The sequence below is a fragment of the Microbacterium bovistercoris genome (assembly GCF_003387575.1).
Lineage (GTDB): Bacteria > Actinomycetota > Actinomycetes > Actinomycetales > Microbacteriaceae > Microbacterium > Microbacterium bovistercoris.
Window position 1 is genome coordinate 56,252 of the sequence record NZ_QUAB01000047.1, and the last position, 56,621, is coordinate 112,872.

Here is a 56,621-nt window from a genome sequence, read left to right on the forward strand (position 1 = left end):
GACCGAACTGCTCCGCGTGGATGATCTCGAGATCGCGTTCGCCGAACGCGGGCGGCTGACCAACCGGCCGGTGCGGGGGATCTCGTTCACCATCGCGCCCGGCGAGGTGCTTGGCATCGTCGGTGAGACCGGCTGCGGCAAGAGCCTGACCGGCCTAGCCGTGCTGGGCATGCTGCCGGCCGGTGCTCAGCCCTCCGGACGCATCCTGCTGGACGGAGACGAGCAGGACTTCGCCCGTCCCTCCGCCGCCCGCGGCGACGCCGTCTCGATCGTGTTCCAGAACCCCGGGACCGCCTTCAACCCGGTGTTCACCCTCGGCGCCCAACTGCGCGCCGTGCTGGTCCGCCATCGCAGGACGAGCAGGGCGAAGGCCCGCGAACGCATTCTGGAATACCTCGGGCTCGTCGGTCTGCCCGACCCGGACCGGGTGTTCGAGAGCTATCCGCACGAGCTCAGTGGAGGGATGCTGCAGCGGGTGATGATCGCCATGGCGCTGATTTGCGAGCCACGGCTGCTGATCCTGGACGAGCCGACCACGGCGCTGGACGTGACGATCGCCCGGCAGATCCTGCAGCTGGTGCTGTCGCTGCGCGATCGCTTCGGGTTCGGGGTGCTGCTCATCACGCACAACCTCGGCATCGTGCAGGAGGTCTGCGACACCGTGGCCGTGCTGTACGCCGGACGTGTGATCGAGAGCGGACCCGCCACGGAGGTGCTGCTCCGCCCCGCGCACCCGTACACCCGCGGGCTGCTCGGGGCGCTGCCGTCCCGGCATCCGTCCGGCGAGCCGCTGGACGCGATCCGCGGGAGCGTGCCGGCGAACCTGCTCGGCATGTCGGGATGCGCCTTCGCCGACCGATGCCCGCGGGTGCAGGACCGCTGTCGTGCGACCGATCCGTCGCTCGAGCCGGTCGGCTCCCTGCACGAGGCCGCCTGTCTGCGACTGGGGGAGGACTGATGGAGGACGAAGAGACCTGCGCCCTGGCCGTCGAGGACGTCGTCAAGGTGTACCGCGCGCATCGCAGCGAGGTGCGTGCCGTGGACGGCGTGAGCTTCCGGATCGGACCGGGCACGACCTTCGGACTGGTCGGCGAGTCCGGTTCGGGCAAGAGCACGGTGGCCCGCTGCGCGCTGCACCTCGTCACGCCGACGTCCGGCCGCTCACTGGTGCGGGGACAGGACCCGGCCCGCGTCCGCGGGCGCGCCCTGCGTCGCCTGCGCGCCGGCACCGGCATGGTGTTCCAGAACCCGATGGCCGCGTTCGATCCGCGGATGCGGGTGCGCGACTCGATCGCCGAACCGCTGCGCACGCACCTGCGACTGAGCGGCGCCGAGATCCGGCGGCGCGTCGACGAGCTGCTTGACGAGGTCGGGCTCGCCGCCACGCACGGCGACCGCCTGCCGCATCAGCTCTCCGGCGGCCAGTGCCAGCGCGCCGGGGTGGCGCGGGCGATCGCCACCGGACCGCGTCTGGTCGTGTTGGACGAGCCGACCAGTGCGCTCGACGTCTCGGTACAGGCTCAGGTGCTGAACCTGCTGCAACGGCTGAAGCACGAGCGTGCACTCAGCTACCTGCTGATCTCGCACGACCTGGACGTCGTGCGCTACATGAGCGACGAGGTCGGCGTGATGCGGCAGGGGTCGATCGTGGAGAGCGGCCCCGCCGCGACGGTCTTGAGCGCGCCCTCGCACGACTACACCCGACGACTGCTGGCGGCGATGCCGCCGACGCCCGGCGCCCCCGGTCTCCCCACCGGAAGCGACGAGAGGAGGATCCTGCTGTGACCGACCTGTTCCCGGCCGACACCGAGTCCCGTCCGCCGCGCTATCCGGATGCCGACGGGCAGCCCACTCTGGACACCTGGCAGGATGCCCCCCACAACCGCTGGGCGTTCGCGCACGTCTCCGAGTTCGTGTCGACCGTGCCGATCGCCCGAGCGGCGAGGGACGGTGACGCGGTCGTCGACCTGCACCGAGCGACGGGCGTCCCCGGGTTGCGGCAGCGTCTCGAGGACTCGTTCACCGACGCGTTCGTCGTCGACCGCGGGGGAGCGACGCTGGCATCCTATTTCCGCCCCGGATTCGGGGAACGAGACGCCCACCTGCTGATGAGCGTGTCCAAGTCGGTGTGCGGTGTGGCGGTCGGGTCCCTCGTCGACGACGGACTCATCGACACCGGAGAGGCGGTGCGGGCCTACGTGCCGGAGCTCACGGGGTCCGCATACGGCGACGCCACCGTGGCGCAGGTTCTGGACATGACCGTGGCGGTCGACTACGACGAGGACTACCGCGATCCGGCATCCCATGTGCAGGCGCAGGACCGCATCGCGGGCTGGCGTCCGCGACGCGACGGCGATCCGGCGGACACGTACGAGTTCCTCCGCGGGCTGCGGGCGTCGGGCGAGCACGGCCGCCGGTTCCAGTACTGCTCGGCCGACACCGACGTGCTGGCCTGGATCGTCGAGGCGGTCACCGGGCAGCGCTACGCCGACGTGATCGCGGAGCGTCTCTGGCAACGGCTCGGCTGCGAGCAGAACGCGTCGATCACGGTCGACGCCGCGGGATTCCCGTTCGCGAACGGCGGCATCTCGTGCACGGCGAACGACCTGGTGCGCCTCGGTCGGCTGATGCTCGGCGGCGGCGAACTCGACGGCGAGCGGATCGTGTCCGCCGACTGGGTCGCGCAGACCATGGCGGGCGGAGATCCGTCCCTGGCACGAGGGCTGACGATCCAGCAGGTGCATCCGCGGGTCTCGTACCGGAATCAGTGGTGGTCGACCGGCAACGACCGCGGCGTGGTCTACGCCGTGGGCATCCACGGGCAGTACATCTGGCTCGACCCGCCCACGGACACGGTGATCGTGAAGCTGTCCTCATGTCCCGAACCTGTCACCGCGGAATGGAACCGGGTGCACGCGATGCTGTTCCAGGAGGTCTGCGCGGCGATCTGAGCGATCCGGGAGGGTGCCGTCGCGGAGTAGCGTTGCAGTGACTTCCGACTTCCCTCCTGGAGGAACCCCATGAAGACAGTTCCGTTCGGATCCGAGACCGCCCCCGCCGTCATCGCCGGAATGATGCGCATTCCCGACAAGACGGATGCCGAGGTGCGCGAGCTCTATGACACCGCCCGCGACGCCGGCGTGGACTTCTTCGACCACGCCGACATCTACGGCGGGGCCATGCACGTCTGCGAGGAGCGGTTCGCCTCGGCGCTCAACCTCAGCGCTGCGGAGCGCAGCGAGATCGTCATCCAGACGAAGGCCGGCATCGTGCCGGAGCACCAGATGTTCGACTTCTCGTACGAGCACCTGATCGCCCAGGTCGAGGGCTCGCTGAAGGCGCTGCGCACCGACTACATCGACGTGCTGCTGCTGCACCGGCCTGACGCCCTCGTCGAGCCGGAGGAGGTCGCCCGCGCGTTCGACGAGCTCAGCGCCTCGGGCAAGGTGCGCGCTTTCGGCGTCTCCAATCACACGCCCCGGCAGATCGACCTGCTGCGTACGGCGGTCACCCAGCCGCTGATCGCCAACCAGCTGCAGCTGTCGATCACGCACTCGCCGATCATCGCGCAGGGGCTGTCCGCGAACATGCACGGCGCCGACCAGAGCGTGGTGCTCGACGGGGGTGGCATCGTCGAGTACTGCCGCATCAACGGCATCACGATCCAGGCGTGGTCGCCCTTCCAGGCCGGATTCTTCAACGGCGTCTTCCTGGACAACCCGGATTACCCCGAGCTGAACGCCGTGCTGAACCGGCTGGCAGCGAAGTACGACGTGACTCCGCTCGGCATCGCGACCGCGTGGATCACGCGTCACCCGGCGAAGATGCAGGTCGTGCTCGGCACCACCACCCCCCAGCGGGTCGCGGATGCCGCGGCCGGCGCTGACATCGAGCTGACCAGGCCGGAGTGGTACGAGCTGTTCCGCACCGCAGGGCACATCGTCCCGTGACCCCCATCATCAGCGCCGACGAACTCCGAGCACTGCTCTCGAGCGGCTCGGCGGTGCGCGTCCTCGACGCCCGCTGGAAGCTCGGTCGGGACGACGGTCGCGAGCAGTACCTCGCCGGGCACATCCCCGGAGCGGTGTTCGTGGATGTCGAGGGGGAGCTGTCCCGTCATGGCGATCCGCGTGACGGGCGGCATCCGCTTCCCGCCGACGACGACTTCGCCGCGGCCGTGCGGCGCTGGGGCGTGCGCCCCGGCGTCCCGGTGGTCGTCTACGACGATGCCGGGATGCTGGCATCGTCGCGCCTGTGGTGGGCGCTGCGGCGCACGGGCTTCGCCGACGTGCGCGTGCTCGACGGCGGCTGGCGGGCCTGGCTCGTCGCGGGTGGCGAGACGCAGATCGAGGAGGATCCGGTCGAGGCGAGCGACATCCAGGTGGACGCCGCGGGCGACGCGGGCGCGATCGACACAGTCGGTGCCGCCGCGTGGCCGCGCACCGGCGTTCTCGTCGACGTGCGGGCCTCCGAGCGGTACGGCGGCGAGACGGAGCCCATCGATCCCGTGGCCGGGCATGTCCCGGGAGCGGTGAATCTGCCCATCGCGCAGCTGCTCACCGAGGACGGCCGGTTCCGGCCCGCCGCCGACATCACCGCGGCGTTCGATCAGGTCGGAGCGACGGCTGATATTCCAATCGCGGCATATTGCGGATCGGGGATCACTGCGGCGCAGTTCGCCCTCGCCGGAGCGCTCATCGACCGCGAGGTGACGGTATACCCGGGTTCGTGGAGTGCCTGGTCGAACCGGCCGGAGCTCCCCGTCGCCACAGGTCCGCAGCCGGGCGGTGCGGCCTAGACTGAGGCCATGCCGCTGTTCTCGATTCTCGTCATCGCACTGACGGTCGTGGCGCTGATCGACATCATCACCCGCGACGACTCGCAGGTGAAGCATATGCCCAAGTTCGTGTGGCTCCTGCTGGTGGTGTTCCTGCCTCTGATCGGCGGCATCCTGTGGTTCGCGGTAGGCCGGGAGTACCCGGAAGGCGGCATCCGGCTCGGGCGCGAACGAAGGGAACGTCCCGCGCGGCGCGAGCCTTCGGCGCCCGCCGCTCCGGTGCGCCCGGTCGACACCCGCAGCACCGAGCAGCAGATCGCCGACCTGGATCGCGAGATCGAAGAGTGGCGGCTGCGAGAGGAGATCGCCAAGCGCAAGAAGGACGGTCCCGCAGCGGGGTCGGGAACCGGCGCGAGCGAGGCCTGAGCCGCGTCAGGCCGCGACGGCCCCGCGATCGAAGGACTCCCGCAGGGCCGCCTCGAGCGTCGGGTAGCGGAAGGCGTACCCCGCCTCGACGAGCTTTCCCGGCAGCACCCATCGGCTCTTGAGGATGAGCTCGGTCTCGGTGCGGATGCCGATCGCCCCGAGTTCCAGCATCCATCGCGGCATCGGTGGGCCGAACCGCACGCCCAGCACGCCGCGCACGGTCGCCATGAAGGTGGCGTTGTCGACGGGGTTCGGCGCCGCGGCGTTGACTGGCCCCTCGAGCTGGGGATGCTCTTCGAGGAAGTCCACGATGCCGACCACGTCATCGACATGCACCCAGCTGAAGCGCTGCCGCCCCGCTCGCGCCCCGGGGAAGTGCCCGGTGCCGGCCGCGCGCCGACGGCGGCTCACCGGCCACCGGCCGTCGTGCTGCGCGCCGCCCAGTCCGACGGACGCGAGCCCGCGCAGCGGCGCGAGCACGCCGCCGTGCCCCAGGACGATCGCGCTGCGCAGCGCGACCCGGCGGGTGCCGGGGAGGAGATCGGCGAAGAGCGCGCGCTCCCAGGCCTTCGCGACCTCCACCGAGAACCCGGTGCCGATCTCTCCGTTCGACTCGGTCATCGGCCTGTCCTCGGAGTGCCGGTAGATCGTCGCCGTCGAGGAGTCCACCCACAGTGCCGGCGGGGTTGTGGCCCGTGCGATCGCGCGGCTGAGCGCGGCCGTCGTGTCGAGCCGGGACGAGAAGATCTCGGCCCGGTTCTCGGGCGTGTAACGGCAGTTCACGCTCTTGCCGGCGAGCCCGATCACGAGATCCGAGCCGTCCACGGCGGCGTCGATCCCGGACTGATCGGCCCAGCTCAGGTCGGCGCCGGAGCGCGATACGGTGACGACCTCGCGGCCCTGGGCCCGATGATGCTCCACGAGACGGCGCCCCATGAAACCCGAGGAACCGCCGATCACGACCCGGCCGCCGGTCATCGCGCGTCCTCCTCGATGCGGTACGTGAACGTCCCGCCGTACTCGTACACGCGGCCGATGATCGGCGCGTCGATCGTGACGTCCACCCGCTGAGCCCCGGTGGCGGCGTCATGCGCCTCGCGCAGTCGGACGACGGGGGAGAGGACCGCGGGAATGCGGAGCCTGAGCGGGCCGATCCGCAGTCCGACGGCTCTGCTTCGCAGCCGCATGGTGCCACCGCTCGCCTGCACGTCGAAACTCGCCGTCGCCGTCGCCAGCGCCGGCCGGCCGATCGCATCGACCAGGCGGCCCTGGGGCGTGAGGGCGACCGAGTCGCGCATGACCCACGGTCCGCCCGGAAGCTGCAGGATGCGTTCCGCGACGGCGCGCCCGGCCTCGATGCGGTTCTCCACGCGGAACGGGACGCCGGTGTGCCAGCCGGCGACGAGGACGCCTCTGCGCTGCAGGGGGCGCAGGAACGGGTTCAGCCAGCGTCGCCGGGTGCCGACCCGCTCGAACGTCCCCTCGCCGACGCCCACCTGGCCCGGCGCGACGCCCGAGAAGTACGCGCGCAGGGCGGGGTGGAGGTCATCCATGCGCTGTCCCAGTGCGCGGGCATAGGGCGAGGTCGAGAACCGCATGACCTCAGGGTAGCCAGCTAATTGAACATGTTCAAGAATGCGCTCGCGCGCACGACGAGACCTCGCCGCATCGACCGCGCGGTCAGCGGCCCCTGGCGACCAGGGCGTCGACGTTCGCCGGCGACAGCACGTGCCTCGCGACCATGATCGCGGCACCCAGCACTGCCGCGCGCTCGCCGGCCTGGGTCTGCACGATGGTGAGGTTCTGCGTGGCCAGCGGGATGGAGCGACGATACACCACTTCGCGGACTCCGGCGAGCAGGTGCTCGCCGGCGCGGGCGATGCTGCCGCCCAGCACGATGATCGACGGGTTCAAGAGATTCACCACGGTCGCGAGCACCTCGCCCACATCACGCCCCGCCTGCCGGGTCGCCTCGATGGCGGCTGAGTTGCCGGCTCGCACCAGGTCGGCGACGTCGGAGCTGCTGTCCGCAGGTATCCCGGCAGCGCGCAGGGCGCCCGCGATCGCGAAACCGCTGGCCAGGGCCTCGAGATCGCGCTCGTCCTGCGGGTCGCGGGTGCTGCCGCTCGCGCGCGGCACCTGCACGTGCCCCATGTCGCCGGCGGAGCCCTGTGCACCGCGCTGCAGTTCTCCGCCGGAGATGATGCCTGCGCCGATGCCGGTCGCGACCTTCACGAAGATCAGGTCCTGCACCTGCGGCCACGCGGTCACCTGCTCGCCGAGGGCGAGGATGTTCACGTCGTTGTCCACGAGGACGGGCACGTCGAACCTGCGCTGCACGTAGCGGGGGATGTCGAACCGGTCCCACCCCGGCATGATCGGCGGGTTCGTCGGGCGGCCGGTGGAGTGCTCGACGGGCCCGGGCACGCCGATGCCCACGCCGACCAGAGGTGCGCTGATCGAAGCTCCGTCAAGCAGCCGGGCCCCGTCGGAGAGGATCGCGTCGAGAAGCGACTCCGGACCGTCGGCGATGTCGATCGGCCGTGTGCCGGAGTCGAGGATCCGGCCTGACAGGTCCGCGACGGCCACCGTCGAGTGCGTCGCGCCGAGGTCGACGGCGAGCACGAGTCCGGCGACGGGGTTGAACGCGACGCGGGCGGGCGGGCGCCCTCCGGTCGAGACGGCCTCTCCGGCAGGGGTGATGAGTCCGGCAGCCAGCAGCCCGTCGACGCGTGATGCGACGGTCGACCTGGCGAGGCCGGTCAGGTCGGCCAGTTCCGCCTTCGTGCGCGCGAGGCCGTCGCGAAGGATCTGGAAGATCTCTCCGGTGCCGGGATTCTGTGCCGTTCCCGGACGTGCCGCGTCAACCATTTCGTCAGTAAACCACACCTTATGACCGGGTCGCCGGATGCTTACGCACGTTCTTCATCGGACTTTTGACTGAGGGCTAGCAAAAGTCGCGGAGCTGTGTCAGACTCCCCAGCATGACAACGGATGTCATTCGCGCAGCGGTCGGGACGATCCGCGCCGGGATCCTCGGGGCAGGGTTCATGGCGCGCGTGCACGCCGACGCCACCCGAGCAGTCGGCGGCGACCTCGTCGCGATCGCGGCCAGCACGCCCAGCAGGAGCGCGCTGGCCGCCACGACCGTCGGTGCGCAGCGCGCGGCGCTCTCCGCGGACGAGCTGATCGCTGCGCCGGACGTCGACCTCGTGCATGTGTGCACGCCGAACTCCACTCACTCGGGGTTCGCCGCCGCCGCGCTCGGGGCGGGCAAGCACGTGGTGTGCGAGAAGCCGCTGGCGCTGTCGGCCGATGACGCAGCCCGACTGAGCGCGCTCGCCGCAGATTCCGGACGCGTCGCCGCCGTGCCCTTCGTCTACCGCTACCACCCGATGGTGAGGGAGGCCAGGGCCCGGGTGCAGCGCGGAGCTCTGGGGGCGCTGCTCACCCTCGACTGCGCATACCTTCAGGACTGGATGCTGCTGCCGACCGATGACGACTGGCGTGCCAGCGCGGAGCTGGGCGGACCGTCGAGGGCGTTCGCCGACATCGGCTCGCATCTCTGCGATCTCATCGAGTTCGTCATCGGGGAGCGGATCGCCGCGCTGTCCGCTCGCACCAGGACCGTGTTCGGCGAACGGGACGGGCACGTCGTCGACAACGAGGACATCGCCGCCCTGCTCGTGCAGACCGCGTCAGGGGCGGTCGGCACCGTGCTGATCTCGCAGATGGCAGCGGGGCGCAAGAACGCGCTGACGGTGGAGCTGCATGGCAGTCACGAGTCCATCCGGTTCCAGCAGGAGCGACCGGAGGAGCTCTGGATCGGCGGCAGGACGGAGTCCCGGCTCCTGCTCCGCGATCCCGCCATGTCGTCGCCGGATTCCGCACGGCTCCAGCGCGTGCCGGCGGGGCATCCCATGGGGTACCTGGACGCGTTCACCTCTTTCATGGGCGATGTGCATTCGGCCATCGCCGGGGAGCAGCCCGACGGCCTGCCGACCTTCGCCGACGGCCTCCGTGCCGCGGTGCTCACCGAAGCGGTGCTGGCCTCCGCAGCCGAGGGCGGCCGAACGGTGGAGGTGAGGGGATGAGCGCGATCGATGAGCGCCCCGTGCTGTCCGTGCACGGAGTCGGGAAGTCGTTCTTCGGCGTCCGGGTGCTCGGCGGGATCGACTTCGACGTCCGCGCCGGCGAGGTGCATGGGCTGGTCGGCGAGAACGGCGCAGGCAAGTCGACGCTGATGAAGATCATCGCCGGCGTGCAGCCGGCCGACGAGGGTCGCATCGATTACGACGGGGAAGAGGTGCGCTTCGCGCATCCTCGTCAGGCGATGGATGCCGGGATCGTCACCGTCTTCCAGGAGTTCACCCTGCTGCCCGAGCGCACCGTCGCGCAGAACGTGTATCTGGGACGGGAGCCGCGCAGGTTCGGGTTCGTCGATCAGCGCGCCATGATCGAGCGCACCGGCGGGCTCCTCGACGACCTCGGGGTGGCGTTCATCGACCCGCGGGCGCGGGTCTCCTCGCTCACCGTCGCCGAGCAGCAGATCGTGGAGATCGTGAAGGCGCTGTCCTTCGACGCCAGGGTCATCTCGATGGACGAGCCCACCGCCGCCCTGAGCGATCGTGAGGTCGAGCTGCTCTACGCGATCATCCATCGCCTCACGGCTCGCGGCGTGGCCGTGATCTACGTCTCGCACAGGCTGAAGGAGATCTTCGACCTGTGCGACCGGATCACCATCCTCAAGGACGGCCGGCTCGTCTCCACGGATCCCGCCGAAGCGCTCACCGCCGACGAACTGGTGCGGCGGATGGTGGGGCGGTCGATCACTTCCTACTTCCCCGACCGGCCGGAGGATGCCGTGGCCGGCGAGGTCCGGCTCGAGCTGAACGACTGCGGCAACGATTTCGTCGACGGGGTCTCGCTGGCGCTGCGTGCCGGAGAGATCGTGGGCATCGCGGGCCTGCAGGGCTCCGGGCGCACCGAACTGGTCGAGGGCGTCTTCGGCGTCCAGCCCTTCGCGAGGGGCACCATGCGCATCGACGGCGCCGCTGCTCGCATCCGCAGCCCGCGTTCCGCGGTCCGCGCCGGGCTCGCGCTCGTCTCTGAGGACCGCAAGGCGCAGGGGCTCGCACTCGGGCAGTCCGTGCTCGACAACGCGCTGCTCGTGATCCGCAGTGTCTTCTCCGCCCGCACGGGTGCCGCGCGCCGCCAGGTCCCCGGCATCCTCGGCTCACTCGAGATCAGCTCCCGCGGCGTCGACCAGGAGGCGCGCTACCTCTCCGGCGGCAACCAGCAGAAGGTGGTCCTGGCGAAGTGGCTGCTCACCGAGCCGCAGATCGTGCTCTTCGACGAGCCGACCCGCGGGATCGACGTGGGCGCCAAATACGCCGTCTACCAGCTGATGCGGGAACTCGCGGCGGAGGGAAGATCGGTGCTCATGGTGTCCAGCGAACTGCCGGAGGTGATCGGCATGAGCGACCGCATCCTCGTCATGCGCGACGGGGAACTCGTCGCCGAGCTTCCCGCCGGATCGGCGGAGCACGACGTGCTGGCGGCGGCCGCCGGTGCCGAGCGCCCAGCGCACACGCCGACGGGGACGGGGGAGGGACGATGAAGCGCAGACGCATCGACTCGACGGTCATCGTGCTCGGCATCCTCGTCGTGACCCTGATCGTCGGTGCCGTCCTGGTCGCGACGGAAGGGCGCAACTTCTTCAGCCCGGGCAACGTCCGCGACATCCTCACCGGAATGAGCGTGCTCGGCCTGGTCGCCATCGGGCAGACGCTCGTCGTGCTGGGCGCCTCCCTCGATCTGTCCGTGACCTACGTGATCAGTCTGTCCAGCCTGCTGGCGGCGACGCTGATGGCGGGCAACCCGGCGAACGTGCCGATGGCCGTTCTCGCGACGCTCGCGGTGTGCGCCGCGATCGGCCTGATCAACGGAGTGATCGTCACGGTCCTCCGGGTGAACGGATTCATCGCGACGCTCGGCGTCGGCCTCATCCTCCAGGGTGTGCTGAACACGAACTTCGAGGGATCCGCCGGGCAGGTGCCGTGGGAGTTCCAGCTGATCGGTGCGACCGGGCTGGGTCCGGTTCCGGTGTCCACGATCATCATGATCGTGCTCGCCGTCGTCGTCTGGTTCCTGCTCGATCGCACGCGCACAGGTGCACACCTCTACGCCGTGGGCGGCGATCCCGAGATCGCCCGGCTGTCCGGGGTGCGCACGCGTCCGCCGCTGATCGCGGCGCACGTGCTCTGTTCGGTGTTCGCCGGCCTCGCAGGGCTCCTGCTGGCCAGCCGCCTCGGCGTGGGGAGCCCCACGGTCGGGCAGCAGGGCGGGTACGCGCTGCTCTCGATCGCCGCGGTCGTGCTGGGCGGCACCCTGCTGCTCGGCGGCCGGGGCTCGATCTGGGGAACGATCGGCGGCGTCGCGATCCTCGCCGTCGTCGACAACGTCATGAGCGTCATGCAGATCAATCCGTTCCTCAAGGACGTCGTCCGCGGCGTTGTCATCGTCGCCGCCGTCGCCGTGTACAGCCGGCGCGCGATCGTGCGGCGCCGGCCGCGCTTCGGGCCGGGCGGCACGAGGACCGGGGGCGACGAGGCGGCGCGGAAGGCGGCGCCGGCCATGGCAGCCGCCGCCGCACAACTCGAGAACGCAGGCGGGACGGATGACGGCATCCTCGCGGAAGGAGACCGGTCATGAGGTTCCTGCGTGCCCTGATCAGTCCGCGCGGAGCTGTCTTCCTGCTGCTGGTGATCCTGCTGGTCGCGATCATCCTGCTCAATCCGAACTTCGCCCAGCCGGGCCAGGTGATGCGCTTCATCCAGCGGGTCGCTCCCGTGGCGATCGTGGCGATCGGGCAGTACTTCGTGATCATCGCCGGCGAGTTCGACCTGTCTCAGGGATCGCTCATCACGGCGCAGGTGATCATCGCGGGGAACCTGGTCGGTCAGGACGACTCCCGCACCCTGCCCGTGCTGCTGCTGATGCTCGCCTTCGGCGTGCTCGTCGGCCTCGCCAACGGGCTGCTCACCACGGTGCTGAAGGTGCCGTCGTTCATCGTGACACTGGGCATGATGCTGGCGCTGCTCGGCGGCGTGAAGTGGTGGACCGGGGGAGCGGCGACGGGCAACCCCGCCGACAGCTTCCGGCAGATCGGCCGAGGAGGCATCCGCGATCTGCCTCTGCTGGACTTCCTGCCCTGGGCGGTGCTGATCCTCGCCGCATGGCTGGCACTGGGTATCTGGATCACGCGGAGGCCGCTGGGCAAGCTCCTGATCGCCGTCGGCGACAACGCCCGCGCGGTCGACTACGCCGGCGCCCGGCGGTCGCGCGTGACGATCCAGGCGTTCGTCATCTCCTCCGTATCCGCCTCGCTGAGCGCGGTGCTCCTGGTCGGCTACGCCGGCGTGCACCCGTCGGTCGGCACGGGCTACGAGTTCACCGCGATCACAGCGGTCGTCCTGGGCGGCGTCGTCCTCGGAGGTGGCCGCGGGTGGATCGTCTCGGCCGTGGCCGGCGCCTTCGTGCTCGAGGCCCTGTTCCTGCTGCTGAACATCGCCGGGGTCCCCTCGACGCTGCGCGATGCGGTGCAGGGCGTCATCATCATCGCGGCGGTCGCCTACTCGGCCGTCTCGTTCCGCAGCCGCGCCAGGGGCGCGAGATCTTCTCCCGATCAGGGGAAGGAACAGGGCCCGCCCGCGGCGGATCCCGTTCACCCGTCCGCACCACAGGCCCTCGCCGAGGGACCCACAGAAACAAGAGGAGTGCAGTAATGCGACGATCAATGAAGATCGCCACCGCAGCGGTGGCCGTCTTCGGACTCATCGCGCTCGCCGGGTGCACCACCGACCCGTCCGTGGCGCCGCCGAAGTCCGAGGAACCGGGCGACTCGTCCGAAGCGAGCGAGTGGTTCGACCAGGAGCTGTTCGACAAGCAGGACGCCGAGCGCGACGTCGTGCCGGACGGGCCGGAGGACGAGCCCTACCTGCAGTACATCAACGCGGAGATGGTCGACACCTCCGAGTACAAGAGCGAGGGCGCGAAGAAGGCCTGCTTCGCGAACGCCTCGATCTCGAACCCCTGGCGGCAGACCGGGTGGATCACGATGAACGAGCAGCTGAAGGTGCTGCAGGAGGCCGGGGCCATCAGCTCGATGGAGACCCGCGATGCGCAGGACTCCGACGACACCCAGATCGCCGACATCGACTACTTCATCTCCGACGGCGACTGCGACGTCTTCCTCATCTCGCCGAACAGCACGGCCGCGATGACACCGGCCGTCGAGCGCGCCTGCGAGACGGGCAAGCCCGTGATCGTGTTCGACCGCGGCGTGAACACCGACTGCCCCGTGACGTTCATCCACCCCATCGGCGGGTTCGCGTGGGGCATCGACACCGCTGAGTTCCTCATCGAGAACCTCGAGGAGGGCGACAAGGTGGTGGGTCTGCGCATCCTCCCCGGTGTCGACGTGCTCGAGCAGCGCTGGGCCGGCGCGAAGAAGCTGTTCGACGAGGCGGGGATCGAGGCGGTCGACCACTTCACCGGCGCCGACCCGGCAGAGATCAAGAGCATCATCAGCGACGAGCTCGCCAAGGGCGATGTCGACGGCATCTGGATGGATGCCGGTGACGGTGCGGTCGCGGCGATCGAGGCCTTCGAGGACGCCGGGGTCGACTACCCCGTGATGACCGGTGAGGACGAGATGAGCTTCCTGCGCAAGTGGAAGGAGACGGGGCTGACCGGGCTGGCGCCGGTGTACTCGAACTTCCAGTGGCGCACGCCTCTGCTCGCCGCGCAGAAGATCTTCGCCGGTGAGGAGGTGCCGCAGGAGTGGGTGCTCCCGCAGAGCCCGATCACCGTCGCGGAGCTCGACGAGTACCTCGCGGCGAACGAGGGGATGCCTGACGGCCACTACGCGAAGTTCGGCGGGGAGAATCTGCCGGGCTATCCGGACGTCTGGCAGAAGCGGGTCATCCCGTAAGCAGGGACCCTGAACGTGCGGCGGCCGGGGCGAGTCCCCGGTCGCCGCACCCACCGGAAGGAGCTCGGATGCGGCGCACCATCGCCGTCAACACCTGGGTGTGGACCTCACCGCTCACGGATGACTCCCTGGAGCAGCTCGCCCGAAAGGCGGCGGCACTCGGCTATGGCTCGTTGGAGCTCCCGCTGGAGAACCCGGGCGACTGGGATCCGGTCCGGGCGAGGGACGTGCTCGACGGCCTGGGACTCGGCGCCGCGGTGGTCGGGGCGATGGGACCCGGGCGCTCGCTCATCGGGCGAGCGGGCGACGTCCAGGCCACGCGGGAGTACCTCCTGGCGTGCGTGCGTGCCGCGGAGGTGCTCGGGTCGCCGATCGTGGCTGGTCCGTTCTACGCGCCCACCGGCATGGCCTGGCGGATGGATGCCGGTGAGCGCGCCGCCGTCATCGCTGAACTGCGCGAGAACCTCGCGCCTCTCGGCGAGGCCGCAGGCGTGGCGGGCGCGACGCTGGCCGTCGAACCGCTGAACCGCTACGAGACGAGCGTGCTCAACACCGTCGATCAGGCGCTCGATGCACTGGAGCCGCTGCTCGGCTCCGGTGTCGGCCTCGCGCTGGACACGTACCACCTGAACATCGAGGAGAAGCGACCCGCGGATGCCGTGCGCGCCGCCGGATCCGCGATCGCACATGTGCAGGTCTGCGGCAGCGACCGCGGCGCCGTGGGCGACGACCACACCGACTGGCCGGCGATGCTGCAGGCCTTGGACGACGCCGGCTACACCGGCATACTCGGCCTGGAGAGCTTCACCGGCGAGAACGCGACGATCGCCGTGGCCGCCTCGGTCTGGCGCCCGCTCGCCGCCTCGCAGGACGACCTGGCCGCGCGCAGCATCCGGGCGCTGCGAGCGCTCGGCGCGGCATGACGGATTCGAAGGAGAGTTCATGAGCACGCACCCCGTCACCCTGTTCACCGGCCAGTGGGCCGACCTGCCGTTCGAGGATGTCGCGCGGCTGGCCGCCTCCTGGGGCTACGACGGTCTGGAGATCGCAGCATCCGGTGATCATCTCGACCTGAAGCGCGCCGATGAGGACGACGCCTACGTCGCCTCCCGTCTGGAGATCCTCGACCGGCACGGACTGCGGGTGTTCGCCATCTCGAACCACCTCGCAGGTCAAGCGGTCTGCGATGCGCCGATCGACTTCCGGCATCAGGCGATCCTGCGCGACTACGTGTGGGGCGACGGCGAGGCGGAGGGCGTGCGGCAGCGCGCCGCCGAGGACATGCAGCGCGCCGCCCGGGTGGCCCGCAAGCTCGGCGTTGACACCGTGGTCGGCTTCACCGGGTCGTCGATCTGGCCCTATGTGGCGATGTTCCCGCCCGTGCCCGCTTCGGTGATCGAGGCGGGGTTCGAGGACTTCGCGGCGCGCTGGCATCCGATCCTCGACGTCTTCGACGGTGAGGGCGTGCGGTTCGCGCACGAGGTGCATCCGTCCGAGATCGCCTATGACTACTGGAGCTCGGTGCGGGCGCTGGAGGCGATCGATCACCGCAGGGCGTTCGGCTTCAACTGGGATCCCTCGCACATGATGTGGCAGAACATCGACCCGGTCGGGTTCATCTGGGACTTCCAGGACCGCATCTATCACGTGGACTGCAAGGACACTCGGATGCGGCCGCAGAACGGCCGTGCCGGGGTGCTGGGCTCGCACCTTCCGTGGGGTGACCCGCGGCGGGGCTGGGACTTCGTCTCGACAGGCCACGGAGACGTCCCCTGGGAGGACTCGTTCCGCGCCCTGGACGCGATCGGTTACACCGGCCCGATCTCGATCGAGTGGGAGGATGCCGGGATGGACCGGCTGCACGGTGCAGCGCAGGCGGTGCAGTACGTGCGGTCGCTGCTCTGGCCGAAGCCCGAGGCGTCCTTCGACGCGGCGTTCTCGAACCAGTGAGGGGATGCACCGCAACGGTGCATCCCCTCAGGCAAGCGGATCAGCCGATCAGCGGGTCACCTCCGTGAACCCGTCGGCGGTGAACGCCGCAGCATCCGCCTCACCGTTCAGGACGACCCGGTGTCCGTCGCGCAGCTTCACCCCGTCGACGAACGCGCCGCGGCCCTGCGTGTTGGCGTCGGTCGTGTACCGCCAGCGCACCGTGTCGGTCCCGTCGGGCAGGACCGCGTTCGCCTTGCCCCAGTCCCGATGCCCCTGATTGTCGAACGTGCCGTCGGTCTCGACGGTGCGATCGCCGAAGCGCACCGTGTACGGCACGAGCGACCAGGTCGTCCCGCCGTCCGACGACGCCTCCAGCGCGAACACGTCAGTCGACTCCAGGTCGGCGAACACGTCGAACGACAGCGACATGTCACCACCCGCCGGCACGGCCACCGAGAGCGTGTGCTCCGCGGCATCATCGGTCCCGCTGAACCACTCCGTCCTGCCCTTCTGCGGGGAGACCGCCATGGCCTCCGCGAGGCCCTGCGCGATCGCCCGGCGCGACGGGTTGTTCGAGCCCCAGCTGCGGCTCGGGTGCACTCTGTTCGTCAGCAGCACCGCGAAGGAGCGCGAGGTGAAGTCGATCACGAGGGAGGTGCCGGTGTACCCGGTGTGCCCCGCCGTCGACCCCGCCGCGAGCCCGCTCATGTACCAGAGCTGGTTCAACTCGAAGCCCAGCCCGTGCGAATCACCCGGGAACTCGGTGTTCTCGTCGGTGATCATCGCCTGCACGGATGCCTCCGACAGGACGCGCTGTCCGTCGTAGACGCCGCCGTTCAGCATCGTCTGCGCGAGGATCGCCATGTCGTGAGCGGTGGAGAAGATGCCGGCGTGGCCGGCCACACCGCCCAGGCTCCACGCGTTCTCGTCGTGCACCGAGCCCCAGACCATCCCGCGGGCGGGGGAGGCCTGATACTCGGTGGCGGCGATGCGCGGCTTCAGGCTCTCATCCGGGTTGTACCCGGTGTCGACCATCTTCAGCGGATCGGTGATGCCCTCCGCGACCAGCGTGTCGAGCGACTCACCGGTCAGTCGCTCGGCAAGCACGCCGAGCGCGATGAGGTTCAGGTCGGAGTACTCGTAGACCGTTCCCGGCGGGTTCTTCACCGGCACGTCCATCACGGCCTGGATGCGCGACGCCTTGTCGGGGTAAGCGCTCCACAGCGGCAGCCACGACACCAGACCCGACGTGTGCGTGAGCATCTGCCGGATCGTGATGGTCTCCTTGCCGCCGTTAGCGAACTCCGGCAGGTAGCTGCCGTAGGTCGCGTCCAGATCGACGAGGCCCTTCTCGACCAGCTGCATGATCACGATCGACGTGAACAGCTTGCTCACCGACGCCATGTCGTAGATGGTGTCCTGCGTCGCCGCGATGCGCTGGTCCTCGGGCAGCTTCGTCGTGGCATCCGCGTAGAGCAGCGAGTAGCCGGTGGCGTGCTCGCTGACGACGCGGCCCTGGTGGCCCATCACGCCGACCGCCGAGGCGTACATCGGCTTCACCTTCGGATCGGCGGGCGTGGCGTAGCCATCGATGGCTTGCCACGCCGCATCGATCGGCGCCGGGTCGAGACCGAGCGCCTCGGGCGTGCTGTCGTGCAGTGTCGTGCTGCTCTTCATGAACCCCGCGAAGGGCGCGTCGAACTGCCCGGTGCGGCCCTGCCCCGCGGTATCCGCGAACGCCGGCGTCAGCGAACCGGTCGCTAGCAGTCCGGCGGTGGCGAGCGCCGCGAGCGCAGTCCGGCCGGTACGGCGCATCATCGCGGTCCCCCGTACAGCAGGAACGGTTCGGTGTCGTCGCGGAACTTCTGCAGCTCCGGCTGCCAGGCCGCGACGATCTCCTCTGCCGAAGCCCCGGCCTCGAGCTGCTGCTGGAACCTGCCGGAGCCGGTGAGCAGCCCGATCCACCGCCCGCCGTCACCGCGCCAATCGAACTCGGGGTAGAGCCGCCGGGCCTCGACGAGCATGTGCGTGGCGACCGTGATCGCGTCGACCTTCTCGGCATCCAGGATGTGCACCTGCACACCGGCGCACACGACGTTCGCGTTCTTCGAGAACGTCGGCGTGAAGTACGCCTCGCGGAACTCCACACCCGCCAGCTTCTTCGCGTTCAGCGCCTGGGCCCACCGGTAGTCGATGTACGGCGCGCCGATCAGCTCGAAGGGGCGGGTGGTGCCTCGGCCCTCCGACCAGTTCGTCGCCTCGACCATCCCGGTGCCCGGGTACAGCGTCGCCGTCTGCGGAGTGGGCATGTTCGGCGACGGCGGGATCCAGCGGTCGGCCTGATCCGGGCCGACCATCTCGCGCCGCCAGCCGGCGGCCTGCACGACCTGCAGATCGTCCAGCTTCGCGACGCCGGCGCGCTCCATGAAGGTCGCGTTGAAGAACAGCGCCAGCTCGCCGACGGTCATGCCGTGCTGCTGCGAGATCTCGAGCAGTCCCACACCCGAGGTGTACCCCTGCTGCAGCACCGGGCCGCGAGCCCGCCCGCCGAGCGGGTTCGGCCGGTCCAGCACGACGAAGCGCACCCCGCCGACCTTCGACGCCGCCTGCATCGCCGTCCACATCGTCCAGATGTAGGTGTAGAAGCGCGCACCCACGTCCCGGATGTCGAAGACGACGGTGTCGATGCCGGCGGTGGTGAAGAAGCCGGCCAGCTTCGTGGCCGTCGCCCCGTACGCGTCGTACACCGTGACGCCGGTGCGCGGGTCGACGGACGTCTCCTCGGCCTCACCCGCCTGGGCCGTGCCGCGGAACCCGTGCTCGGGTCCGAACACCGCCCTCAGGTCGACGCCGTGGGCGACCATGTCGTCGACGATGCTGGTGAAGTCCTCCAGCACGCCTGTGGGATTGGTGATCACACCGACCTTGCGGCCGGCGAACACGCGCCACTTGTCGGACGCCGCGATGTCGGCACCCGTGCGGATGCGTCGGCCGCCGTTCCCGGCGGCCGCGGTGGCAGCCGTCGCCGACCCCGCGGCCGCGACGCTCGCGGCGGTCGCCGCTGCCACGCCGGCGGCGCCGAACAGTCCTCGCCTGCTGATGTTCATGTCTTCGCTCCTCATCTTTCCGCGGTCACCAGGTGAGTCCATGGCCGAACGGGTACAGCACCTTCGTCGGGTCGTCGCCCGAGAAGATGTCGACCGGCAGCTTGCCTGCCGGGCTGATCTCCCCGGTGATGACCTTCGCCAGCGAGGCGAGCGCGGGGGTGGCGTACGAGTACGTCGCGATGAAGTTGTCCACGGCGCCGAGCTGGTTGATGTCGTACGGGTTGCGCACGCCCACCACGACCAGGTGCGTGTCGGTGGCGTCCAGTGCGGCGACCAGGGCCTTCTGCCTGCTCGTGGCGGTCACGCCGTTGGTGAGCACGACCGTGACGTCGCTGGCCTGGGCGGCGGCGACGGCCTGATCGATCTGCGCCTGCGTCGGGGCGGTGCCCGTCGACAGGGCGGTCGCCTGCGCGCCGCGCGCGGTGAGCTGGTCGGCGAGCGTCTGGCCGGTGACGACGCCGTAGCCGGTGACGAGCACCTTCTCTCCGGTGACGGACACGGGCAGGGCGCCGTTCTCGTTGCGGACCAGCGTGGTGGTGCGGTCGGTGATCTTCTCGGCCGCGCGCAGGCTGGACTGCTTGCCGACCTTGTCGAGCACCTTGCCGACGTCGACCTTCGGGTGCTTCGTCACGCCCTGGTCGTACTTCATCACCAGGACGCGCTGCACCGACTCGTCGATGCGCTGCTCGGTGAGACGGCCGGACGCCAGGGCGTCCTCGACGGCCTGGTACGCCTCCTGCGGAGCGGCGGGGAGCAGCAGCTGGTCGACGCCGGCCTCGAGGGCGCGCACCGCGACCTCGCCGTCGCCGTACTTCTGCCGCACGGCGGCCATCTCCAGACCGTCGGTGACGATCACGCCGTCGAAGCCGAGCGCCTCGCGCAGCTGACCGGTGACGATCTTCTTCGAGAGCGTGGCCGGGTCGCCGCTGTCATCGAGTGCAGGCACCACGATGTGCGCGGTCATGATCGAGTCGACGCCCGCGGCGATCGCGGCCTGGAAAGGCGGCGCGTCGATCTGCTGCCACTCCTCGAGCGTGTGGGTGATGACCGGCAGACCGGTGTGGGAGTCGGTGGCGGTGTCGCCGTGGCCGGGGAAGTGCTTGGCCGTCGCGATGATGCCGGCGTCGTCCTGGTAGCCCTGCACGGCGGCGGCGGTCAGCTGCGAGACGAGGGTCGGGTCGGAGGAGAAGCTGCGGACGCCGATCACGGGGTTGTCGGGGTTGACGTTGACGTCGGCGTCGGGGGCGTTGTTCTGCTGGATGCCCATCGCCAGCAGCTCCTGACCGGTGATGGCGGCCGCCTTGCGGGTGTCCTTCGTGCTGCCTCCCGCTCCGAGTGCCATGTTGCCCGGGAACAGCGTGGCGGGGGAGCCGATGCGGGTGACGAGCCCCTGCTCCTGGTCGGTGCTGACGAGGAGGGGGATGCCTGCTCCGGCATCCGCTGCGGCATCCTGCAGGCCGTTCGAGAGGTTCGCGACCTGCACCGGGTCGGTGACGTTGTCGCGGGCGGAGAACAGGATGAAGCCGCCGGGCTCGTACTCGGAGATGATGCGTGCGGCGTCGGGCTGGCCGTACAGCGCGGTGTTGCGCGCGTCCTCGCTGGTCGCGGTCGGGCCGTAGGCGAAGAGGATGAAGAGCTGTCCGATCTTCTCCTCGAGCGTCATCGACGCCATGGTGCTGCGGGCGTACTCCCGTGCCCGGTCCTCGGCGTGCGCGGCCGACTGCCCGGCTGTCGGCGGTGGAGTCTCCGCGGCCGATGCGGCAACAGGGCCGAGCCCGACCGCGAGCGCGACGGTCGCGGCGGTCGCCACCGATCGCCTGAAAGATATGTTTCGCATGACGTCACTCCTCATCGAGTTTCGTCCCCAGCTTCGCCCACCCCAGGGCGTCGCCAGCCTATCCCTCTCCGATCCGTTTTGAACAGAGGGTTGACGAATTCCGGGCGATCATTCGCCCTTCAGGCGCACCTGTCGCTCATGCCCTGTCTCGGACAGTTCGGCGATGTCGTCACGCGACTTCAAGAAGTCGGAGAAGGATCGATATCCGAGCGCTTTCTCGCTGAATGACGGGTCCATCCGGCGCATCTGCGTCTTGATCGTCGAGCTGTGCAGCCACTCGTCGGCGTCGGCCTTGTCGTGACCGAGTCGCAGCGCGCGGATCAGCAGGGCGGATGCCTCGATCTGCTCCTCCGAGGTGAGGTCGATGTCGTCGTCGACCGGCGCGGCGGGTGCCTTCTTCGTGCTCCTGCGCTTCGCTGCGGGCTTCTGCGTGGGTTCCGGCGCGGAATCTTTTGTATCGGATGTTTCGGCGGCGGCGGGCTGCGCAGCATCCGTCTTGGGGGTGTTGCGCGGCTTCGCGGTGCGCTTCTCGATGATGAGCCGGTCGACGCCGGGAAGCGAGTCGTAGGACTCGAACTGGTCGCAGGCCGCGGCGAGGGACTTCGCCGTGGAGCCGGCGACGCCGACGCCGATGACGTACCGGCCGAGGCGCTTGCAGCGCTGGGCGAGCGGCACGTAGTCGCTGTCACCGGCGACGATCACGACGTGGGTGAGGTCGGGCAGCCGGAACATGTCCTCGACGGCGTCGACGGCGAGGCGGATGTCGGCGCCGTTCTTCGCATACGCGGCGGCAGGGAACAGCTGCACGAGGTCGACCGCGCGGGCGACCAGCTGGCTGCGATAGTCGGCGTTCACCGGGGACGACCAGTCCGCATAGGCGCGGGTGAGCACGAGGGTGCCGAACGACGAGGCGTAGTCGATGATCGCGCCGACGTCGATGACCGCGCGGCTCAGTCGCTCGGCGACCTCTGCGTCGTGCGGGTCCTCTGCGATGCGCTGGCGGTCCTTCGAGTAGGCGTTGCGGCCGTGCACCCGGTCGTACCAGGAGATGACGATGTTGTCGAAGTCCAGATAGACCGCGACGCGGGCATCCGTCTCGTCAGCCATCTGCGGGCTCCTCTCCGGGATAGCGCACCCCGATCTGGCGGCGGATCTCGTCGAGCGCGCCCATGATCTCCACCGTCTCGGCGATGGGCAGGATGTCGCCTGCGATGTTTCCCTCGGCGACCAGCCGCTCGGCGGCGAGCGCCTCGAACTGCATGCCGCGTCCGTCGATCTCGGTGCGGTACTCCTCGAGCACCGTGCCGTCCGGGGCGGTGACGCGGAACGAGGTGGCCGAGTAGAACACCCGGTCGATGTCGATCCTGGCATCCGTGCCGACGATCGCCGCCGTGTTGGGACCGGCTGCGCGCGAGGAGGACAGGCTCGTCGAGATCGCGCCGCCCGCGTGAGTCATGACGGTCGCGACCTCGGCGTCCGCTCCGGTCTCGAGAAGACGCCCGGACGCCTGGATGCCGGTGGGCGCACCGAGCACGTCCCAGATGAACGAGATCGGGTAGATGCCCAGGTCCAGCAGAGCGCCCCCGCCGAGCTCGATCGCGTTGATGCGGTGCGCAGGGTCGGTCGGGAGGCTCTGGGTGTGGTCGGCCATCACCGCGCGGATCTCGCCCAGCGTGCCGGCGGCGAGGATCTCGCGGATGCGCACCATGTGCGGCAGATAGCGGGTCCACATCGCCTCCATGACGAGCAGACCCTTCTCCGCTGCGAGAGCCTGCAGGTCCTCCGCCTCGGCGCGGTTCACCGTGAACGCCTTCTCGACCAGTACGTGCTTGCCGTTCTCGAGGGCGAGGCGCGCGTTCGCGTGGTGCATCGGATGCGGAGTCGAGACGTAGACGATGTCGACCTCGGGGTCGGCGACGAGAGCCTCGTACGAGGCGTGCGCATGCGGGATGTCGAACGTCGCGGCGAAGGCGTCCGCTGCCTGCTGCGAGCGGGATCCCACCGCCCTGACGTCGAGGCCCGCGGTGCGGAGGTCGGAGGTGAAGGCGGTCGCGATGCCGCCGGTGGCGAGGATTCCCCAGCGCAGTCCGGTCATGCCTTCAGCGTAGCGGGGCGCCCTTCGTCTCGTCGCTGCGCTCCTCGCTCAGGAGCCGGGTGTGGGGCGCCCAGCGCTCCTCGCTCAGGAGCCGGGAATGAGTGAGAGGAGAGCGGAAGGGTCGGAGTCCGGGAGCCCGACACCCCCGGACCCCGAGTCAGAGGAGCGCGAGTGCGCGCTCGAGGTCCGCGATGAGGTCGGCGGGGTCCTCCAGGCCGACCGACACGCGGATGGTGCCCAGCGAGATGCCGGCGGCTGCGCGCTGCTCGGCGTTCAGGTGGTTATGGGTCATCGACGCCGGGTGGGCGACGATGCTGCGGGCGTCGCCGATGTTCGCCACCAGGCGGAAGGTCTCGAGACCGTCGATGAGGCGGGCGACCCGTTCGATCTCGTCCTCGTCTCCGCTGGGTGCGACATCGAAGGAGAACACCGAAGGCACGCCACGCGGCAGGTAGTGATCGGCGAGCTCGTGCCACGGGTTTCCGGCGAGGCCGGGGTGGTGCACAGCGGCGACCTTGGGGTGGGCGGCGAGGTGCTCGGCGATCTTCAGCGCAGAGGAGCTCTGCCGAGACACGCGCAGGTCGAGGGTCTCGATGCCCTGCAGGATCTGCCAGGCGTTGAACGGGGAGAGCGCCGGCCCGAGATCGCTGACGTACTTCGACTTCGCGAGCACGGTGAACGCCCGATCACGGCCGAACTTCTCCCACGGCACCACATCGCCGAAGCGGTGCTGGGACCGGGTGAACTGCGGCCACTTCTCGGGCTCAGCGCCGAAGTCGAAGCTGCCGAGGTCCACGACGACACCGCCGAGCGAGGTGCCGTGGCCGGCGAGGAACTTCGTCGCCGAGTGCACCGAGAAGTCGGCGCCGTGGTCGCCCGGTCGGATCAGGTGGGGCGTGCCGACGGTGTTGTCGATCACGAGGGGTACGCCCGCATCGTGCGCGATGTCGGCGACCAGGCGGATGTCGAGCACCTGGGCGATGGGGTTGGCGACGGATTCGGCGAAGAACACCCGCGTCTGCGGGGTGACGGCTGCGCGCCAGGCATCCGCGTCGTCCTGGTCGACGAACGTCGTCGTGATGCCGAAGTCGTCGAGGGTGTCCTGCAGCAGATCGACCGAGCCGCCGTAGAGCTGGTTCGCGGCGACGATGTGACCGCCGCGGCCGGCGAGGGCGAGCAGGGTGATGGCTACGGCCGCCTGGCCGGAGGCCACGGCGACGGCGCTGACCCCGCCTTCGAGCGCGGCCACGCGCTCCTCGAGGATGAGCTGGGTGGGGCTGGAGTTGCGACTGTAGATGATGCCGGACTTGCGCAGCGCGAACAGGTCGGCCGCCTCCTGCAGGCTCGCGAACTCGTATGCCGCCGTCTGGTGGATCGCGGGCACCGCGGTGCGGTGGTGCACGCCGGGCTCGAAGCCGTGCTGCACCTGTGCGGTCGCGAAGGATGCGGCAGGGGCGACGGCGTCGGGAGAGGTCATCCCCCCATCTTCGGAGATCGGCCCGTCATGCCTCGGGCATGTGTCGAACTGTTGCAGTCCCGGGAATGACTGTTGCAGTCAGGGAATGAGGACGATCTTGCCCTGCACAGCGTGGGCCTCGACGAGCTCGTGCGCGCGGACCGCCTCGGCCAGCGGCAGCTCGGGGCCGAGCTCGACCGAGAACTGGCCGGCGACGATGAGGTTGATCGTGAGCGGCAGCGCCTCGGCGCGCCAGGACAGCTGCTCCTCGGTCAGCGGGTCCGGGCTGCCGCCCGAGTAGGCGTGGATGCCGAAGGATGCGGCATCCGGTCCGCGGACGATCGTCGCGATGCGGTCGCGGTCTGCGACGACGGCGAGCGACGTGCGGATCGCCTCGTCCGTGCCGGCGCAGTCCAGCGCGACGTCGACGCCCTGCGGGGCGACCTCGCGCACGCGGTGCTCGAGGCCGTCGCCGTAGGCGATCGGGATCGCTCCGAGCTCGCGCAGCCGGTCGTGCCGGGCCGGGCTCGCCGTGGCGACCACCGTCGCGCCCCACAGCACCGCGTACTGGATGGCGGCCTGGCCGACCGCACCGGACCCCGCATGCACGAGCAGCGTCTCGCCCTTCGCGACCCTGAGCGACCGCAGCGCCTGATACGCCGTGCCGGCCGGGATCGCGAGGGCGGCACCCTCCGCGGCCGTGACGCCGTCGAGCAGATGCGCCAGATGCGCGACGGGGACGGCGAGCAGCGTGGCGTAGGTTCCGAGCGTGTCGCGGATCGCCACGCGGTCTCCTACTGCGAAGCCGCTCACGCCCGGACCGACCTGGGTGATCGTGCCCGCACCGTCGAATCCGACGTGCCGCGGCTCGGTGAGCGGCGGAAGCGGGCGCACCCCGCCGCGCTGCTTGGTGTCGATCGGGTTCACCCCTGCCGCCTCGATGCGCACGACCACCTCGCCGTCCGCCGGGACGGGATCCGGCACCTCCACGAGCTGCAGGACGTCAGGTGAGCCGATTTCCGAGAACACGATCGCGCGAGCCATGCTGTCAGGCTAACGCGGCCCGCGTCGACGGAGCTGCTGAGAAACGTGCCGCCGCGTGAGAAACGGCGTGGCGCGACGTTTCTCGTGCCGCCTGACGTTTCTCGCGGATGGACGCGGGGTCAGCGAGCCGCCAGCGCCTTCGTGATGCGCTGCGGGGAGACCGGCTGCGCGGTGCCGAGGCGCTGCGCGAACAGGCTGACGCGGTACTCCTCGAGCAGCCAGCGCACGTCGACGAGATGCGCCGGGGCGTCGGCACGAAGGGGCACCGTCCCGCCGGCATCCGCGTACAGGGCAGCCATCCGCTCGTACTCGGTCATACGCGTGCGGTCTTTGCCCGGTGCGTCCGCCAGGCCGCGGAGCCGCTCGATCATGCCGTCGAGGTACCGCGGCAGGTGCGCGAGCTGCGCGACCCCGGTCTCGGACACGAACCCCGGATGCACCAGCCCGCTCAGCTGCGATCGGATGTCGTTCAGCGGCGCGAGCAGCGCGAGCGAGTTCTCCTTCTTGATGCCACGCTCCACGTCGCGCGACTTCGTGAGGATGCGGGCGACGAGCGACACGCACGCGAACAGCTCATCGACGAGAGCGGCGTTCACCGCATCCCGCACCCGGGCGAACTCCGCCTCGGAGCGGACGACGCTGCCGGGCGCCGTACGCTCGATCAGGGCACGCGCCGCGGCGATCCGGCAGTCCTCGATGAGCGCCTGCACGTTCTGATACGGGGATGCCGCCAACGCCAGCTTCTCGGCAGCGGTGAGGTGCTCCTGCACGTACGACGACGGCGACGGAACGTTCAGCAGCACCAGGCGCAGCACGCCGTCTCGGGTCGCTGCGACCGCGGCGTCCGCCGTCGCCTCGACGCGCAGCGAGACGGCCTTGCCGGTGTCGACCAGCGCGGGGTAGCCGCGCACGATGCCGCCGGCGACCTTCGTGTCCAGCACCTCTGGCAGGTCGCCGAAGTCCCAGGTGGTGATGCCGTCGCGCTCGATCGGTCCGCGGGCGGATGCTGCGGCGACGGATGCCGCCGCGCTGGGCGATTTCGCGTTCCGGTGTCCCTTCTGCTCGTCGCCGCGCGAGATCTGCCGCGCGACGCTCTGCCTGGCGCGCCCGGCGAGCTGGTCCTGAAGCTCGCGGAGGTCGCGGCTCGAACCGACGACGCGGCCGCGTTCGTCGACCGCGCGGAAGTTCATCCTCAGGTGCGAGGGCACCCGGTCCATCTCGAAGTCCGCCGCCGACACCTTCTGGTTGGCGAGCGGCAGGATGCGCCGGGCGAGGGCGTCGACGAGCGACAGCGGCGGCAGGCCGCTGTGCTTCTCGGGGCCGGCCTCCGCCAGCTCGACGCCGAACTTCTCGGCCCAGTCCGCGGCGGGCACGACGTGCCGGCGGATCGCCTTCGGCAGCGCGCGCAGCAGGGCGGTGATCAGCTCGGCGCGCAGTCCGGGCACCTGCCAGTCGAAACCGGTGTCCTGCACCTGCTGCAGCAGCGCCAGCGGGATCACCACGCTCACGCCGTCGTCGGGCGCGCCCGGTTCGAAGCGGTAGGCAAGGCCGAGCACCTGATCGCCCTGCGGCCACCGTGTCGGGAACTCGCTCCGATCGGCGCGCTCGTCGTCGTCGACCAGGTCGCTCTCGCGCATCACGAGCAGCTTCGGCGTCTGCGCGAGCGCCTCACGCCACCACTTCTCGAAGGAGCGGACATCGTATACCTCAGCAGGAATACGTTCGTCGTAGAAGCGGAACACCGCCTCGTCGCCCGCGAGGATGTCGCGACGCCGCTCGCGCTCCTCGAGCTTCTCCAGCCTGCGGCGCAGCTCGGCGTTGGCCCGCCAGAACGCGCTCACGCGCTTGTCGATGCGGGACGGATCCCACTCGCCCTCGACGAGCGCGTGCCGCACGAACAGCTCGCGGGCGCCGGGTCGATCGATGCGGGCGAACTGCACGCGCCGGCGCGGGATGATCTCCACGCCGAACAGCGTCACCTTCTCGGAGGCGACGGCGGCGCCGGCATCCTTCGACCAGTGCGGCTCCGAGATCTGCCGCTTCGCGAGGTCGCCGGCAAGCGCCTCCGCCCACGCCGGATCGATCTGCGCCACCGTGCGTGCGAAGGTGCGCGACGTCTCGACGATCTCGGCCGCCATCACCGCCGGCGGCGACTTCTTGCGCAGCGCGGAGCCGGGGAAGATCGAGAATCGGATGCCGCGTGCGCCGCGGTACTCGGCGATGCGGCGCTTGCCGTTCTTGTCCTTGTTCGCGCTCGGGCTGGCGGTGCGCTCGTCGAGGATGCCGATCTGCGAGAGCAGGCCGGCGAGGATGGCGCGGTGGATGGCATCGCCCGCGTGACCGGTCGCCTCTCCTCCGGGCGAGCGCCCTTCGTCTCGCTTGCCGGGTCCTGAGCGAGCGGAGCGAGACGAAGGGCGCTCAGGACCCGCGGACTCGCGAGGTGAGTGCTCCTCGAGGCTCTTCGTCAGGGTCTTCAGCTGGCGGTGCACGTCGAACCACTCGCGCACACGCACGTAGTTGAGGTGCTCGCTGCGGCACATCCGCCGGAACGCACTCGACCCGAGCTCCTTCTGCTGCTCGCGCAGGTGGTTCCAGAGATTCAGCAAGGTGAGGAAGTCGCTGGTCGGATCCGCGAAGCGGGCGTGCATCCGATCGGCTTCGTCGCGCACGCCCTGCGGCGCCTCGGCCGACGGACGTTCGCGCACGTCCTGGATCGAGAGTCCCGCGACGATCGGCAGCACGTGCTCCAGAACCTGGGTCCCTGAGCCTGTCGAAGGGCGGGCGGCCTCGACGAGCATCCGGGCGAATCGCGGGTCCATCGGCATCCGCGCGATGTCGCGTCCGATGCGGGTGAGTCGGGGTGCGCCGTCGCGCGAGGCGACGACGGCGCCGAGCTCTCCGAGCAGGTCGAGCGCGGCCTTCACGCCGCGGGAGTCCGGGGGAGTGAGGAACGGGAACTCCGTGATGTCGCCGAAGCCGAGCGACAGCATCTGCAGCACGACCGAGGCGAGGGAGGTGCGCAGGATCTCGGGCTCGGTGAACTCCGGGCGCTTCTCGAAGTCGTCCTCGCCGTACAGCCGGATCGCGATACCGTCGCTGGTGCGGCCGGCGCGGCCGGAGCGCTGGTTGGCGGATGCCTGGGAGACGGCCTCGATCGGCAGCCGTTGCACCTTCGAGCGGTTGCTGTACCGCGAGATGCGGGCGGTGCCGGTGTCGACGACGTATTTGATGCCCGGCACGGTGAGGCTGGTCTCGGCGACGTTGGTGGCCAGGATGACGCGGCGGCGCACGCCGGCCACCTTCGACGGCTCGAACACCCGATGCTGCTCGGCGGCGGAGAGGCGGCCGTACAGCGGCAGCACCTCTACCGGCGCGGTCTGCGAGCGGTACGCGCCGCGCACGGCCTCGGCGGCGTCGCGGATCTCGGCCTCGCCGGGCAGGAACACCAGCACGTCGCCGGCGGGTTCCCGGTCGAGCTCGCGCAGCGCGCCGACGATCGCGGTGACCTCGTCGCCGGGTTCGGGATCGTTCTGGGCCGCTGAGCCTGTCGAAGCGTCCGCCTCATCCACCAGCGGGCGGTAGCGGATCTCCACGGGGTAGGTCCGACCGGAGACCTCGATGATGGGGGCGGGCACGGGGTGGGTCCCTGAGCCTGTCGAAGGGCGCGAGAAGTGCGCGGCGAAGCTCTCAGGGTCGATCGTCGCCGAGGTGATGATCACCTTCAGGTCGGGACGCTCGGGGAGGATGCGGTGCAGGTAGCCGAGCAGGAAGTCGACGTTCAGTGAGCGCTCGTGGGCCTCGTCGATGATGATCGTGTCGTAGCGCCGAAGCAGCCGATCGCGGTGGATCTCGTTCAGCAGGATGCCGTCGGTCATCAGCGCGATGCGCGTGGCATCCGAGACCTGATCGGTGAACCGCACCTTGTAGCCCACCAGGTCGCCGAGCGGCACCTGCAGCTCCTCGGCGACGCGTTCCGCGATGGTGCGGGCGGCGAGGCGTCGGGGCTGGGTGTGCGCGATGCGCTCGCGGCCGAGCTCGAGGCAGATCTTCGGCAGCTGGGTGGTCTTGCCCGAGCCCGTGGCGCCGGCGACGATGACGACCTGGTGGTCGCGGATCGCGCCTTGGATCTCGCCCCGCGCAGCCGAGACCGGCAGTTCGGGGGGATAGACGATGACGGGCGAAGACATAGCCCTCCATCGTATGCCGAACTCGGGGGAGACGATCCACCGAGCCATTGACTCGCAAACAAGTTTGCAGTACAAAGTTAGTCATGAATGACACAAGCCGTGAAGACGAGGACGCCCCGCTGTCGCCGGAGCAGATGCTCGCGCTGCTGCAGGACCAGCAGCGCACTGTCAGCGGCCGGATGGGAGCGTTCGTGCCGTGGATCCTCGTCGCCTGGGGCGTCGCGTGGTTCGCCGGATTCCTGATCCTGTGGTGGGACGTTCAGCAGCACCCCGCAACGGTGCAGCCCACGCTGGCGGCCGGCATCGCCTTCGCCGCTCTGCTCGTGCTCGCGGGCATCGTCTCCATGGTGCTCGGCATCGGCTCCGGGCGGGGGCTGCGCGGCACACGGGACAGCGCGATCGTCGGGATCGTGTACGGGAACAGCTGGTGGGTGGGCAGCCTCGCGATCGTCGTGATCGGGCAGGCGCTCGTCCAGCAGGGCATGGACCGCGACCTGCTCGGGGTCTTCTTCCCGAGCGCGTTCAGCTTCTTCGCCGGCGTCATGTACATCATGTCCGGGCTGCTCTGGCGCGCCTATCCGATGGTCGTGCTCGGACTCTGGTCGGTGGCGCTGGCGGCGATCGGGTCGCTGCTGCCCCCGCCGGTCAACTACCTCGTCTTCGCGATCGCCGGGGGAGGGGCGTTCCTGCTGATCGCCGGCTGGACGGCCTGGTGGGTTCATGTCGCGCGTCGTCGTGTCGCCGCGGCGGAGGCCGACCGTGCCTGACCTCGACCCGGTCATCCACGCCCAGGCCCGGCTGCGGATCGTCGCGGCCCTGGCCACGCTCGACGTGAAGGATCAGATCACCTTCCCACGGCTGCAGGAGGTGCTCGACATGACGGCGGGCAACCTCTCCGCGCACCTGCGAAAGCTCGAGGACGCGGACTACGTCACCGTCGAGAAGACGCACAAGGGGCGCACGCCCGTCACCTACATCGCACTGACCACGAAGGGCCGCAGGGCCTTCGAGGACTACACCGCGCAACTGCGCGAACTGCTGGGAGGAACAGCATGACACTGGCATCCTTCGACCGCGTCACCCATCGTTTCGGCGATCTCACCGCCGTCGACGACGTGACCCTCGAGATCCCCGAGGGTCAGATCCTCGGGCTGCTCGGTCCGAACGGCGCAGGCAAGTCCACGCTGTTGTCGCTGCTGCAGGGCTTGCGCCGGCCGACGTCCGGCGCGGTGCGGCTGTTCGGCGGCGATCCGCGCGTTCCGTCGTCGCGGGTGCGGCTGGGCAGCACCCCGCAGGAGACCGCGCTGCCCGAGACGCTGCGGGTCGGCGAGGTGCTCGACTTCGTCGGCAGCCACTTTCCCGAGCGAGTGGATGCCGGAGAACTGGCCGAGCAGTTCGGCTTCTCCGACCTGATGAAGCGTCAGACCGGCGGTCTCTCCGGCGGGCAGCGACGTCGCATCTCGGTGGCGCTCGCCTTCGTCGGCGCGCCGCGACTGGTGCTGCTCGACGAGCCGTCGACAGGCCTCGACGTCGATGCGCGGCGGGTGCTCTGGGACGCGATCCGTGCCCGGCACGCGCGGGGCGCGACGATCGTCGTCACCAGTCATTACCTCGAGGAGATCGAGGCGCTCGCCGAGCGGGTGGTCGTCGTCGACCACGGTCGGATCGTCGCCGACGACGCACTGCGCGGTGTGCTCGGCCGGGTCGCGCGGTCGCGGGTCACGCTGCGCACGACGGATCCCGGCGGCGTGATCGCCCTCGCCGACGGCGCCGCCGTCGCGACGGATGATGGCGGACTGACCCTGATGGTGGGCGACTCCGATGATTTCGTGCGCCGCCTGGTGAGCAGCGGCCTGGACTTCTCGGAGCTCAGCGTCCGCGGGGCCACGCTCGAGGAGGCCTTCCTCGCGCTCACCCGCGAACACCAGGAACCGACTCAGGAAGGGAGCATCCGATGAGCGTCGTCTCACTGACCGCCGTGCACGCGAAGTACAACCTGCTGGAGACCCTGCGGGTGCCGATCGCCGTGATCGGATCGGTCGCCTTCCCCGCCCTGGCGACGCTGTTCTTCGTGGTGCCGAACGGTGCCGCCGCCGAGCACTCCTTCTACGCCACCCAGGCGATCATCTCGATGAGCGTGTTCGCCATCATGGTGAACGGACTGTTCTCGTTCGCGCTCACGATCGCCGAGAACCGGTCGACGCCGTGGGACCCCTACCTGCGCACGCTCCCGGCCCCTGGCATCGTGCGGGTGCTGGCGCACGTGTTCTCGACCGGTGCGATCGGCCTGATGTCGCTTCTGCCGATCATCCTCATCGGTGCGCTGTTCACCAGCGCCGAGGCATCCGCTGCGCGCGTGCTCGCCGGACTGGTCGCGATCGCGATCGCCGCCCTGCCGTTCATGTTCATCGGCATCTGCATCGGCTACTCCATGTCGCAGAAGGCCGCGGTGGCGGTCGTGCAGATCGCGATGTTCGTGATGGCCTTCGCCGGCGGGCTGTTCCTGCCGCCCATCATGTTCGCGGACTGGCTCGACACCCTTTCGAAGTTCTTCCCGTCTCGGCAGGCCCGCGAGTTCGTGATCTGGGCGGTGCAGGGCGGCGAGCTGCCCTGGTGGTCCTGGGCGGGCATCCTGTTCTGGACAGCGGTGTTCCTGGTGCTCTCCCTGGTGCTGTTCCGCCGCGACGAGGGCAAGCGGTTCCGCTGATCCGCAGACGAGGACGCGGCATCCGCTCGTTCGGGTCGAGCGGATGCCGCGGAGGTGCCGGGTTCGGGTCTCGGTCAGTGCATCGAGGTCAGAAGTGCGTGCCGCCGTCGATGCGCACCTCGGTGCCGGTGATGAACTTGCCGTCGGAGCTGGCGAGCATCGCCACCACGCCGGCGACCGACTCGGGGCCGGCGAAGCCCTGGCCGATGGCCGGGGCCAGCTTCATGAACAGGCTCATGTCGGCGTCTTCGGGCAGGCCGGGGCCCTGGCTCTGCTTGCTCTGTCCGGAGCCGTCGGTCATGCCCGACGAGATCGATCCCGGCTGCACGGCCGTGAAGCGGATGCCCTGCTTGGCGTACTCGGCGGCCAGGGCGTGCGTCATCGACTGCACGCCGCCCTTGCTGGCCGCGTACGCGGCCATGTAGGGGTGCGCGAACATCGCCGAGGTCGAGCTGAAGTTCACGACCGCGGAGTCGTCGCCTTCGAGCAGAGCGGGGATCGCCTCGCGGATCATCAGGAAGGTGCCGACGAGATTGACCTGGATGACCTGCTGGAACTGGTCGAGCGTCGTCTCGTGCGTGTGCGAGGAGCGCAGGATGCCGGCGGCGTTGACCAGCACGTCCAGGCCGCCCAGCGCCTCGACGGCGGCGGCGACGCCGGTCTTGACGGATGCCTCGTCGGCGATGTTCACCTCGACGGTGGAGAGGCGCTCGGCGTCGGCGCCGGCCTTGGCGACGGTGTCGGCGAGACCTGCGGCGCTGACGTCGGCGGCGACGACACGGCCGCCCTCTGACAGCATGCGCAGCACAGTCGCCTGGCCGATGCCCGATCCGCCTCCGGTGACGAGTGCGCGGCGGCCTTCATAGCGGTTCATGGTGTTCCCTTCATCGGTTTCCGGGTCCGGCGACCCGGATCCGCTTCGTCATGCCTAGATGGCACAACGTGTCATATTGTCACCCAACGCAGAAGAAGGGAAGTTATTCCCCTACTCTCAGAACATGGATGCCGGGCCAGGACTCACGAGCAGACGCAAGGCGCAGACGGCCAGGGAGATCGCGCAGGTCGCCTCCGAGCTGTTCGCGACGCAGGGCGTGGCCGGTGTCACCGCAGCCGAGATCGCCGCGACCGCCGGCGTCTCGCTGCGCACCTTCTACCGCTACTTCGCGACCAAGGAGGATGCGGTCGCCCCGATCCTCGAGATCGGCGCGGCCCGCTGGCAGTCGGCGTTCGCCGAGGCATCCGGCGACCTGGCGACCGCCATACCCGGCATCATCGCCGACCAGCTCACGCCGTCGTCGGCGGAGGAGGGCGAGGCGCTCGCCGGAATGCGACCGCTGCTGCGCGCGCTCGCCGAGGACCGCGAGCTGCGCGCGGTGTGGGACAGAGTCAACCACGAGTCCGAGTTGCGGCTCACCGAGCTGGTGCTCGAGCGCGGAGGCGACCGGTTCGACGCGCGACTGCTCGCGGCCGCCGCGACGGAGTCGATCCGGATCGGGCTCGAGGAGTGGGCGGCCGGCGACGCGTCGCTCGACGGCGACGGGTCTCCGGCATCCCTCGCCGTCCGCGCCTTCGAGGCCCTCGCGCCGTCGGATCCCGGTCGTAGGCTGGTCGTATGATCATCCCCACTCGCTCCTTCAACGACGGCTACGACATCCCGCAGCTCGGCTACGGCGTCTTCAAGGTCGACCCGGCCGAGACCGAGCGCGCGGTCTCGGAGGCGCTGGAGATCGGCTACCGACACATCGACACCGCCGCCATCTACGGCAACGAAGAGGGCGTCGGCGCCGCGATCGCGTCATCCGGCATCCCGCGCGACGAGCTGTTCATCACCACCAAGCTCTGGAACGACCGGCACGACGGCGATGAGCCGGATGCGGCGATCGCCGAGAGTCTCGACAAGCTCGGCCTCGACCACGTCGACCTCTACCTCGTGCACTGGCCGACCCCCGCGCGCAACAACCACGTGCACGCCTGGGAGAAGCTCATCGGCATCCGCGACCGGGGTCTTGCCACGTCGATCGGCGTCTCGAACTTCCTCGTTCCGCATCTGGACGACATCGTCTCCGCCACCGGCGTGACCCCCGCGGTCGACCAGATCGAACTGCATCCCGCCTATCAGCAGCGCGAGGTCACCGACTGGGCAGCCGCGCACGGTGTGCAGGTCGAGGCCTGGGGTCCGCTGGGTCAGGGCAAGTACGACCTGTTCGGCACGCCGGCCGTCGCCGAGGCCGCCGCCGCGACCGGGAAGACCCCCGCGCAGGTCGTGCTGCGCTGGCACCTGCAGAAGGGGAACATCGTGTTCCCGAAGTCGGTGCATGCCGAGCGTCTGCGCGAGAACATCGACGTCTTCGACTTCGAGCTCTCGGATGACCAGATCGCGGCCATCGACGCGATCGACCCGGGCGACGGCTCGGGTCGCGTGAGCGCGCACCCCTCCGAACTCAACTGACCTCAGCTCCGGTCGCACTCGTTGCGGGTGTTCGTGCATCCGCACCCGCAATGAGCGCGACCGGAACCGCCGTGGCGGCGCGGTGGATTTCGCCGCGGGTCGCCGCGTGACGCCTCGTGTCGTCTCGTGTCGGCGCGCCGTATCGCGGGATGCCGAACATGGCTACCGTCGTTGCCATGAGTGCTCCTTATCGCGTCGTGGCCGTCTCCGGATCCCTGCACGAGCCCAGCAAGACGACCGCTCTGATTCGTGCGATCGCCGCCGCTGTGGCAATGCGCGTCGACGCGGAGATCTCGCTCATGGAGCTGACCGAGATCGGCCCGGACCTTGCTGGAGCGCTGCGTCGCGATCAGCTGCCCGCGGCGGTGGAGGCGCGCCTGCGCGAGATCGAGACCGCCGACCTCCTGATCGTGGGCACGCCGGTCTACCGGGCCTCGTTCACCGGACTGTTCAAGCATCTGTTCGACTTCGTCGAGCAGTACGCGCTCGTCGGCAAGCCCGTGCTGCTCGCGGCGACGGGCGGAGGGGAGCGGCACGCGCTGATACTCGAGCATCAGCTGCGCCCTCTGTTCGCGTTCTTCCAGTCGCTCACGCTGCCGCTGGGCGTCTATGCGAGCGATTCGGACTTCGATGGGTACCGGATCTCATCGCCGGAGCTGGCCGCGCGGATCGACCTGGCCGCAGAGCGCGCTCTTCCCCTGGTGGGGTACGCCGCCGACCGTGATCCGCGGGCCGTCGCCGTGTTCTGATCGCGGAACACGGCACCACTGCGGCGGCGTAGCGTGGGGTCATGAGCAACCGCCTGGCGGAAACACTCAGTCCGTATCTGCGCTCGCACGCCGACAACCCGGTGGACTGGCATCCATGGGGGCAGGACGCCTTCGACGAGGCCCGCCGCCGCGATGTGCCGGTGCTGATCTCGATCGGCTACTCCACGTGCCACTGGTGCCATGTGATGGCGCGGGAGTCGTTCTCCGATCCGGTGACCGCCGACGAGCTGAACGCCGGATTCGTGTCGATCAAGGTCGACCGCGAGGAGCATCCCGAGGTCGATGCGGCCTACATGGCCGCGGCATCCGCGTTCACGCAGAGCCTGGGCTGGCCGCTCACTGTGTTCGCGACGCCGTCGGGCCGCGCGTTCCACGCGGGCACCTACTTCCCCCCGGTCGCTCGCGGCGGGCTGCCGTCGTTCCGCGACGTGCTCGCCGCCGTGCAGGAGGCCTGGCGCGACCGGCGCGATGTGGTCGTCGAGCAGGCGGATGCCGTGGCATCCGCTCTCTCGCAGATCGCGACCGAGCCCTCGCCGCTGCCGTCGTCGTCGCAGCTGGCGGAAGCCGCTGCGCAGATAGCCTCGCGGGAGGACCGCGTGTACGGCGGGTTCGGCGGCGCCCCGAAGTTCCCCGTCGCGACGACGCTGCGATTCCTGCAGGCGGTCGGGCCGGTCGAGGTCGCGGATCGTGCGCTGACGGCGATGGCCGGCTCGGAGCTGCGGGACGAGGACGGCGGGTTCTTCCGGTACGCGACACAGCGCGACTGGACGGTGCCGCACTACGAGCGCATGCTGATCGACAACGCGCAGCTGCTCGACGTCGCACTGCATGCCGGCCGGGTCGATGTCGTCCGCGGCATCGCGGACTTCCTACTCGGCGTGCTCCGGCGCGAGGGCGGCGGATTCGGCGCCGCGCAGGACTCGGAGTCCTGGATCGACGGGCAGCGCGACGAGGGCGGGTACTACCGGCGGCCGGTGGCCGCGCGCATCGGACTTGAGCCGCCGGAGGTGGACGGCAAGGTGCTCACCGGGTGGAACGGACTCGCCGTCGGCGCGCTGGCGCGCGCGGGGGCTGTGCTCGGCGAGCCGACGTGGATCGCCGCTGCAGCCGATGCCGCCCGGTTCGTGCTGGCGACGAACCGCGACGGCGAGGGCGCGCTGGTGCGGTCGTCCCTGGACGGCGTCGCGTCGACCGCGGTCGGCACGGCGGCGGATGCCGGACTTCTGGCCGATGGGCTCTTCGCTCTCGCGCTCGCGACGGGGGAGGCCTCCTGGGCGACGGTGGCGCTGGACGTGCTGAACGCGCCGGTCATGGTGGATCCGGTCCTCGTCGATCAGGAGATCCCGGTGGCGGGCGACGACAGCGACGGCGACCTGCCCTCGGGCACCGCGGCGCTCGCCGCAGCATCCCTCACGGCGTGGCGACTCGGCGCGGGTGCTTCGTATCTGGATCGCGCGACTGAGCTCGTCGCCGGGCTCGTTGCGCGGGCACTGGAGCATCCGTTCGGGTACGGAGCGCTGCTGCGGGTCGCGGCAGGGCTCGCGACCCCGCCTCGGCAGATCGTGGTCGTCGGTTCTGCCGGCGAACTCGCCGAGGCTGCGCATCGGACGGATGCCGACGTCGTGGCGGTGGTCACGCCGACGCAGGCACGCGCGTTCGCGGATGCCGGATTCGAGCTCTTCCTCGAGAAGGACGCGCTGGAAGGCGTGGCGTACGACTGCCGGGACTTCGTCTGCCGGCTGCCGGTGAACGATCCGGAATGGCTTCCTGTCTCACGACAGTGAGACCGATCGCGCTGTCGGAGATGAATCCGTGGTGCGGATTCGAGCCACCCGTCGTGATGTGGAAGGGATCGGCCAGGCCTTCGGTATCTGCTCATCACGGCACCCGGTAATGTTCTCCCGGGCCACTCCGGCCCTCGAGAACAGGGGAGAACGCATGTCGGTTGGTCTGCTGGCGGTCGTCGACGACATCCTCAGCGCGGCGATGAAGGCATCCGCCAAGGCCGCGGGAGTCGTGATCGACGATGCTGCCGTCACGCCGCAGTACGTGCAGGGGCTGACGCCGGCGCGCGAACTGCCCGTGGTCGGGCGCATCGCGCTCGGCTCGCTGGGCAACAAGTTCATCATCATCATCCCGGTGGCGCTGGTGCTGACGGCGTTCGCGCCCGCGGTGCTTCCGTACCTGCTGATCGTCGGCGGTGTGTACCTCTGCTTCGAGGGTGCCGAGAAGGTGCTCGAGTGGTTCGGCTTCGGGCACGGGCACGAGGACGAGGGTGCCCGCGATGAGAAGCGCCTCGTGTGGGGCGCCATCCGCACGGATCTCATCCTCTCGACCGAGATCATGCTCATCTCGCTGGCGAGCCTCGACAAGGGGCTGGGCTTCTGGCAGACGCTGATGATCCTCTCGGTCATCGCCGTGCTGATGACCGCCGTCGTCTACGGCGCCGTCGCCCTGCTGGTGAAGATCGACGACATCGGCCTGAAGATGGCAAAGAACCCGGTGCGCCGCGTGCGGCACACCGGAACCCGCATCGTCCGCTCGATGCCCGCCGTGTTCCGGGTGATCAGCGTCGTCGGCACCGTCGCGATGCTCTGGGTCGGCGGGCACCTCGTCATCGTGAACCTCGGCGAGATCGGATTCCACCTGCCGGCGGATCTGCTGCACGGCGTCGAGGAACTGCTCGCGCCGCTCGGCGGGTTCATCGTTTGGCTCGGCGACACGGCGATCTCCGCCGTCGGCGGCATGATCGTGGGCCTCATCATCGTAGGGATCGTGCTCGGTGTCGGACGCCTGTTCGGCCGCCGCCCGCAGTTCGACGAAGGGCACCACCACCGGCCTGCCGCAGAGGAGACCGCTCAGCGCTGATTGCGCGCATGCTGCCTCGCGGCGCGCTCGTTGCCGCGCCGGTAGTTCCCGGTGACCCTCGCCATCAGCAGCTGAGGGTCGCCGCTCTCCACCTCGTCGAGGAACTCGGCGGCGCGTGCGCCGCGCAGCACCGTGGCGGTGCGGCCGTGGTGCGTGATCACCACGTCCGCGCCGCGGACGCTGTACGCGAAGCCGTTCGGAGCAGGCATCGCGAGACTCAGCCGGCCTTGATCTGGTACTGGATCAGCCCCGAGCGCGATGCGATGCGGTCGTACAGCGCACGCGCGGTCGCGTTCGACTCGGCCGTGAGCCAGTAGACCTTCGCCGAGCCGTGCTGCTCGGCCCAGTCGCGGACGTGCTCGATCAGCAGTCGCCCGGCTCCTGCGCCGCGGGCATCGGGCGCGACGAACAGATCCTCGAGATAGCAGTAGTCGGTCGCCGTCCAGGTGGCGGGATGCGTCAGCCAGTGCACCACGCCGATCGCCCTGCCGTCGTCATCGCGAGCCAGCACGCCGTGGATGCCGGACGCCGGATCGACCAGGCGCGCGAACGTCGCCGCCGTGGTCGCGTCATCGAGCGTCGCCTCGTAGAAGGCCAGGTATCCGGTCCAGAGGGCGAGCCATTCGTCGTGGTCTGCGGCCGTGATGGGGCTGATCATCGTCATCCGACGAGGCTATCGGGCGCCGACCCGGCTCAGATCCACCCGGGCATCCAGTTGTGCACGAGCCAGAAGTCGTAGGGCACGCTCGTGCCGGTCCACACCGGGTAGAAGAACGCCGACACCAGCGTCGCGATGACCAGGAACACGACCACCGTGCGCTGCCCGGCCTGACGGCGCGCCAGCGGTGCATCCGGAGCGCCGGCGAGCGACCTCAGTGCTACGGCCAGTGCGATCACGACGAACGGCACCATCACCACGGTGTAGAACTGGAAGATCGTGCGCTCGGGGTACAGCAGCCACGGCACGTAGGTCACCGCGATCCCGATCAACGGCACCGTGAACGAGGGGCCGACCGTTCGGCGGTCGATCAGCCCGCGCACGAACCGGTACAGCAGGTAGAGCACAGCCGCCATACCCGCGAACCAGATCAGCGGATTGGGCACCGCCGAGATCACCGCGATGCAGTGGTCGGTGCCGCATCCGCCCTGCTCGTTGCCGACCCAGATCGCCGTCGGTCGCAGCAGCATCGGCCACTGCCAGGCCGGGCTCGCGTAGGGATGCGCGGCGTGCAGTTCCACATGGAATCCGTACATGGACTCGTGGTACTTCCACAGCTCGACGAGAGGGTTGCCGCCCGACGTGCGTCCATATCCGCCCGAGGTGGCCATCCAGCCGCTCCACGAGATCTGATAGGTCAGCAGCGCGGTCGGCACCAGCAGCAGGAACGAGATCGGACCCTGCCGGAATGCGGCATCCGTCGGCCAGAAGACGACGCCGGCGCGCCGCCGCGCGAGCGCGTCGGTGACGACGACGTAGATGCCGAGCCCGGCGAGCACGTACAACCCCGACCACTTCACCGCGGATGCCGCACCCAGTGCGACTCCCGCCGCGATCAGCCACGGGCGGCGCCACAGCAGTCGCCCCAGTGCGGGCTCATCGTCGAGAGGATCCCGTCGCTCGACGAAGGGGATCGCACGCCGGCGGTCGTAGAGCACGAACAGGAAACCCAGCAGGACGAAGAAGGTGAGGATGCCGTCCAGCAGCGCGATCCGGCTCAGCACGATGCTGAGTCCATCGATGGCCAGCAGATAGCCGGCGACGGTCGCGATCACGCGGGAGCGCGTGAGCTCCCTCGTGATCAGATAGACGACGAGCACGGACAGCGTGCCGAGGATCGCCGTGGAGATGCGCCAGCCGGCGCTCGACCCGGGGCCGAAGGCCGCCATCCCGAGGGCGATGATCCACTTGCCCAGCGGCGGATGCACCACGAAGCTGCCCTCGGAGCCGAGGGCGCCGGTGTCGCCGTTCAGCAGCTCCTCGTTCGCGCCTTCGCCCCAGGTCGCCTCGTAGCCGTTCACCCACAGCGACCAGGCGTCCTTGACGTAATACGTCTCATCGAACATGATCGCGTGCGGATGCCCGAGGTTCGTCAGTCGCAGAACGGCGGCGAGCAGCGTCACCAACAGCGGCGGCAGCCACCGCATCACCCGGTCCCACCTGCGTGCTGCGAGGATGCGGTCGCGCAGTGCCTCGAAGCGGGTCGTCCGCCGCTCGACGGGCGGGAGCAGCGGCGCGGTCTCGGTCACCCTGACAGCCTAGAGCGGAGGCATGGGCTGGACATGTGTCGGCCGCCCGGGTCGCGTGGTCGGCGGCCTGGGTCGCTGTTGCCGACTGGTGCCGCGCCGTCGGGTGGTGGGTTTCGTCGCTGCGGGCGCGCTGGGCGGTGCGTTTTCGACCGCGCGGCGCTGGCGGTCGCTGTTGCCGACTGGTGCGGTTCGGCCGGGTGGTGGGTTTCGCTGCTGCGGGCGCGCTACCAGGTGCGTTTTCGACCACGCGGCGCGATCGAGCGGTGCGTCGCAGACCTAAGCTGAGTCGCATGATCATCCTTGCGGCGACCCCGATCGGCAACCTCGGAGACGCGTCGCGCCGTCTCGTCGAAGTGCTCGAGAACGCCGAGATCGTCGCCGCGGAGGACACCCGCACGACGCAGCGGCTGCTGCAGGCGCTGCAGATCACGAATCGGCCGAAGCTGATCGCGCTGCACGACCACAACGAGAAGCACAAGGCGGCCGAGCTGGTCGCACTCGCCGCCGAGCAGGACATCGTCGTCGTCAGCGACGCAGGGATGCCCGCCGTCAGCGACCCGGGCTACGGCGTGGTCGCCGCGGCGGTCGAGGCCGGCGTCACGGTGACCGCGATCCCCGGACCGAGCGCGGTGCTCATGGCACTGGCGATCTCAGGCCTGCCCACGGATCGCTTCACGTTCGAGGGGTTCCTTCCTCGCAAGCCGGGGGAGCGGCGCTCGGCGCTCACCGCGCTGGCCTCCGAGCCTCGCACGATGGTGTTCTTCGAATCGCCCTCCCGTCTGGCCGCCTCCCTCGCAGAGATGGGGGCGGCCTTCGGCGACGATCGCCGCATCGCCGTGTGCCGCGAGCTGACGAAGCTCTACGAGGAGGTGCGCCGTGGCGTGGCATCCGAGCTGGTCGCGTGGGCCGAGCAGGGCGTCAAGGGCGAGATCGTCGTCGTCGTCGAGGGCGCTGCGCCGGTGGAGATCTCCGCAGAGGATGCGGCCGCCCAGGTGCAGGCACTCGTCGCATCCGGCGTGCGTCTGAAGGACGCCTGCGCCGAGGTCGCCGCGGCGACCGGCCTCAGCTCTCGCGATCTGTACCAGCAGGCGCTCGCCGCGAGGAAGGCGTGACCTTCTGGGCCGAGCTCGCCGAAGCGGTCGAGGGGGCCGTGGGTTCCGGCCGCCTCGTCGCGATCGACGGTGTCGACGGCAGCGGGAAGACACGCTTCGCCGCGAACCTGGCGGAGCGCATCTCGCGACCCGTCATCGTCATCCACGCCGACGACTTCCTGAATCCGTCCCGCATCCGGCACGCTCGCGGCCGGCATTCGGAGGTCGGCTTCTGGGAGGACACCTACGACTACGGCGCCCTGCGTCGCGATGTGCTGGAGCCGCTCGGGCGCGGAGGCGACGGCTGGTACCGGCCGGTCGCCTACGACTCGGCGACCGACGAGCCGATGGTCGGCGAACTGCTGCACGCCGATCCGTCCGCACTCGTGCTGCTCGAGGGGATGTTCCTGCTGCGCGACGAGCTCACAGGCTGCTGGGACGCCTCGATCCACCTCGACGTCCCGTTCTCTGTGACGGCAGCGCGCATGGCGGTCCGCGACGGCAGCCACGCCGATCCCGAGCATCCGTCCATGCGCCGATACGTCGGCGGACAGCGGTTGTACTTCGCGGCGGCGCAGCCGCGGGAGCGCGCCGACTTCGTCGTAGACAACAGCGACTTCGAGCGTCCCGTGCTGGTGTCGACCCGTCGCTGAAAGACTCTGCGACGCGCTCGGCTCCGTGTGCGATACCCGGTGCTGTCGGCGGCTACCGGTACAGTCGCCGCGTGACCGACTCGCAGATCACCGCCGCCTACGACGCCAGGGCTGCGGAGTACATCGCGCTCGCCGGCGAGCTCGAGCAGATGGAAGCGCCCGACATCGAGCTGATCGGGCGCTGGCGCGACGGGACGTCCGGGCCGCTGCTGGACGCCGGATGCGGACCGGGACTCTGGACCGCGTTCCTGCACGACGGCGGGCGCGAGGTGCGGGGGATCGACCTGTCCGAGGAGTTCATCGCGGCCGCGCGGCTGCGTCACCCCGGCATCGAGTTCCAGGTCGGCTCGTTCCGTGAGCTGCCTTTTGCGGATGCGTCGTTCGGCGGCCTCCTCGCCTGGTACTCGCTCATCCACACTCCGCCCGAGGACCTGACAGGGATCCTCGCGGAGTTCGCCCGCGTGCTGGCGCCCGGCGGCAGCATCCTGATCGGCTTCTTCGACGGCGAGCCGCGCCTGCCCTTCGCGCATGCCGTCGCGCCCGCCTACTACTGGGATGCTGCGTCGCTGACCGCTCTGCTGGATGCCGCGGGTCTGACCGTCACCGCGTCCGACCGCCGTGACCGCGCCCCGGGCGCGATCAGCACCCGCCCGCACGGGTCGGTGACGGCCATCCGGCGTTGACCGGCATCCGCACCGGTCACGCGGAAAACACCTACCCCGATCCCGCCTAGAATCGAACCCATGCCCGCAGGCGAATCGTTCTACATCACCACGCCGATCTACTACCCCAGCGACGTGCCGCACATCGGCCACGGCTACACGACCGTCGCCGTGGACACTCTCGCGCGCTGGCACCGCCAGTCGGGCGATGACACCTGGATGCTCACCGGCACCGACGAGCACGGCCAGAAGATGCTGCGGGCTGCAGCGGCCAACAACGTCACGCCGCAGGAGTGGGTGGACAAGCTCGTCACCGAGAGCTGGTTCCCGCTGCTGAAGACGCTGGATGTCGCCAACGACGACTTCATCCGCACCACGCAGGAGCGGCACGAGACCAACGTGCAGGTCTTCTTCCAGAAGCTCTACGACGCGGGCTACATCTATGCCGGCGAGTACGAGGCGCTGTACTGCGTGGGCTGTGAGGAGTTCAAGCCCGAGTCCGAAATCGTCGACGGCACGGGTCCGTTCGAGGGCCTGAAGGTCTGCGCGATCCACTCCAAGCCCCTCGAGCTGCTGCAGGAGAAGAACTACTTCTTCAAGCTCAGCGAGTTCCAGGACCGCCTGCTCGAGCTGTACAAGACCGAGCCCGACTTCGTGCGCCCCGACTCGGCGCGCAACGAGGTCGTCTCGTTCGTCAGCCAGGGACTGAAGGACCTGTCGATCTCGCGGTCGACCTTCGACTGGGGCATCCCGCTGCCGTGGGACTCCTCGCACGTCATCTACGTGTGGGTCGACGCGCTGCTGAACTACGCCACCGCGATCGGCTACGGCGCCGATGACCCTTCGTCGGGCTCAGGGACCGAGTTCGACCGTCGCTGGCCCGGCTACCACGTGGTCGGCAAGGACATCCTGCGCTTCCACGCCGTGATCTGGCCGGCCATGCTGATGGCCGCGGGCCTCGACGTGCCCAAGGGCGTGTTCGCGCACGGCTGGCTGCTGGTCGGGGGCGAGAAGATGTCGAAGTCCAAGCTCACCGGCATCGCGCCGACCGAGATCACCGACGTGTTCGGCTCGGACGCGTACCGCTTCTACTTCCTGTCCGCGATCGCCTTCGGGCAGGATGGCTCGTTCTCCTGGGAAGACCTGTCGGCCCGTTACCAGGCCGAGCTCGCGAACGGGTTCGGCAACCTGGCATCCCGCACGATCGCGATGATCGAGAAGTACTTCGACGGCGTCGTGCCGACGCCGTCCGAGTACACCGAGCAGGATCTCGCCGTGCAGAAGGTCGTCGCGGATGCGGCGAAGAATGCGGATGCCGCGATCGCCAGCTTCCGCATCGACGAGGGCATCCGTGCGATCTGGACGATCGTCGACGAGCTGAACGGCTACATCACCGAGAACGAGCCGTGGGCGCTGGCCCGCGACGAGGAGAAGCGCGACCGCCTGGCGACCGTGCTGTACACCTGCGCCGACGGCCTGCGGGCGCTCGCGGTGCTGCTGTCGCCGGTGATGCCGCAGTCCACCCAGAAGCTCTGGGAGGCGCTCGGTGCAGAGTCGCTCGGTGCGCTCACCGCGCAGCCGATCCGCGAGGCCGGCTCCTGGGGCGTCCTGCAGCCGGGCACGCAGGTGAGCGCCCTCGCGCCGCTGTTCCCCCGCGTGGAGCAGACCGCCTGACACATGGCCGACACCTACGTGCGTGAGCGCTCGTCCGACGGGCGCAAGGATCTGCGCTACCCGCCGGCGCCGGAGCCGCTCACCGTGCCGGTGTACGACAACCATGCCCACCTGGAGATCACCGACGGCCCTTCGACAGGCTCAGGGACCCAGGGGCTGAGCCTGACCGAGCAGCTGGACAGGGCGGCCGCCGTCGGGATCGCCGGCGTCGTGCAGGCATCCGGCGACATCGAGTCGTCGCGCTGGGCTGTGGCCGCCGCTGAGCAGGATTCCCGGCTGCTGGCCGCCGTCGCGATCCATCCCAACGACGCTCCCGTCTACGCGGCAGAAGGACGCCTGGATGAGGCCATCGCGGTGATCGACGAGCTCGCCGCGCATCCGCGCACCCGCGCGATCGGCGAGACCGGGCTGGACTACTTCCGCACCGATGAGCCGGGCCGTCCTGCGCAGCACGAGTCCTTCGAGGCGCATATCGCATTGGCCAAGAAGCACGGCATCGCGATGCAGATCCACGACCGAGACGCCCACGACGACGTGCTCGAGACTCTCGCCAGGGTGGGCGCCCCGGAGAAGACGGTGTTCCACTGCTTCTCCGGAGACGACGCGATGGCGCGGGTGGCGGCGGAGGCCGGGTACTGGCTCTCCTTCGCCGGCAACGTCACGTTCAAGAACGCGCAGAACCTGCGCGATGCCCTGCACGTGACTCCGCTGGACCGCATCCTCGTCGAGACGGATGCTCCGTTCCTCACTCCCGTGCCGCTGCGCGGCCGCCCCAACGCGCCCTACCTCGTGCCGATCACCGTGCGCTTCATGGCCGCGGAGCTCGGCGTCGACCTCGACGAGCTCTGTGTGCAGCTCGCGGCGAACACGCTCGCCGTATACGGCTCATTCGACTGACGGCGCCGGGTCCTTCGGAGTGAAGAAGAGCGTCTCGGTCTGCTCGAGTTCCATGCCCTTCGTCTCGGGGATGCGCCACAGCACGAACACGAACGACAGTGCGGCGAACAGCGCGTACATGCCGTAGGTGAGCGGCAGCGACCACGCGGACATCGCCGGGAAGCTGACAGTGATCAGGAAGTTGGCGATCCACTGCGCGCCCGCGGCGACGCCGAGCGCCTTGCCGCGGATGCGGCTCGGGAAGATCTCGCCCAGCAGCACCCACACCACCGGACCCCACGATGCTCCGAAGCCGATCACGAACAGATTCGCCGCGACCAGTGCGATCGGGCCCCACGGGGCGGGCAGAGTGACCGCGCCGTCTGCGCCGGTCACCGAGAACGCGAAGCACACCGCCATCGCGCCCAGTGCGACGGCCATGATCGCCGAGCCGGTGAGCAGGATGGGCTTGCGGCCGACCCGGTCCACCAGGAAGATCGCGACGAGCGTGACGAGCACGTTGACGATGCCGGTGATCACGCTGATGCCGAAGGAGTCGCTCTCTGCGAATCCGACGGACTGCCAGAGCGTCGTGGAGTAGTAGAAGATGACGTTGATGCCGACGAACTGCTGGAACGTCGACAGGATGATGCCGATCCACACGATCGGCTGCAGGCCGAGCGCCTTGCCTCGCAGCGAAACCCCCGCGTTGCGTCGGTCGGTCTCGATCGCGGTGGTCAGCTCATTCATGGTCTTGTCGAGATCGACCGGCGGCACCAGTCGGGCGAAGATCGCGCGGGCCTCGTCGGAGCGCCCCTGGGCGATCAGATACCTCGGCGACTCCGGCACGGTGAATGACAGGATGCCGTAGACGGCGGCGGGGATGACGCCCACGATGAACATCCACCGCCAGGCATCCAGTCCGAACCAGAGCGGGCTGTCGGCGGTGCCCGCCGACCACGCCAACAGGGCGTCGGAGAGCAGGGCGATGAAGATGCCGAAGGTGATCGCCAGCTGCTGCAGGGAGGCGAGCCCTCCGCGGATCTGCTTGGGTGCGATCTCGGCGATGTAGGCCGGTGCCACCACGGAGGCGATGCCGATGCCGAGTCCGCCGATCACCCGCCAGAGTGCGAGGTCCCAGACGGCGAAGGCGAGGCCCGAGCCGAGCGAGCTGACGAAGAACATGATGGCGCCGAGGAACATCACCCGCAGGCGCCCCCAGCGGTCGGCGAGGTTGCCGGCGATGACGGCGCCGGCCGCACAGCCGAGAAGCGCGATCGCCACGACGAAGCCGGTCACGACCGAGTTCAGCGCGAAGTCGTGCTGGATCGAGTCGACGGCGCCGTTGATCACCGAGGAGTCGAAGCCGAACAGGAATCCGCCGACGGCAGCCGCGACGGAGAGCCCGATCGCACGGCGCCCGTACGGGCCGCGCAGCGTGAATGATCCGGTGGGAACTGCATCCGAGGCGCTCATGCGAGCCACAATACCCACGCACCAGGGTCAAGCGACCGATTCGCGGACCACTAATCTGGGCGGGTGCGCTTCCTCGACGAGATCACCCTGCAGGACGACTTCGTGCGGCTGGAGCCGCTCGGACACCAGCATGCCGAGGACCTGGCACGCGCCGCAGCGACGATCAGGAACGCCTGGTACACCTCCATCCCCGCACCAGAGGACGTTCCCGCCGAGATCGACAGGCGTCTCGGTATGCGGGATACGGGCACGATGAACCCCTTCGCCGTGCGCCGCATCTCCACCGGCGAGGTCGTCGGCACGACGACGTACTGCAACATCGACCAGCCGAACCGACGCGTGGAGATCGGCTACACCTGGCTCGGCACCGCCGCGCACGGCACCGAGGTGAACCCGGCGATGAAGCGCCTCATGCTGGCGCACGCCTTCGACACCTGCGACGCGATCGCCGTTTCGCTGATGACGCACTTCCACAATCGCCAGTCACGGGCGGCGATCGAGCGTCTCGGCGCCAGGCTCGACGGCATCCTGCGCAATCACCGGATCATGCCGGACGGATCGCTGCGTGACACCGCCGCGTACTCGATCCTGCCGCACGAGTGGCCGGCGGTGCGCAACGGGCTGGACGCCCGGCTGGTCTAGTCCTCCGACGCGGTCTCCGCGCCGATCGCCGGGGGAGCGGCGGCGACATGGCCGATCGAGCGCCACATCAGCAGGAGCGTGATCGCGGCTCCGGCGAAGGCGAACCACCACGGAGCGGTCAGGCCCCAGAACTGCGCGATGACGCCGCCGAGCGCCTGGCCCAGCACCATGCCGCCGAACACGCCGACCATGTTCACGGAGCCGACCCGACCCTGCAGTTCGTGCGGCACGAGCCTCTGACGCACTGTGGTCGAGATCGTGCCCCAGACGAAGGCGTACGCGCCGAACACGAACAGGATCACCAGAGCCACCCACCCGGTCGTGGTCAGCGCCATGGCGAGATGCATCAGCACTTCGAGAGTCAGGCAGACCCGCATCAGCGTCGCGAAAGACACGTGCCGCTCGAGCCACCCGAAGCTTCCGGTCGCCAGCAGACCGCCGAGAGCCGAGGCGGTGGTCAGCGCTCCGTAGCCGACCGGTCCCATCCCGAGGTGCTCGGTCGCGTACAGGACGAGCACGCCCCAGGGTGCTGCCCAGGTGATGTTGAACACCAGGATGACGATGATGAGCGTGCGCACCGGCTTGTTGTGCCAGGTCCAGCGGATGCCCTCCGCGATGTCGTGACGGATGTGCGTCTTCCCCGCATCCGTCCCCTCCCTGGCAGGGATGGGCTGCCTGGCGATGCGGGAGACGAGCAGCACCGCCACCGACACGCAGAGCACCTGCAGCACGAACGGCCAGAACGACCCGATCGCGAAGAGGAAGGCGCCGAGCGGAGGGCCGGCGAGCTGGTTCGCCACGAGGAACCCGGCCTGCAGACGGGCGTTGCCGATTCCGAGGTCGGCCGGCTTCACCATCATCGGCAGCAGCGTGCTGCTGGTGGTGTCTGCGAAGACCTCCGCCGTGCCGTACAGGAACGAGACGGCGAGCACGATCCACACATTCGCCGTCCCGGTGATCAGGAAGATCACGAGCGCGAGCACCACCACCGCCCGGATGCCGTTGGACAGCATGACCAGCATCCGCCGTTCCACGCGATCGGCGATCGCACCGGCGTAGAGGCCGAAGAGAAGCCAGGGCAGGAACTGCAGCATCGCGCCGGACGCCACCAGGATCGGCGACGACGTCATGGATGCGATCAGCAGGGGAGCAGCGGCGAGGGCGATGCCGTCGCCCACGTTGCTCGTCCATGCGGCGGACATCAGCCAGCGGAAGTCTCTGCCCAGACGGCGAGGTGCGATCAGTTCGCCGAGGGAGGTCACCGCATGATCCTACGGGTATACGCGAGAATGAACACATGACCGTCTCCCTGCTCGGCGCCGCCGACATCCGCCGTCTCGCCGCAGAGCTCGACGTCACCCCCACCAAGAAGCTCGGCCAGAACTTCGTCGTAGACGCCAACACCGTGCGCAAGATCGTGCACGCGGCCGGAGTGCAGGCGGGGGAGCGGGTCGTGGAGATCGGTCCCGGACTGGGGTCGCTGACCCTCGCGATCCTCGAGACCGGAGCATCCGTCACCGCCGTGGAGATCGACCACCGTCTCGCCGAGCGGCTGCCGGAGACAGCGCGCGAGCAGGGCGTGCCGGATGGCGCGCTCACGGTCGTCGATGCGGATGCGCTGCGAGTGACCGAGCTGCCCGGCGATCCGCAGGTGCTCGTCGCGAATCTGCCGTACAACGTGTCGGTGCCGGTGCTGCTGCACTTCCTCGAGACGTTTCCCGGCATCGCACGCGGCGTGGTGATGGTGCAGGCCGAGGTCGCGGAGCGTCTCGCGGCGAAGCCCGGATCGAAGATCTACGGGGCCCCCAGCGTCAAGGCCGCCTGGTACGGCCCCTGGAACCTGCGCGGCACGGTGTCACGTCAGGTGTTCTGGCCGGTCCCGAACGTCGACAGCCTGCTGGTCGGTTTCGAGCGGGATGCGCAGCCGCGCGGCTCCGAAGACGAGCGCCGCCGTACCTTCGAGATCGTGGACGCCGCTTTCAACCAGCGCCGCAAGATGCTCCGCCAGGCGCTCTCCGGCCTGTTCGGCAGCTCGGCCGCGGCATCCGCCATTCTGGAGTCCGCCGGGGTGGCCCCCACCGCCCGCGGCGAGGATCTCGCGGTCGACGACTACCACCGCGTCGCGCTCGCCGCCGGCTGAGTGCGCTACCGCTGAGCCGGTAATCTGGCGGGATGAGCGAACCGCGTCAGCTGGACCGCACTCCCGATGTGCACCGCCCGTACACCGCCGACGCCGGGCGCTACGGCCGCCTCGGATACCGCCAGGTCGGCACCTCCGGCCTGTACCTGCCACCGATCTCACTCGGGCTGTGGTGGAACTTCGGCGACAACATCCCGCTAGACAACCAGCGCGCTCTGCTGCGGCATGCATTCGACAGCGGCATCACGCACTTCGACCTGGCGAACAACTACGGCCCGCCGCCCGGGTCGGCGGAGAAGAACTTCGGCCGAATCCTCGCCGAGGACCTCAAGCCCTACCGCGACGAGCTGATCATCTCGTCGAAGGCGGGCTGGGACATGTGGCAGGGTCCGTACGGGTACCTGGGCAGCCGCAAGTACATCCTCGCCAGCGCCGAGCAGTCGCTGACCCGGATGGGACTGGAGTACGTCGACATCTTCTACTCGCACCGCGTCGACCCCGACACGCCCGTGGAGGAGACCGTCGGCGCGCTGGACACGCTGGTGCGCCAGGGCAAGGCCCTCTACGTGGGCATCTCGTCGTACTCCGCCGAGCGCACCGAGGCTGCGATGGCCGTCGCGCACGAGCTGGGCACGCCCCTGGTGATCCATCAGCCGTCGTACTCGATGCTGAACCGGTGGATCGAGGACGGCCTCACCGACACGCTGCGCAGCGAGGGGCTGGGGGCGATCGCGTTCACACCGCTCGCGCAGGGCCTGCTGACGGACAAGTACCTGGCCGACGGCACGGCGCAGCGCGCACAGCAGCGCCGCTCGCTGTCGGACCAGCCGCTGCCGGCCGAGTCCCTCGCAGTGCTCAGGGAATTGAACGACGTCGCTCAGCAGCGCGGACAGTCCCTCGCTCAGATGGCCATCCAGTGGACGCTGCGCGACCCGGTCGTCGCCTCCGCGCTCGTCGGCGCATCGCGCCCGCAGCAGCTCGACGAGAACCTGGCCGCGGTCGGAGGGCCCGAGTTCAGCGCCGAGGAGCTGGCCCGCATCGACGCCGTCGCCGGCCGCATCGACGTGAACATCTGGTCCGGATCCTCGGACCTGTGAGCACCCGATGAGCTTCGCTGAACGCTCGGATGCCGTCCATGTGCGGGCCCCGGGCAAGATCAACATCTACCTCGGCGTCGGTGCGCGCCGTGACGACGGGTATCACGCCCTCGCGACCGTGTTCCAGGCCGTCTCGCTGTACGAGGACGTCTACGCGTCCCCGGCATCCGACTTCTCATTGACCGTGTCGGGCGACGTCGATCCGTCGACCGTTCCGCTGGACGACCGCAACCTCGCGATGCGCGCGGCGAAGCTCGTCGCGCAGGCGGCCGGTGTGACCGAGGGGGTGGCGCTGCACCTGCGCAAGAGTGTGCCGGTCGCGGGCGGCATGGGCGGGGGATCGGCGGATGCCGCGGCCGCCCTGGTCGCCTGCGATGCGCTCTGGGGCACCGAGCTCGGACCGCACGCGCTGCACGACCTGGCATCCCGTCTCGGTGCCGACGTGCCGTTCGCGCTGCACGGCGGGACCGCTGTCGGTACGGGGCGCGGTGAACAGCTCACGCCGGCGCTCGCGCCCGGCCGATTCGACTGGGTGCTGGTGCCCAGCGACGAGGGGCTGTCGACGCCCGCGATCTACGCCCGGCTCGACGAGCAGCGCGCCCGCGTCGGGTCGCTCGCCGATGATCCGCCGCTCTCTCTCGACGTGCCGGTCGCGGTGCTGCAGGCGCTTCGCGCCGGCGACCCGCTCGCACTCGCCCCCGTCATGATCAACGATCTGGAGGCGGCGGCCGTGGCCGAGCGCCCCGAGCTCGACCACATCCTCGCCGAGGGCGTGCGTGCGGGCGCGCTGACGGGCATCGTCTCGGGCTCCGGCCCGACGATCGCCTTCCTGTGCGCGGGCCCCGAGGCGGCACGCGCCGTGCAGGATGAACTGCTCGCGATCGGCCGGGAGGCCCTGCACGTGCACGGCGCCGTCCCGGGCGCCCGCATCATGTCCTGATCCCGGAGGTGCGCTCTCGCGGCGAGCGCGACATAATGGAGCAGTCCATGTGACCGTGCACATCGAGGAGGACGAGCCATGTCGGCCGATCGTGCGCGCGCACCGAGCATCCGCGATGTGGCGCGTCTGGCCGGCGTCTCCCATCAGACCGTGTCGCGGGTGCTGAACGACCACCACAGCATCAGGCCGGAGACGAAGGCGAAGGTGCTGGACGCGATCGCCGTCCTCGACTACCGTCCCAATCTCGCGGCGCGCGCGCTCGTGACCAGCCGGTCGAACACCCTCGGGATCCTCTCCGCGACGATAGGCGAATTCGGGCCGGCGTCCTCGATCGCCGGCATCGAGGAGGCTGCTCGGGCGGAGGGATACTCGGTGTCCACGCTCAACCTGCCGGCGACGACGCCCGAGGCGATCGGCGCGGCGGTGCGGCAGCTGGTGCGCGAGCACGTCGACGGCATCATCGTCCTGGCTCCGCAGGTGCGGGTCTTCCATGTCCTGAGGGGCATGAACTCGGCCGTGCCGTTCGTGACGCTGCAGACGGCGTCCGGTTTCGACGGGGTGAGTCTGGCCGCGGACCAGGTCGCGGGTGCGCGCCGGGTGACCGAGCATCTGATCGGCCTCGGTCATGTCGACATCCTGCATCTGGCTGGTCCGCAGGACTGGATCGAGGCGGAGTCGCGGATGCGGGGATACCTCGAGGCGCTGCTGGATGCGGACCTGCCCACGATCCCGCCCGTCCGTGGCGACTGGACCGCCGACTTCGGACGATTCGCGGGCGAGGAGCTCGCGCGGCGGCGGGATTTCACCGCGGTCTTCGCCGCGAACGACCTGATGGCGATCGGGCTCATGCACGGGTTCCGGTCGTCCGGGCTGCGGGTCCCCGAGGACGTCAGCGTCGTCGGCTTCGACGACATCCCCGTCGCCGCGCACGTGTTCCCGACGCTCACGACAGTGCATCAGGACTTCCCTGCTCTGGGCCGTCGCGCCGTGCAGCTGCTGCTGGCCGAGATCCGCGGAGAGGCGCCGCCGCAGTTCGGTCCGCTCGAGTCCGTGCTGCGCGTACGCGAGTCGGCCATCGCCCGCTGAGGGCGACGAGGAATCTCGGCGCTTGACATTCCGTGGAGCGCGTTGCACCATGAGTCTTGCAAATGTGAACGGTCACATTGGGTGACCGCCCTGTATCGAGGAAGATCCGTGAGCACCACAGCAACAATGCCGGCCGTGTCCGGCCCCATCCTGGAGATGCGCAGCATCACCAAGGAGTTCCCGGGAGTCAAAGCTCTGTCCGACGTCTCGATCACCGTCCGCCCCGGCGAGATCCACGCGATCTGCGGCGAGAACGGCGCAGGCAAGTCGACCCTGATGAAGGTGCTGTCGGGGGTCTACCCGTACGGCTCGTACACCGGCGACATCCTGCTCTACGGTCAGGAGCAGCGGTTCAAGGACATCCCCGCCAGCGAGCAGGCCGGGATCGCGATCATCCACCAGGAGCTGGCACTCATCCCCGAGCTGTCCGTCACCGAGAACATCTTCCTCGGCAACGAGATCGAGCACGGCGGACGGATCGACTGGACCGCGCAGAAGCAGCGCGCCGTCGAGCTGATGGCACGGGTCGGACTCGACGAGGACCCCGACATCGCGATCAAGCACCTCGGCGTCGGCAAGCAGCAGCTCATCGAGATCGCCAAGGCGCTCAACAAGGACGTGCGGCTGCTCATCCTCGACGAGCCGACCGCCGCGCTCAACGAGAACGACTCGCAGCACCTGCTCGATCTGATCCTCGGGCTGAAGGCCAAGGGGATCACCTCGATCATGATCAGCCACAAGCTCAACGAGATCGAGCGGGTGGCCGACGAGATCACGATCATCCGCGACGGGCGCACGATCGAGACCCTCGACGTCACCAGGGGCGAGATCAACGAGGACCGCATCATCCGCGGGATGGTCGGCCGCTCCCTGGAGAGCCGCTACCCCGACCGCACCCCCGACATCGGCGAGGTCTTCTTCGAGGTGAAGGACTGGTGGGTGCGGCACCCGACGGTGTCCGAGCGCATGGTCGCGAAGGGCTCGAACATCGAGGTGCGGCGCGGCGAGGTGGTCGGCATCGCCGGCCTCATGGGCGCGGGACGCACCGAGCTCGCGATGAGCATCTTCGGCCGGTCCTACGGCATCTACGAGTCCGGCACCATCGTGAAGGACGGTGAGATCGTCGAGCTTCCGGATGTCGCCGCGGCCATCGATCACGGGCTCGCCTATGTCAGCGAGGACCGAAAGGTGCTCGGGCTCAACCTGCTCGACACCATCAAGCGCTCGATCGTCGCGGCGAAGCTGTCGAAGATCGCCACCAGGGGCGTCGTCGACGAGCGGGCCGAGATGGCGGTCGCCGAGAAGTACCGGAAGTCGCTGCGCATCAAGGCCCCGACGGTCGAGGAGGGCGTCGCGAAACTGTCCGGCGGCAACCAGCAGAAGGTCGTGCTGGCGAAGTGGATGTTCACGGATCCCGATCTGCTGATCCTCGACGAGCCGACCCGAGGCATCGACGTCGGCGCGAAGTACGAGATCTACTCGATCATCAACGAACTCGCGTCCGCGGGCAAAGGCGTGATCGTCATCTCCAGCGAACTGCCCGAGCTGCTCGGGATCACCGATCGCATCTACACCGTCTTCGAGGGGCGCGTCACGGACTGCATCCCCTCCGACCAGGCCACTCCGGAGGCGCTCATGCGCAGCATGACCTCCACGAACCAGAAAGCACAGGCATGAGCACCGACACCACCACAGAGCGGGCCGGCTTCCATTTCGGCGACATCCGCAAGATGTTCGGCGGGGGGCAGTCGAAGATGCGCCAGTTCGGCATCCTCGGCAGCCTGCTCGTCATCATCGTTCTGTTCCAGATCCTCACCGGAGGGCTCACGCTCTCGTCGGGGAACCTGATCAACGTCGTCAACCAGTACTCGTACATCCTGATCCTGGCGATCGGCATGGTGATGGTCATCATCATGGGGCACATCGACCTGTCGGTCGGCTCGGTCGCCGCCGTGGTCGGCATCATCGTCGCCAAGGCCATGGCGGACTGGAATCTGCACTGGGGACTGGCGATCGTCCTCGGTCTGGCCGTCGGCGTCTTCATCGGAGCGGTGCAGGGCACGTGGGTCGCGTACGTCGGCGTCCCCGCGTTCATCGTCACCCTGGCCGGCATGCTGTTCTTCCGCGGCGCGAACCAGTTCATCGGGCAGTCGACCACCGTCGCCGTGCCCAGGCCGTTCACGTTCATCGGCGCGGGGTACCTGCCCGAGCTGCCCGTGCCCGTGCCGTTCAACGTGCTGACGATGGTGCTCGCGCTGATCGCCGTCGCCTGGCTGGTCGTGCACGAGGCCCGGATGCGGCGCGCGCAGCGTCAGACCGGATCGGAGATGGCGCCCGCCTGGGTCAGCGTGACCAAGGTCGTGCTGCTGTCCGCCGTGATCCTCATCGCCGGATGGCTGTTCGCCACCGGACGCGAGGGCACGAGCTTCCCGATCTCGGGCGTCATCCTGGTGGCCCTGGTCATCCTGTACTCGTTCATCACCCGCAACACCGTGTTCGGCCGCCACATCTACGCGGTCGGCGGCAACCGCCAGGCGGCACGACTCTCGGGCGTGAAGGATCGCTGGGTCGACTTCTTCGTCATGATGAACATGTCGGTGCTGGCGTCGCTGGCGGGCATGCTCTACGTCGCGAGGGCGACCGCCTCCGGTCCGCAGGACGGCAACGGCTGGGAGCTGGACGCCATCGCCGCGGTCTTCATCGGCGGCGCGGCCGTCTCAGGCGGCATCGGCACCGTGATCGGGTCGATCATCGGCGGCCTGGTGATGGCCTTCCTGAACAACGGCCTGGCGCTTCTCGGCGCCGGCGCCGACGTCGTCGCGATGATCAAGGGCGCGGTGCTCGTGGTGGCCGTCGGCATCGACGTGCTGAACAAGCAGCAGGGCAGGCCCTCGATCACCGGGCTCATCTCCCGCAAGTTCTTCCGCAAGGAGCCGGAGCCCTTCCAGTCATCCGCCGCCGGGTCGGCGAGCGGAAAGTAGGGGACCCCGAGCACCGCGGGGTTCACGACACCAGAGAAAGAGATCACATGAAGAAGCTGATTCTCACGGCGACAGCGATCGTCGCCGTCGGCGCATTCGCGCTGACCGGATGCTCCTCCGAGCGCACCGGTGGATCCGATGGCGGATCCGACAGCGGCGACAAGGCCGGATTCGCCGCGGACGCCACCATCGGCGTCGCACTGCCCGACAAGACCAGCGAGAACTGGGTGCTCGCCGGTGATCTGTTCAAGAGCGGTCTCGAGGACGCCGGGTTCAAGGCGAACGTGCAGTACGCGCCCGCGACCAACACCGTCGCCGAGCAGCAGAACCAGATCCAGGCGATGGTCACCGGTGGCGCCAAGGTCATCATCATCGGCGCGAAGGACGGCAAGCAGCTCGCCACGCA

At 69.4% G+C, this 56,621-nt stretch carries 53 protein-coding genes (3 of these 53 only partly in view); 36 read left to right on the forward strand and 17 right to left on the reverse strand.

Features of this window, described 5'->3' with window-relative positions; genetic code table 11:
* Positions 1–2: a 2-nt sliver of an ABC transporter permease gene (locus tag DY023_RS15100; protein ID WP_116243172.1), read on the forward strand. The gene continues 895 nt to the left of window position 1, outside the view; only 2 of the gene's 897 nt are visible here; its start codon lies off the left edge, out of view; its stop codon straddles the left edge of the window (only 2 of its three bases are visible, at positions 1–2).
* Positions 1–958, forward strand: partial view of an ABC transporter ATP-binding protein gene (locus tag DY023_RS15105; protein WP_116243173.1) — the 3' portion only. Its footprint begins 2 nt before the window's first position; the window shows 958 of its 960 coding nt (coding positions 3–960); the start codon is cut by the window's left edge — 1 of its three bases falls inside, at position 1; it ends in the stop codon at positions 956–958. The genes DY023_RS15100 and DY023_RS15105 overlap by 4 nt, the downstream gene beginning before the upstream one ends.
* Positions 958–1,785: an ABC transporter ATP-binding protein gene (locus tag DY023_RS15110; RefSeq protein ID WP_116243174.1), complete on the forward strand. Its 828-nt coding sequence runs from the start codon at positions 958–960 to the stop codon at positions 1,783–1,785. The genes DY023_RS15105 and DY023_RS15110 overlap by 1 nt, the downstream gene beginning before the upstream one ends.
* Positions 1,782–2,951: a serine hydrolase domain-containing protein gene (locus DY023_RS15115; protein ID WP_245958733.1), complete on the forward strand. Its 1,170-nt coding sequence runs from the start codon at positions 1,782–1,784 to the stop codon at positions 2,949–2,951. The genes DY023_RS15110 and DY023_RS15115 overlap by 4 nt, the downstream gene beginning before the upstream one ends.
* Positions 2,952–3,020: 69 nt before the next feature.
* Entirely contained in the window at positions 3,021–3,950 is a 930-nt protein-coding gene (locus DY023_RS15120; protein ID WP_116243175.1) for an aldo/keto reductase, read from the forward strand.
* Positions 3,947–4,798 (forward strand): sulfurtransferase, encoded by an 852-nt coding sequence (locus DY023_RS15125; protein ID WP_116243176.1) that lies wholly within the window; start codon positions 3,947–3,949, stop codon positions 4,796–4,798. Before DY023_RS15120 ends, DY023_RS15125 begins: the two co-directional genes overlap by 4 nt.
* 9 nt (positions 4,799–4,807) lie before the next feature.
* Complete coding sequence (locus DY023_RS15130; RefSeq protein WP_116243177.1) at positions 4,808–5,203, forward strand: PLD nuclease N-terminal domain-containing protein; 396 nt, start codon at positions 4,808–4,810, stop codon at positions 5,201–5,203.
* Positions 5,204–5,209: 6 nt separating this feature from the next.
* Here the strand turns inward: DY023_RS15130 and DY023_RS15135 are convergent, their stop codons facing one another.
* The 3 genes from DY023_RS15135 to DY023_RS15145 form a co-directional block, all read right to left on the reverse strand.
* A complete protein-coding gene (locus tag DY023_RS15135; protein ID WP_116243178.1) occupies positions 5,210–6,181 on the reverse strand; it encodes an epimerase in 972 nt (323 codons plus the stop codon).
* A complete protein-coding gene (locus DY023_RS15140) occupies positions 6,178–6,801 on the reverse strand; it encodes a DUF4166 domain-containing protein (RefSeq protein ID WP_116243179.1) in 624 nt (207 codons plus the stop codon). The genes DY023_RS15135 and DY023_RS15140 overlap by 4 nt, the downstream gene beginning before the upstream one ends.
* 82 nt (positions 6,802–6,883) lie before the next feature.
* Positions 6,884–8,074 carry an ROK family transcriptional regulator gene (locus DY023_RS15145; RefSeq protein WP_116243180.1) on the reverse strand — a complete coding sequence of 397 codons (1,191 nt, stop codon included), beginning with the start codon at positions 8,072–8,074 and terminating at the stop codon, positions 6,884–6,886.
* A gap of 113 nt (positions 8,075–8,187) precedes the next feature.
* Here DY023_RS15145 and DY023_RS15150 point away from each other — a divergent pair, with 113 nt between their 5' ends.
* From DY023_RS15150 to DY023_RS15180, 7 genes are all read left to right on the forward strand, one after another.
* The gene (locus DY023_RS15150; RefSeq protein WP_116243181.1) at positions 8,188–9,297 is read left to right on the forward strand and encodes a Gfo/Idh/MocA family protein; all 1,110 of its coding nucleotides are present in this window, start codon (positions 8,188–8,190) and stop codon (positions 9,295–9,297) included.
* Complete coding sequence (locus DY023_RS15155) at positions 9,294–10,823, forward strand: sugar ABC transporter ATP-binding protein (RefSeq protein WP_116243182.1); 1,530 nt, start codon at positions 9,294–9,296, stop codon at positions 10,821–10,823. The genes DY023_RS15150 and DY023_RS15155 overlap by 4 nt, the downstream gene beginning before the upstream one ends.
* Positions 10,820–11,917: an ABC transporter permease gene (locus DY023_RS15160; protein ID WP_116243183.1), complete on the forward strand. Its 1,098-nt coding sequence runs from the start codon at positions 10,820–10,822 to the stop codon at positions 11,915–11,917. The genes DY023_RS15155 and DY023_RS15160 overlap by 4 nt, the downstream gene beginning before the upstream one ends.
* A complete protein-coding gene (locus tag DY023_RS15165; protein ID WP_116243184.1) occupies positions 11,914–12,990 on the forward strand; it encodes an ABC transporter permease in 1,077 nt (358 codons plus the stop codon). Before DY023_RS15160 ends, DY023_RS15165 begins: the two co-directional genes overlap by 4 nt.
* A gap of 11 nt (positions 12,991–13,001) precedes the next feature.
* A complete protein-coding gene (locus tag DY023_RS15170; protein ID WP_425453469.1) occupies positions 13,002–14,198 on the forward strand; it encodes a substrate-binding domain-containing protein in 1,197 nt (398 codons plus the stop codon).
* Between the two features lie 68 nt (positions 14,199–14,266).
* Positions 14,267–15,121 carry a sugar phosphate isomerase/epimerase family protein gene (locus DY023_RS15175; RefSeq protein ID WP_116243186.1) on the forward strand — a complete coding sequence of 285 codons (855 nt, stop codon included), beginning with the start codon at positions 14,267–14,269 and terminating at the stop codon, positions 15,119–15,121.
* A gap of 19 nt (positions 15,122–15,140) precedes the next feature.
* A complete protein-coding gene (locus DY023_RS15180) occupies positions 15,141–16,148 on the forward strand; it encodes a sugar phosphate isomerase/epimerase family protein (RefSeq protein ID WP_116243187.1) in 1,008 nt (335 codons plus the stop codon).
* Between the two features lie 48 nt (positions 16,149–16,196).
* On the opposite strand, the gene DY023_RS15185 is transcribed toward DY023_RS15180, so the two are convergent.
* From DY023_RS15185 to hrpA, 8 genes are all read right to left on the reverse strand, one after another.
* On the reverse strand, positions 16,197–17,948 hold the full coding sequence (locus DY023_RS15185; RefSeq protein ID WP_220347336.1) for a serine hydrolase domain-containing protein: 1,752 nt from the start codon (positions 17,946–17,948) through the stop codon (positions 16,197–16,199).
* Entirely contained in the window at positions 17,945–19,237 is a 1,293-nt protein-coding gene (locus DY023_RS15190; RefSeq protein ID WP_116243188.1) for an exo-beta-N-acetylmuramidase NamZ family protein, read from the reverse strand. The genes DY023_RS15185 and DY023_RS15190 overlap by 4 nt, the downstream gene beginning before the upstream one ends.
* Positions 19,238–19,262: 25 nt before the next feature.
* On the reverse strand, positions 19,263–21,074 hold the full coding sequence (locus DY023_RS15195; protein ID WP_116243189.1) for a glycoside hydrolase family 3 protein: 1,812 nt from the start codon (positions 21,072–21,074) through the stop codon (positions 19,263–19,265).
* 108 nt (positions 21,075–21,182) lie between these two features.
* Positions 21,183–22,181, reverse strand: a complete 999-nt coding sequence (locus DY023_RS15200) for an NYN domain-containing protein (RefSeq protein ID WP_116243190.1) — start codon at positions 22,179–22,181, stop codon at positions 21,183–21,185.
* A complete protein-coding gene (locus tag DY023_RS15205) occupies positions 22,174–23,169 on the reverse strand; it encodes a Gfo/Idh/MocA family protein (RefSeq protein WP_116243191.1) in 996 nt (331 codons plus the stop codon). The genes DY023_RS15200 and DY023_RS15205 overlap by 8 nt, the downstream gene beginning before the upstream one ends.
* A 157-nt stretch (positions 23,170–23,326) precedes the next feature.
* Complete coding sequence (locus DY023_RS15210; protein WP_116243192.1) at positions 23,327–24,646, reverse strand: O-acetylhomoserine aminocarboxypropyltransferase/cysteine synthase family protein; 1,320 nt, start codon at positions 24,644–24,646, stop codon at positions 23,327–23,329.
* Between the two features lie 78 nt (positions 24,647–24,724).
* Entirely contained in the window at positions 24,725–25,669 is a 945-nt protein-coding gene (locus DY023_RS15215; RefSeq protein WP_116243193.1) for a quinone oxidoreductase family protein, read from the reverse strand.
* 119 nt (positions 25,670–25,788) lie between these two features.
* Positions 25,789–29,856, reverse strand: a complete 4,068-nt coding sequence (gene hrpA, locus DY023_RS15220; protein ID WP_116243194.1) for an ATP-dependent RNA helicase HrpA — start codon at positions 29,854–29,856, stop codon at positions 25,789–25,791.
* A gap of 83 nt (positions 29,857–29,939) precedes the next feature.
* Between hrpA and DY023_RS15225 the strand changes: the two genes are divergently transcribed.
* From DY023_RS15225 to DY023_RS15240, 4 genes are read left to right on the forward strand one after another with little or no spacing between them, the layout of a single operon-like run.
* Entirely contained in the window at positions 29,940–30,623 is a 684-nt protein-coding gene (locus DY023_RS15225; protein ID WP_116243195.1) for a hypothetical protein, read from the forward strand.
* On the forward strand, positions 30,577–30,912 hold the full coding sequence (locus DY023_RS15230) for a transcriptional regulator (protein WP_425453470.1): 336 nt from the start codon (positions 30,577–30,579) through the stop codon (positions 30,910–30,912). The genes DY023_RS15225 and DY023_RS15230 overlap by 47 nt, the downstream gene beginning before the upstream one ends.
* Positions 30,909–31,814 carry an ABC transporter ATP-binding protein gene (locus DY023_RS15235; protein WP_116243197.1) on the forward strand — a complete coding sequence of 302 codons (906 nt, stop codon included), beginning with the start codon at positions 30,909–30,911 and terminating at the stop codon, positions 31,812–31,814. The genes DY023_RS15230 and DY023_RS15235 overlap by 4 nt, the downstream gene beginning before the upstream one ends.
* On the forward strand, positions 31,811–32,563 hold the full coding sequence (locus DY023_RS15240) for an ABC transporter permease (RefSeq protein WP_116243198.1): 753 nt from the start codon (positions 31,811–31,813) through the stop codon (positions 32,561–32,563). Before DY023_RS15235 ends, DY023_RS15240 begins: the two co-directional genes overlap by 4 nt.
* Positions 32,564–32,651: 88 nt before the next feature.
* On the opposite strand, the gene DY023_RS15245 is transcribed toward DY023_RS15240, so the two are convergent.
* A complete protein-coding gene (locus DY023_RS15245) occupies positions 32,652–33,437 on the reverse strand; it encodes an SDR family NAD(P)-dependent oxidoreductase (protein WP_116243199.1) in 786 nt (261 codons plus the stop codon).
* A gap of 124 nt (positions 33,438–33,561) precedes the next feature.
* On the opposite strand from DY023_RS15245, the gene DY023_RS15250 reads away from it, so the two are divergent.
* From DY023_RS15250 to DY023_RS15270, 5 genes are all read left to right on the forward strand, one after another.
* Entirely contained in the window at positions 33,562–34,179 is a 618-nt protein-coding gene (locus DY023_RS15250) for a TetR/AcrR family transcriptional regulator (protein WP_116243200.1), read from the forward strand.
* Positions 34,176–35,012 (forward strand): aldo/keto reductase, encoded by an 837-nt coding sequence (locus DY023_RS15255; RefSeq protein WP_116243201.1) that lies wholly within the window; start codon positions 34,176–34,178, stop codon positions 35,010–35,012. Before DY023_RS15250 ends, DY023_RS15255 begins: the two co-directional genes overlap by 4 nt.
* Positions 35,013–35,188: 176 nt before the next feature.
* On the forward strand, positions 35,189–35,761 hold the full coding sequence (gene msuE / locus DY023_RS15260) for an FMN reductase (RefSeq protein WP_116243202.1): 573 nt from the start codon (positions 35,189–35,191) through the stop codon (positions 35,759–35,761).
* Positions 35,762–35,802: 41 nt separating this feature from the next.
* Entirely contained in the window at positions 35,803–37,566 is a 1,764-nt protein-coding gene (locus DY023_RS15265) for a thioredoxin domain-containing protein (RefSeq protein WP_116243203.1), read from the forward strand.
* A 154-nt stretch (positions 37,567–37,720) separates the two neighbouring features.
* On the forward strand, positions 37,721–38,650 hold the full coding sequence (locus tag DY023_RS15270) for a DUF808 domain-containing protein (protein WP_116243204.1): 930 nt from the start codon (positions 37,721–37,723) through the stop codon (positions 38,648–38,650).
* Here the strand turns inward: DY023_RS15270 and DY023_RS15275 are convergent.
* The 3 genes from DY023_RS15275 to DY023_RS15285 are packed head-to-tail and all read right to left on the reverse strand — an operon-like array spanning position 38,641 to position 40,897.
* Positions 38,641–38,859 carry a hypothetical protein gene (locus DY023_RS15275; protein ID WP_116243205.1) on the reverse strand — a complete coding sequence of 73 codons (219 nt, stop codon included), beginning with the start codon at positions 38,857–38,859 and terminating at the stop codon, positions 38,641–38,643. The two genes, DY023_RS15270 and DY023_RS15275, sit on opposite strands and share 10 nt — an antisense overlap.
* A gap of 8 nt (positions 38,860–38,867) precedes the next feature.
* A complete protein-coding gene (locus tag DY023_RS15280; RefSeq protein WP_116243206.1) occupies positions 38,868–39,314 on the reverse strand; it encodes a GNAT family N-acetyltransferase in 447 nt (148 codons plus the stop codon).
* Between the two features lie 29 nt (positions 39,315–39,343).
* A complete protein-coding gene (locus tag DY023_RS15285) occupies positions 39,344–40,897 on the reverse strand; it encodes a dolichyl-phosphate-mannose--protein mannosyltransferase (protein ID WP_181905871.1) in 1,554 nt (517 codons plus the stop codon).
* Positions 40,898–41,187: 290 nt separating this feature from the next.
* Here DY023_RS15285 and rsmI point away from each other — a divergent pair, with 290 nt between their 5' ends.
* From rsmI to DY023_RS15310, 5 genes are all read left to right on the forward strand, one after another.
* Positions 41,188–42,009: a 16S rRNA (cytidine(1402)-2'-O)-methyltransferase gene (rsmI, locus tag DY023_RS15290; protein WP_116243207.1), complete on the forward strand. Its 822-nt coding sequence runs from the start codon at positions 41,188–41,190 to the stop codon at positions 42,007–42,009.
* Entirely contained in the window at positions 42,006–42,641 is a 636-nt protein-coding gene (locus DY023_RS15295) for a nucleoside/nucleotide kinase family protein (RefSeq protein ID WP_116243208.1), read from the forward strand. Before rsmI ends, DY023_RS15295 begins: the two co-directional genes overlap by 4 nt.
* A gap of 71 nt (positions 42,642–42,712) precedes the next feature.
* Positions 42,713–43,324, forward strand: coding sequence for a class I SAM-dependent methyltransferase (locus DY023_RS15300; RefSeq protein WP_116243209.1), 612 nt, complete (start codon positions 42,713–42,715; stop codon positions 43,322–43,324).
* A gap of 60 nt (positions 43,325–43,384) precedes the next feature.
* On the forward strand, positions 43,385–44,977 hold the full coding sequence (gene metG / locus DY023_RS15305; RefSeq protein WP_116243210.1) for a methionine--tRNA ligase: 1,593 nt from the start codon (positions 43,385–43,387) through the stop codon (positions 44,975–44,977).
* Positions 44,978–44,980: 3 nt separating this feature from the next.
* On the forward strand, positions 44,981–45,874 hold the full coding sequence (locus DY023_RS15310) for a TatD family hydrolase (RefSeq protein WP_116243211.1): 894 nt from the start codon (positions 44,981–44,983) through the stop codon (positions 45,872–45,874).
* On the opposite strand, the gene DY023_RS15315 is transcribed toward DY023_RS15310, so the two are convergent.
* Positions 45,863–47,329, reverse strand: coding sequence for a sugar porter family MFS transporter (locus DY023_RS15315; protein ID WP_116243212.1), 1,467 nt, complete (start codon positions 47,327–47,329; stop codon positions 45,863–45,865). The genes DY023_RS15310 and DY023_RS15315 overlap by 12 nt on opposite strands.
* 63 nt (positions 47,330–47,392) lie before the next feature.
* Here DY023_RS15315 and DY023_RS15320 point away from each other — a divergent pair, with 63 nt between their 5' ends.
* A complete protein-coding gene (locus DY023_RS15320; protein ID WP_116243213.1) occupies positions 47,393–47,971 on the forward strand; it encodes a GNAT family N-acetyltransferase in 579 nt (192 codons plus the stop codon).
* Here DY023_RS15320 and DY023_RS15325 read toward each other — a convergent pair.
* Positions 47,968–49,233: an MFS transporter gene (locus DY023_RS15325; protein ID WP_181905872.1), complete on the reverse strand. Its 1,266-nt coding sequence runs from the start codon at positions 49,231–49,233 to the stop codon at positions 47,968–47,970. The two genes, DY023_RS15320 and DY023_RS15325, sit on opposite strands and share 4 nt — an antisense overlap.
* A 35-nt stretch (positions 49,234–49,268) precedes the next feature.
* Between DY023_RS15325 and rsmA the strand changes: the two genes are divergently transcribed.
* From rsmA to DY023_RS15360, 7 genes are all read left to right on the forward strand, one after another.
* Entirely contained in the window at positions 49,269–50,111 is an 843-nt protein-coding gene (gene rsmA / locus DY023_RS15330) for a 16S rRNA (adenine(1518)-N(6)/adenine(1519)-N(6))-dimethyltransferase RsmA (RefSeq protein WP_116243214.1), read from the forward strand.
* A gap of 32 nt (positions 50,112–50,143) precedes the next feature.
* A complete protein-coding gene (gene mgrA / locus DY023_RS15335) occupies positions 50,144–51,208 on the forward strand; it encodes an L-glyceraldehyde 3-phosphate reductase (protein WP_116243215.1) in 1,065 nt (354 codons plus the stop codon).
* 7 nt (positions 51,209–51,215) lie between these two features.
* Complete coding sequence (locus DY023_RS15340; protein ID WP_116243216.1) at positions 51,216–52,148, forward strand: 4-(cytidine 5'-diphospho)-2-C-methyl-D-erythritol kinase; 933 nt, start codon at positions 51,216–51,218, stop codon at positions 52,146–52,148.
* Between the two features lie 78 nt (positions 52,149–52,226).
* Positions 52,227–53,234, forward strand: a complete 1,008-nt coding sequence (locus DY023_RS15345) for a LacI family DNA-binding transcriptional regulator (protein WP_116243217.1) — start codon at positions 52,227–52,229, stop codon at positions 53,232–53,234.
* A 126-nt stretch (positions 53,235–53,360) separates the two neighbouring features.
* On the forward strand, positions 53,361–54,911 hold the full coding sequence (gene mmsA / locus DY023_RS15350) for a multiple monosaccharide ABC transporter ATP-binding protein (protein WP_181905874.1): 1,551 nt from the start codon (positions 53,361–53,363) through the stop codon (positions 54,909–54,911).
* Positions 54,908–56,215 carry an ABC transporter permease subunit gene (locus tag DY023_RS15355; RefSeq protein WP_116243218.1) on the forward strand — a complete coding sequence of 436 codons (1,308 nt, stop codon included), beginning with the start codon at positions 54,908–54,910 and terminating at the stop codon, positions 56,213–56,215. The genes mmsA and DY023_RS15355 overlap by 4 nt, the downstream gene beginning before the upstream one ends.
* Positions 56,216–56,262: 47 nt before the next feature.
* A protein-coding gene (locus DY023_RS15360; RefSeq protein ID WP_116243219.1) for a substrate-binding domain-containing protein crosses the window boundary here: on the forward strand, positions 56,263–56,621 show its start. Its footprint extends 760 nt past the window's final position; 359 of the gene's 1,119 nt are visible here — the first part of the coding sequence; it begins with the start codon at positions 56,263–56,265; the stop codon falls past the right edge of the window.

Coding starts and splice junctions, on each gene's coding strand:
- DY023_RS15170 (WP_425453469.1), top strand. CDS start 13,002: ATGAAGATCGCCACCGCAGCGGTGGCCGTCTTCGGACTCATCGCGCTC.
- DY023_RS15210 (WP_116243192.1), bottom strand. CDS start 24,646: ATGACCTCTCCCGACGCCGTCGCCCCTGCCGCATCCTTCGCGACCGCA.
- msuE (WP_116243202.1), top strand. CDS start 35,189: ATGAGTGCTCCTTATCGCGTCGTGGCCGTCTCCGGATCCCTGCACGAG.
- DY023_RS15345 (WP_116243217.1), top strand. CDS start 52,227: ATGTCGGCCGATCGTGCGCGCGCACCGAGCATCCGCGATGTGGCGCGT.
- DY023_RS15265 (WP_116243203.1), top strand. CDS start 35,803: ATGAGCAACCGCCTGGCGGAAACACTCAGTCCGTATCTGCGCTCGCAC.
- DY023_RS15135 (WP_116243178.1), bottom strand. CDS start 6,181: ATGACCGGCGGCCGGGTCGTGATCGGCGGTTCCTCGGGTTTCATGGGG.
- DY023_RS15275 (WP_116243205.1), bottom strand. CDS start 38,859: ATGCCTGCTCCGAACGGCTTCGCGTACAGCGTCCGCGGCGCGGACGTG.
- DY023_RS15110 (WP_116243174.1), top strand. CDS start 958: ATGGAGGACGAAGAGACCTGCGCCCTGGCCGTCGAGGACGTCGTCAAG.
- DY023_RS15195 (WP_116243189.1), bottom strand. CDS start 21,074: ATGCGAAACATATCTTTCAGGCGATCGGTGGCGACCGCCGCGACCGTC.
- DY023_RS15230 (WP_425453470.1), top strand. CDS start 30,577: ATGTCGCGCGTCGTCGTGTCGCCGCGGCGGAGGCCGACCGTGCCTGAC.
- hrpA (WP_116243194.1), bottom strand. CDS start 29,856: ATGTCTTCGCCCGTCATCGTCTATCCCCCCGAACTGCCGGTCTCGGCT.
- DY023_RS15200 (WP_116243190.1), bottom strand. CDS start 22,181: ATGGCTGACGAGACGGATGCCCGCGTCGCGGTCTATCTGGACTTCGAC.
- DY023_RS15180 (WP_116243187.1), top strand. CDS start 15,141: ATGAGCACGCACCCCGTCACCCTGTTCACCGGCCAGTGGGCCGACCTG.
- DY023_RS15240 (WP_116243198.1), top strand. CDS start 31,811: ATGAGCGTCGTCTCACTGACCGCCGTGCACGCGAAGTACAACCTGCTG.
- DY023_RS15185 (WP_220347336.1), bottom strand. CDS start 17,948: ATGATGCGCCGTACCGGCCGGACTGCGCTCGCGGCGCTCGCCACCGCC.
- DY023_RS15140 (WP_116243179.1), bottom strand. CDS start 6,801: ATGCGGTTCTCGACCTCGCCCTATGCCCGCGCACTGGGACAGCGCATG.
- DY023_RS15225 (WP_116243195.1), top strand. CDS start 29,940: ATGAATGACACAAGCCGTGAAGACGAGGACGCCCCGCTGTCGCCGGAG.
- DY023_RS15255 (WP_116243201.1), top strand. CDS start 34,176: ATGATCATCCCCACTCGCTCCTTCAACGACGGCTACGACATCCCGCAG.
- DY023_RS15340 (WP_116243216.1), top strand. CDS start 51,216: ATGAGCTTCGCTGAACGCTCGGATGCCGTCCATGTGCGGGCCCCGGGC.
- DY023_RS15245 (WP_116243199.1), bottom strand. CDS start 33,437: ATGAACCGCTATGAAGGCCGCCGCGCACTCGTCACCGGAGGCGGATCG.
- DY023_RS15270 (WP_116243204.1), top strand. CDS start 37,721: ATGTCGGTTGGTCTGCTGGCGGTCGTCGACGACATCCTCAGCGCGGCG.
- DY023_RS15315 (WP_116243212.1), bottom strand. CDS start 47,329: ATGAGCGCCTCGGATGCAGTTCCCACCGGATCATTCACGCTGCGCGGC.
- DY023_RS15150 (WP_116243181.1), top strand. CDS start 8,188: ATGACAACGGATGTCATTCGCGCAGCGGTCGGGACGATCCGCGCCGGG.
- metG (WP_116243210.1), top strand. CDS start 43,385: ATGCCCGCAGGCGAATCGTTCTACATCACCACGCCGATCTACTACCCC.
- DY023_RS15250 (WP_116243200.1), top strand. CDS start 33,562: ATGGATGCCGGGCCAGGACTCACGAGCAGACGCAAGGCGCAGACGGCC.
- DY023_RS15160 (WP_116243183.1), top strand. CDS start 10,820: ATGAAGCGCAGACGCATCGACTCGACGGTCATCGTGCTCGGCATCCTC.
- DY023_RS15175 (WP_116243186.1), top strand. CDS start 14,267: ATGCGGCGCACCATCGCCGTCAACACCTGGGTGTGGACCTCACCGCTC.
- DY023_RS15190 (WP_116243188.1), bottom strand. CDS start 19,237: ATGAACATCAGCAGGCGAGGACTGTTCGGCGCCGCCGGCGTGGCAGCG.
- DY023_RS15165 (WP_116243184.1), top strand. CDS start 11,914: ATGAGGTTCCTGCGTGCCCTGATCAGTCCGCGCGGAGCTGTCTTCCTG.
- DY023_RS15145 (WP_116243180.1), bottom strand. CDS start 8,074: ATGGTTGACGCGGCACGTCCGGGAACGGCACAGAATCCCGGCACCGGA.
- DY023_RS15120 (WP_116243175.1), top strand. CDS start 3,021: ATGAAGACAGTTCCGTTCGGATCCGAGACCGCCCCCGCCGTCATCGCC.
- rsmI (WP_116243207.1), top strand. CDS start 41,188: ATGATCATCCTTGCGGCGACCCCGATCGGCAACCTCGGAGACGCGTCG.
- DY023_RS15235 (WP_116243197.1), top strand. CDS start 30,909: ATGACACTGGCATCCTTCGACCGCGTCACCCATCGTTTCGGCGATCTC.
- DY023_RS15205 (WP_116243191.1), bottom strand. CDS start 23,169: ATGACCGGACTGCGCTGGGGAATCCTCGCCACCGGCGGCATCGCGACC.
- DY023_RS15355 (WP_116243218.1), top strand. CDS start 54,908: ATGAGCACCGACACCACCACAGAGCGGGCCGGCTTCCATTTCGGCGAC.
- rsmA (WP_116243214.1), top strand. CDS start 49,269: ATGACCGTCTCCCTGCTCGGCGCCGCCGACATCCGCCGTCTCGCCGCA.
- DY023_RS15130 (WP_116243177.1), top strand. CDS start 4,808: ATGCCGCTGTTCTCGATTCTCGTCATCGCACTGACGGTCGTGGCGCTG.
- mgrA (WP_116243215.1), top strand. CDS start 50,144: ATGAGCGAACCGCGTCAGCTGGACCGCACTCCCGATGTGCACCGCCCG.
- DY023_RS15280 (WP_116243206.1), bottom strand. CDS start 39,314: ATGACGATGATCAGCCCCATCACGGCCGCAGACCACGACGAATGGCTC.
- DY023_RS15310 (WP_116243211.1), top strand. CDS start 44,981: ATGGCCGACACCTACGTGCGTGAGCGCTCGTCCGACGGGCGCAAGGAT.
- mmsA (WP_181905874.1), top strand. CDS start 53,361: ATGCCGGCCGTGTCCGGCCCCATCCTGGAGATGCGCAGCATCACCAAG.
- DY023_RS15215 (WP_116243193.1), bottom strand. CDS start 25,669: ATGGCTCGCGCGATCGTGTTCTCGGAAATCGGCTCACCTGACGTCCTG.
- DY023_RS15155 (WP_116243182.1), top strand. CDS start 9,294: ATGAGCGCGATCGATGAGCGCCCCGTGCTGTCCGTGCACGGAGTCGGG.